This is a genomic window from Nocardia sp. NPDC004151 (genome assembly GCF_042874235.1).
Lineage (GTDB): Bacteria > Actinomycetota > Actinomycetes > Mycobacteriales > Mycobacteriaceae > Nocardia.
On record NZ_JBIAMR010000020.1, the window covers coordinates 56,921 to 111,784 of the forward strand.

At 68.5% G+C, this 54,864-nt stretch carries 60 protein-coding genes, 2 tRNA genes and 1 pseudogene; 19 read left to right on the plus strand and 44 right to left on the minus strand.

Annotated elements, in window-relative coordinates:
- Positions 1-76 precede the first annotated feature (76 nt).
- Both ACFYTS_RS32480 and ACFYTS_RS32485 read left to right on the plus strand, forming a co-directional pair.
- Positions 77-502, plus strand: a complete 426-nt coding sequence (locus tag ACFYTS_RS32480) for a helix-turn-helix domain-containing protein (RefSeq protein ID WP_387309227.1) — start codon at positions 77-79, stop codon at positions 500-502.
- Positions 499-1,338, plus strand: coding sequence for an alpha/beta fold hydrolase (locus ACFYTS_RS32485; RefSeq protein ID WP_387309228.1), 840 nt, complete (start codon positions 499-501; stop codon positions 1,336-1,338). The genes ACFYTS_RS32480 and ACFYTS_RS32485 overlap by 4 nt, the downstream gene beginning before the upstream one ends.
- 48 nt (positions 1,339-1,386) lie before the next feature.
- On the opposite strand, the gene ACFYTS_RS32490 is transcribed toward ACFYTS_RS32485, so the two are convergent.
- The 4 genes from ACFYTS_RS32490 to ACFYTS_RS32505 all read right to left on the minus strand — a co-directional run bounded on the left by ACFYTS_RS32490 (position 1,387) and on the right by ACFYTS_RS32505 (position 5,311).
- Positions 1,387-2,139, minus strand: a complete 753-nt coding sequence (locus ACFYTS_RS32490) for an amino acid ABC transporter ATP-binding protein (protein WP_357098025.1) — start codon at positions 2,137-2,139, stop codon at positions 1,387-1,389.
- 84 nt (positions 2,140-2,223) lie between these two features.
- A complete protein-coding gene (locus tag ACFYTS_RS32495; RefSeq protein WP_357285885.1) occupies positions 2,224-3,162 on the minus strand; it encodes an amino acid ABC transporter permease in 939 nt (312 codons plus the stop codon).
- A gap of 6 nt (positions 3,163-3,168) precedes the next feature.
- Positions 3,169-4,074 (minus strand): ABC transporter substrate-binding protein, encoded by a 906-nt coding sequence (locus ACFYTS_RS32500; protein WP_357285882.1) that lies wholly within the window; start codon positions 4,072-4,074, stop codon positions 3,169-3,171.
- A gap of 151 nt (positions 4,075-4,225) precedes the next feature.
- On the minus strand, positions 4,226-5,311 hold the full coding sequence (locus ACFYTS_RS32505; RefSeq protein ID WP_357285880.1) for an isocitrate/isopropylmalate family dehydrogenase: 1,086 nt from the start codon (positions 5,309-5,311) through the stop codon (positions 4,226-4,228).
- Positions 5,312-5,413: 102 nt separating this feature from the next.
- Here ACFYTS_RS32505 and ACFYTS_RS32510 point away from each other — a divergent pair, with 102 nt between their 5' ends.
- On the plus strand, positions 5,414-5,935 hold the full coding sequence (locus tag ACFYTS_RS32510) for a 2'-5' RNA ligase family protein (protein WP_357285877.1): 522 nt from the start codon (positions 5,414-5,416) through the stop codon (positions 5,933-5,935).
- A gap of 61 nt (positions 5,936-5,996) precedes the next feature.
- On the plus strand, positions 5,997-6,365 hold the full coding sequence (trxA, locus tag ACFYTS_RS32515) for a thioredoxin (protein WP_357285874.1): 369 nt from the start codon (positions 5,997-5,999) through the stop codon (positions 6,363-6,365).
- 70 nt (positions 6,366-6,435) lie between these two features.
- Here trxA and ACFYTS_RS32520 read toward each other — a convergent pair whose 3' ends face one another.
- On the minus strand, positions 6,436-6,867 hold the full coding sequence (locus ACFYTS_RS32520; protein WP_379106883.1) for a 2-keto-3-deoxygluconate kinase: 432 nt from the start codon (positions 6,865-6,867) through the stop codon (positions 6,436-6,438).
- A 539-nt stretch (positions 6,868-7,406) separates the two neighbouring features.
- Positions 7,407-10,142, minus strand: coding sequence for a DNA polymerase I (gene polA / locus ACFYTS_RS32525; protein ID WP_387309229.1), 2,736 nt, complete (start codon positions 10,140-10,142; stop codon positions 7,407-7,409).
- Positions 10,143-10,263: 121 nt separating this feature from the next.
- On the opposite strand from polA, the gene ACFYTS_RS32530 reads away from it, so the two are divergent.
- Positions 10,264-10,336 (plus strand) — tRNA-Trp (locus ACFYTS_RS32530).
- 77 nt (positions 10,337-10,413) lie between these two features.
- Here ACFYTS_RS32530 and ACFYTS_RS32535 read toward each other — a convergent pair.
- The 6 genes and pseudogenes from ACFYTS_RS32535 to ACFYTS_RS32560 form a co-directional block, all read right to left on the minus strand.
- Complete coding sequence (locus ACFYTS_RS32535) at positions 10,414-11,109, minus strand: ABC transporter ATP-binding protein (RefSeq protein ID WP_387309271.1); 696 nt, start codon at positions 11,107-11,109, stop codon at positions 10,414-10,416.
- A 138-nt stretch (positions 11,110-11,247) separates the two neighbouring features.
- Positions 11,248-12,150, minus strand: a pseudogene (locus tag ACFYTS_RS32540) (ABC transporter ATP-binding protein); the annotation flags it as partial.
- Positions 12,151-12,185: 35 nt separating this feature from the next.
- On the minus strand, positions 12,186-13,418 hold the full coding sequence (locus tag ACFYTS_RS32545) for a branched-chain amino acid ABC transporter permease (RefSeq protein ID WP_387309230.1): 1,233 nt from the start codon (positions 13,416-13,418) through the stop codon (positions 12,186-12,188).
- On the minus strand, positions 13,415-14,455 hold the full coding sequence (locus ACFYTS_RS32550) for a branched-chain amino acid ABC transporter permease (RefSeq protein WP_357285862.1): 1,041 nt from the start codon (positions 14,453-14,455) through the stop codon (positions 13,415-13,417). Before ACFYTS_RS32550 ends, ACFYTS_RS32545 begins: the two co-directional genes overlap by 4 nt.
- 79 nt (positions 14,456-14,534) lie before the next feature.
- Positions 14,535-15,749, minus strand: coding sequence for a branched-chain amino acid ABC transporter substrate-binding protein (locus tag ACFYTS_RS32555; protein ID WP_387309272.1), 1,215 nt, complete (start codon positions 15,747-15,749; stop codon positions 14,535-14,537).
- A 247-nt stretch (positions 15,750-15,996) separates the two neighbouring features.
- Complete coding sequence (locus tag ACFYTS_RS32560) at positions 15,997-16,620, minus strand: ANTAR domain-containing response regulator (RefSeq protein WP_357097904.1); 624 nt, start codon at positions 16,618-16,620, stop codon at positions 15,997-15,999.
- Positions 16,621-16,842: 222 nt separating this feature from the next.
- On the opposite strand from ACFYTS_RS32560, the gene ACFYTS_RS32565 reads away from it, so the two are divergent.
- Positions 16,843-16,929, plus strand: a tRNA-Leu gene (locus ACFYTS_RS32565).
- A gap of 107 nt (positions 16,930-17,036) precedes the next feature.
- Here ACFYTS_RS32565 and ACFYTS_RS32570 read toward each other — a convergent pair.
- Together ACFYTS_RS32570 and ACFYTS_RS32575 are read right to left on the minus strand one after the other, a co-directional pair.
- A complete protein-coding gene (locus ACFYTS_RS32570; protein WP_387309231.1) occupies positions 17,037-17,792 on the minus strand; it encodes a ferritin-like domain-containing protein in 756 nt (251 codons plus the stop codon).
- 44 nt (positions 17,793-17,836) lie between these two features.
- On the minus strand, positions 17,837-19,321 hold the full coding sequence (locus ACFYTS_RS32575) for an NAD-dependent epimerase/dehydratase family protein (RefSeq protein ID WP_387309273.1): 1,485 nt from the start codon (positions 19,319-19,321) through the stop codon (positions 17,837-17,839).
- Between the two features lie 183 nt (positions 19,322-19,504).
- Here ACFYTS_RS32575 and ACFYTS_RS32580 point away from each other — a divergent pair, with 183 nt between their 5' ends.
- From ACFYTS_RS32580 to ACFYTS_RS32590, 3 genes are all read left to right on the plus strand, one after another.
- Entirely contained in the window at positions 19,505-20,017 is a 513-nt protein-coding gene (locus ACFYTS_RS32580) for a monooxygenase family protein (protein ID WP_357285857.1), read from the plus strand.
- Between the two features lie 195 nt (positions 20,018-20,212).
- Positions 20,213-20,905, plus strand: a complete 693-nt coding sequence (locus tag ACFYTS_RS32585; RefSeq protein WP_387309232.1) for a low molecular weight phosphatase family protein — start codon at positions 20,213-20,215, stop codon at positions 20,903-20,905.
- A 155-nt stretch (positions 20,906-21,060) separates the two neighbouring features.
- The gene (locus ACFYTS_RS32590) at positions 21,061-21,462 is read left to right on the plus strand and encodes a hypothetical protein (protein WP_357099926.1); all 402 of its coding nucleotides are present in this window, start codon (positions 21,061-21,063) and stop codon (positions 21,460-21,462) included.
- Positions 21,463-21,565: 103 nt separating this feature from the next.
- Here the strand turns inward: ACFYTS_RS32590 and ACFYTS_RS32595 are convergent, their stop codons facing one another.
- The 12 genes from ACFYTS_RS32595 to ACFYTS_RS32650 form a co-directional block, all read right to left on the minus strand.
- Positions 21,566-22,477 (minus strand): acyl-CoA thioesterase, encoded by a 912-nt coding sequence (locus tag ACFYTS_RS32595; RefSeq protein WP_387309274.1) that lies wholly within the window; start codon positions 22,475-22,477, stop codon positions 21,566-21,568.
- 13 nt (positions 22,478-22,490) lie between these two features.
- Positions 22,491-23,915, minus strand: coding sequence for a pyruvate kinase (gene pyk, locus ACFYTS_RS32600; protein WP_357285851.1), 1,425 nt, complete (start codon positions 23,913-23,915; stop codon positions 22,491-22,493).
- 90 nt (positions 23,916-24,005) lie between these two features.
- Positions 24,006-24,674 carry an amino acid ABC transporter permease gene (locus ACFYTS_RS32605; RefSeq protein WP_357285849.1) on the minus strand — a complete coding sequence of 223 codons (669 nt, stop codon included), beginning with the start codon at positions 24,672-24,674 and terminating at the stop codon, positions 24,006-24,008.
- 20 nt (positions 24,675-24,694) lie between these two features.
- The gene (locus ACFYTS_RS32610) at positions 24,695-25,450 is read right to left on the minus strand and encodes a transporter substrate-binding domain-containing protein (RefSeq protein ID WP_387309233.1); all 756 of its coding nucleotides are present in this window, start codon (positions 25,448-25,450) and stop codon (positions 24,695-24,697) included.
- A 193-nt stretch (positions 25,451-25,643) separates the two neighbouring features.
- Positions 25,644-26,144, minus strand: a complete 501-nt coding sequence (locus ACFYTS_RS32615) for an NINE protein (RefSeq protein ID WP_357285843.1) — start codon at positions 26,142-26,144, stop codon at positions 25,644-25,646.
- 55 nt (positions 26,145-26,199) lie between these two features.
- Positions 26,200-26,571: a hypothetical protein gene (locus ACFYTS_RS32620; RefSeq protein WP_357285840.1), complete on the minus strand. Its 372-nt coding sequence runs from the start codon at positions 26,569-26,571 to the stop codon at positions 26,200-26,202.
- Positions 26,572-26,799: 228 nt separating this feature from the next.
- Positions 26,800-28,002 (minus strand): prolipoprotein diacylglyceryl transferase, encoded by a 1,203-nt coding sequence (gene lgt / locus ACFYTS_RS32625; protein ID WP_387309234.1) that lies wholly within the window; start codon positions 28,000-28,002, stop codon positions 26,800-26,802.
- A gap of 138 nt (positions 28,003-28,140) precedes the next feature.
- Entirely contained in the window at positions 28,141-28,941 is an 801-nt protein-coding gene (trpA, locus tag ACFYTS_RS32630; protein ID WP_357285835.1) for a tryptophan synthase subunit alpha, read from the minus strand.
- Complete coding sequence (gene trpB, locus ACFYTS_RS32635) at positions 28,938-30,224, minus strand: tryptophan synthase subunit beta (RefSeq protein ID WP_357285832.1); 1,287 nt, start codon at positions 30,222-30,224, stop codon at positions 28,938-28,940. The genes trpA and trpB overlap by 4 nt, the downstream gene beginning before the upstream one ends.
- Positions 30,225-30,232: 8 nt before the next feature.
- Positions 30,233-31,051 (minus strand): indole-3-glycerol phosphate synthase TrpC, encoded by an 819-nt coding sequence (trpC, locus tag ACFYTS_RS32640; protein ID WP_213560553.1) that lies wholly within the window; start codon positions 31,049-31,051, stop codon positions 30,233-30,235.
- 149 nt (positions 31,052-31,200) lie between these two features.
- Positions 31,201-32,148: a TIGR02234 family membrane protein gene (locus ACFYTS_RS32645; protein ID WP_387309235.1), complete on the minus strand. Its 948-nt coding sequence runs from the start codon at positions 32,146-32,148 to the stop codon at positions 31,201-31,203.
- Positions 32,145-33,698 (minus strand): anthranilate synthase component I, encoded by a 1,554-nt coding sequence (locus ACFYTS_RS32650; protein ID WP_387309236.1) that lies wholly within the window; start codon positions 33,696-33,698, stop codon positions 32,145-32,147. The genes ACFYTS_RS32645 and ACFYTS_RS32650 overlap by 4 nt, the downstream gene beginning before the upstream one ends.
- A gap of 240 nt (positions 33,699-33,938) precedes the next feature.
- On the opposite strand from ACFYTS_RS32650, the gene ACFYTS_RS32655 reads away from it, so the two are divergent.
- From ACFYTS_RS32655 to ACFYTS_RS32670, 4 genes are all read left to right on the plus strand, one after another.
- Positions 33,939-34,154, plus strand: coding sequence for a hypothetical protein (locus ACFYTS_RS32655; protein ID WP_387309237.1), 216 nt, complete (start codon positions 33,939-33,941; stop codon positions 34,152-34,154).
- A 193-nt stretch (positions 34,155-34,347) separates the two neighbouring features.
- The gene (locus tag ACFYTS_RS32660; protein ID WP_357285822.1) at positions 34,348-34,803 is read left to right on the plus strand and encodes a peroxiredoxin; all 456 of its coding nucleotides are present in this window, start codon (positions 34,348-34,350) and stop codon (positions 34,801-34,803) included.
- An 84-nt stretch (positions 34,804-34,887) separates the two neighbouring features.
- Positions 34,888-35,481, plus strand: coding sequence for a permease (locus ACFYTS_RS32665; RefSeq protein WP_387309275.1), 594 nt, complete (start codon positions 34,888-34,890; stop codon positions 35,479-35,481).
- Between the two features lie 179 nt (positions 35,482-35,660).
- Positions 35,661-36,167 carry a MarR family winged helix-turn-helix transcriptional regulator gene (locus ACFYTS_RS32670; RefSeq protein ID WP_387309276.1) on the plus strand — a complete coding sequence of 169 codons (507 nt, stop codon included), beginning with the start codon at positions 35,661-35,663 and terminating at the stop codon, positions 36,165-36,167.
- A 3-nt stretch (positions 36,168-36,170) separates the two neighbouring features.
- Here the strand turns inward: ACFYTS_RS32670 and hisI are convergent, their stop codons facing one another.
- From hisI to ACFYTS_RS32700, 6 genes are all read right to left on the minus strand, one after another.
- A complete protein-coding gene (gene hisI, locus ACFYTS_RS32675; RefSeq protein ID WP_357285815.1) occupies positions 36,171-36,542 on the minus strand; it encodes a phosphoribosyl-AMP cyclohydrolase in 372 nt (123 codons plus the stop codon).
- Positions 36,539-37,312 carry an imidazole glycerol phosphate synthase subunit HisF gene (hisF, locus tag ACFYTS_RS32680; RefSeq protein WP_357097965.1) on the minus strand — a complete coding sequence of 258 codons (774 nt, stop codon included), beginning with the start codon at positions 37,310-37,312 and terminating at the stop codon, positions 36,539-36,541. Before hisF ends, hisI begins: the two co-directional genes overlap by 4 nt.
- A gap of 16 nt (positions 37,313-37,328) precedes the next feature.
- Positions 37,329-38,147, minus strand: coding sequence for an inositol monophosphatase (locus ACFYTS_RS32685; protein WP_357285812.1), 819 nt, complete (start codon positions 38,145-38,147; stop codon positions 37,329-37,331).
- A 6-nt stretch (positions 38,148-38,153) separates the two neighbouring features.
- Positions 38,154-38,885: a bifunctional 1-(5-phosphoribosyl)-5-((5-phosphoribosylamino)methylideneamino)imidazole-4-carboxamide isomerase/phosphoribosylanthranilate isomerase PriA gene (priA, locus tag ACFYTS_RS32690; RefSeq protein ID WP_357097970.1), complete on the minus strand. Its 732-nt coding sequence runs from the start codon at positions 38,883-38,885 to the stop codon at positions 38,154-38,156.
- A gap of 97 nt (positions 38,886-38,982) precedes the next feature.
- On the minus strand, positions 38,983-39,726 hold the full coding sequence (locus tag ACFYTS_RS32695) for an SDR family oxidoreductase (RefSeq protein ID WP_387309238.1): 744 nt from the start codon (positions 39,724-39,726) through the stop codon (positions 38,983-38,985).
- Positions 39,727-39,784: 58 nt separating this feature from the next.
- Complete coding sequence (locus tag ACFYTS_RS32700; protein ID WP_357285808.1) at positions 39,785-40,240, minus strand: MarR family transcriptional regulator; 456 nt, start codon at positions 40,238-40,240, stop codon at positions 39,785-39,787.
- A 100-nt stretch (positions 40,241-40,340) separates the two neighbouring features.
- On the opposite strand from ACFYTS_RS32700, the gene ACFYTS_RS32705 reads away from it, so the two are divergent.
- The 3 genes from ACFYTS_RS32705 to ACFYTS_RS32715 all read left to right on the plus strand — a co-directional run bounded on the left by ACFYTS_RS32705 (position 40,341) and on the right by ACFYTS_RS32715 (position 43,042).
- A complete protein-coding gene (locus ACFYTS_RS32705; RefSeq protein WP_387309239.1) occupies positions 40,341-40,808 on the plus strand; it encodes a nuclear transport factor 2 family protein in 468 nt (155 codons plus the stop codon).
- 79 nt (positions 40,809-40,887) lie between these two features.
- A complete protein-coding gene (locus tag ACFYTS_RS32710; protein WP_387309240.1) occupies positions 40,888-42,078 on the plus strand; it encodes an NAD(P)/FAD-dependent oxidoreductase in 1,191 nt (396 codons plus the stop codon).
- 10 nt (positions 42,079-42,088) lie between these two features.
- The gene (locus ACFYTS_RS32715; protein WP_387309241.1) at positions 42,089-43,042 is read left to right on the plus strand and encodes a sigma-70 family RNA polymerase sigma factor; all 954 of its coding nucleotides are present in this window, start codon (positions 42,089-42,091) and stop codon (positions 43,040-43,042) included.
- 14 nt (positions 43,043-43,056) lie between these two features.
- Here the strand turns inward: ACFYTS_RS32715 and ACFYTS_RS32720 are convergent, their stop codons facing one another.
- Entirely contained in the window at positions 43,057-43,836 is a 780-nt protein-coding gene (locus ACFYTS_RS32720; RefSeq protein ID WP_387309242.1) for an alpha/beta fold hydrolase, read from the minus strand.
- 59 nt (positions 43,837-43,895) lie between these two features.
- Between ACFYTS_RS32720 and ACFYTS_RS32725 the strand changes: the two genes are divergently transcribed.
- Positions 43,896-45,662, plus strand: a complete 1,767-nt coding sequence (locus tag ACFYTS_RS32725; RefSeq protein WP_387309243.1) for a GNAT family N-acetyltransferase — start codon at positions 43,896-43,898, stop codon at positions 45,660-45,662.
- A gap of 42 nt (positions 45,663-45,704) precedes the next feature.
- On the opposite strand, the gene hisH is transcribed toward ACFYTS_RS32725, so the two are convergent.
- The 11 genes from hisH to ACFYTS_RS32780 form a co-directional block, all read right to left on the minus strand.
- Positions 45,705-46,343, minus strand: coding sequence for an imidazole glycerol phosphate synthase subunit HisH (gene hisH, locus ACFYTS_RS32730; protein WP_387309244.1), 639 nt, complete (start codon positions 46,341-46,343; stop codon positions 45,705-45,707).
- Complete coding sequence (hisB, locus tag ACFYTS_RS32735) at positions 46,340-46,966, minus strand: imidazoleglycerol-phosphate dehydratase HisB (protein ID WP_357286005.1); 627 nt, start codon at positions 46,964-46,966, stop codon at positions 46,340-46,342. Before hisB ends, hisH begins: the two co-directional genes overlap by 4 nt.
- Positions 46,967-46,968: 2 nt before the next feature.
- A complete protein-coding gene (locus tag ACFYTS_RS32740; protein ID WP_357285789.1) occupies positions 46,969-48,123 on the minus strand; it encodes a histidinol-phosphate transaminase in 1,155 nt (384 codons plus the stop codon).
- Entirely contained in the window at positions 48,120-49,457 is a 1,338-nt protein-coding gene (hisD, locus tag ACFYTS_RS32745; protein WP_387309245.1) for a histidinol dehydrogenase, read from the minus strand. The genes ACFYTS_RS32740 and hisD overlap by 4 nt, the downstream gene beginning before the upstream one ends.
- Before the next feature lie 126 nt (positions 49,458-49,583).
- Entirely contained in the window at positions 49,584-50,399 is an 816-nt protein-coding gene (yidC, locus tag ACFYTS_RS32750; protein ID WP_357285784.1) for a membrane protein insertase YidC, read from the minus strand.
- Positions 50,400-50,502: 103 nt separating this feature from the next.
- Positions 50,503-50,799, minus strand: coding sequence for a DUF6412 domain-containing protein (locus ACFYTS_RS32755; RefSeq protein ID WP_357285781.1), 297 nt, complete (start codon positions 50,797-50,799; stop codon positions 50,503-50,505).
- 273 nt (positions 50,800-51,072) lie between these two features.
- Positions 51,073-51,261 (minus strand): hypothetical protein, encoded by a 189-nt coding sequence (locus ACFYTS_RS32760; protein WP_387309246.1) that lies wholly within the window; start codon positions 51,259-51,261, stop codon positions 51,073-51,075.
- Positions 51,262-51,274: 13 nt separating this feature from the next.
- Positions 51,275-51,730 carry a hypothetical protein gene (locus tag ACFYTS_RS32765; protein ID WP_387309247.1) on the minus strand — a complete coding sequence of 152 codons (456 nt, stop codon included), beginning with the start codon at positions 51,728-51,730 and terminating at the stop codon, positions 51,275-51,277.
- 14 nt (positions 51,731-51,744) lie between these two features.
- Positions 51,745-52,053, minus strand: coding sequence for a hypothetical protein (locus tag ACFYTS_RS32770; protein WP_387309248.1), 309 nt, complete (start codon positions 52,051-52,053; stop codon positions 51,745-51,747).
- Between the two features lie 8 nt (positions 52,054-52,061).
- Positions 52,062-52,388 (minus strand): hypothetical protein, encoded by a 327-nt coding sequence (locus tag ACFYTS_RS32775; protein ID WP_387309277.1) that lies wholly within the window; start codon positions 52,386-52,388, stop codon positions 52,062-52,064.
- Entirely contained in the window at positions 52,385-52,525 is a 141-nt protein-coding gene (locus ACFYTS_RS32780) for a hypothetical protein (protein ID WP_387309249.1), read from the minus strand. Before ACFYTS_RS32780 ends, ACFYTS_RS32775 begins: the two co-directional genes overlap by 4 nt.
- Positions 52,526-52,746: 221 nt before the next feature.
- Between ACFYTS_RS32780 and ACFYTS_RS32785 the strand changes: the two genes are divergently transcribed.
- On the plus strand, positions 52,747-54,039 hold the full coding sequence (locus ACFYTS_RS32785; RefSeq protein WP_387309250.1) for a helix-turn-helix domain-containing protein: 1,293 nt from the start codon (positions 52,747-52,749) through the stop codon (positions 54,037-54,039).
- Positions 54,036-54,605: a GNAT family N-acetyltransferase gene (locus tag ACFYTS_RS32790; RefSeq protein ID WP_387309251.1), complete on the plus strand. Its 570-nt coding sequence runs from the start codon at positions 54,036-54,038 to the stop codon at positions 54,603-54,605. The genes ACFYTS_RS32785 and ACFYTS_RS32790 overlap by 4 nt, the downstream gene beginning before the upstream one ends.
- The last annotated feature ends 259 nt before the right edge of the window (positions 54,606-54,864 follow it).

Genomic DNA, 54,864 nt, shown 5'->3' on the forward strand with positions numbered 1-54,864 from the left:
GGCGCGTCAGTGCCATCACATAATTACCTAAACTTCCCTATTGCTACTCCAAATAGGGAACGTTAGGGTAGTTTTCGTGACCGATCGTCTCTACTCCGTCGAGGAAGTCGCCGAACGCCTCGGCCTGCACGTGCGCACTGTCCGCGGGTACGTGCGCGAAGGAAAGCTGCCCGCCACCCGCATCGGCAAGCAGTACCGCATCACCCGGGCCGATCTGGAAGCCTTCACCGGCCTGCCCGCACCCAAGGGCGGATCGACTGCCCCGCAACGGTATTCGGAGGTGTCCAGCATCGTCGAGGTCGACGCCGCGGATCCCTCGATCGCCGACCGGGTGAGCACGCTGCTGACCGCGGCGGCGGGCACCCACACCGGAGACGGGCAACCACTGCGGGTGCAGACCTTCTACGACCGCGAACGCGCCCGGCTGAAGGTCATTCTCGTCGGCGGCCTGGGCGATACCGCTCGGCTGCTCGAATACATGGAAGGAGTTCTCGCGTCGTGAACGCGATCTACAAGTCCGAGGCCGGACGGGCCGCCATCCAGGCCCGCTATCAGGAACTGGTGCGCCGCTGGCCGGTCGCGGTGGAGCAGTTGCACATTCCGACCCGGGAGGGCGACACCTTCGTGCTGGCCTCCGGCCCGAAGGACGCGCCGCCGGTGATCCTGCTGCACGGGTCCGGGGCCAACTCCGCCACCTGGCGCGGCGACATCGCCTCCTGGGCAACCGATTTCCGCGTCTACGCCGTCGACATGGTGGGCGAGCCCGGCGGCAGCGCCGAGTCCCGTCCGGCGCTGGGCTCGGACGCGGTCGCGTCGTGGCTCGACGATGTCCTTGCCGGACTGGGCATTTCCGCGGCGGCCTTCGTCGGCATGTCGCTGGGCGGCTGGACCGCTCTGGACTACGCGGTCCGCCGGCCCGGCGCCGTCACGAAGCTGGCGCTGCTGTGCCCCGGCGGGATCGGCAAGCAGCGCTTCGGCTGGATCTTCAAGAACCTGCTCGACCACCTGTTCAGCAACCACGACCTGCGCCGCTCGGCCGCCATCGTCACCGGCCTGAACCTCACCGACCACGCCGAGATCCTCGACGACGTGACGCTGACCTTCACTCACTTCAACCCGCGCACCGGCAAACTGCCCATCTTCACCGACGCGCAGCTGAGCGCCCTCACCATGCCGGTCCTGGTGATCGTGGGCGCGGACGACGTCATGTTCAAGTCCGCCGACACCGCCCGCCGCGCCCAGCAATCCATCCCGAACGCGACCACCCGGGTGCTCCCGGGCGTCGGGCACGCCGTCCTCGGTCAGACCGCGCCCGTGCTGGAGTTCCTCCGCACATAACGGATCAGGGAGCCCCCGTACCGGGGGCTCCCTGATCTCGTTGCGGGCCTAGAGGATTCGCGACAGGAACGCCTTGGTCCGGTCGTGCTGGGGGTTGGCGAGCAGCTCGCGCGGATCGCCCGCCTCCACCACGACACCGCCGTCCATGAAGGCCAGCTGGTCGGCGACCTCGCGGGCGAAACCCATCTCGTGGGTGACCACCACCATGGTCATGCCCGAGGCCGCGAGTTCCCGCATGACGCCGAGCACCTCGCCCACCAGCTCCGGGTCCAGCGCCGAGGTGGGCTCGTCGAAGAGCATCAGCTTGGGGTCCATGGCCAGGGCACGGGCGATGGCGACACGCTGCTGCTGACCGCCCGACAGCTGGGCGGGGTAGGCATCGGCCTTGTCCGCCAGGCCGACTCGGGCCAGCAGGTCGCGGGCGCGGGCCACCGCGTCGGCCCGCTTGAGCTTCTTGACCTGGGTCGGCGCCTCGATGATGTTCTCCAGCGCCGTGCGGTGCGGGAACAGGTTGAAGTGCTGGAACACCATGCCGATATCGCGGCGCTGCTTGGCGGCGTCGCGCGGATGCAGCTCGTAGAGTTTGCCGTTCTTCTCGCGGTACCCGACCAGATCGCCGTCCACGTACAGGCGTCCGGCATTGACCCGCTCGAGGTGGTTGATGCACCGCAGGAAGGTGGACTTGCCGGAACCGGACGGGCCGATCAGGCACAGCACCTCGCCGCGCTTCACCTCGAGGGTGATGCCCTTGAGCACGTTCAGCGCGCCGAAGCTCTTGCACACCCGGTCGGCGCGCACCATCGGCACCGCCGAGGGCGGCAGCGAGCCGTCGATCAGCGGCGTGGATTCCTGGGAGAACGACATCGAATCCTCGGACATGTGCACCTATCCCGTTCCGCCGGCGACCTGCGCCTGGGCCAAGGCGCGCAACTGTTTCGCGGTCAGCTGCCGGGAGGAACCGCGCGAGTAGTACCGCTCCAGGTAGTACTGGCCGATCATGAGCACACTGGTGACGGCCAGATACCAGGTGGCGGCGACCAGCAGCAGCGGGATCGGCTGGAAGTTGACGCTGTAGATGTCGCGGGCCCGGCCGTAGAGGTCGGTGGTGAGCGGGATGGCCGTCACCAGCGAGGTGGTCTTCAGCATGGAGATGAGCTCGTTGCCGGTCGGCGGGATGATCACCCGCATGGCCTGCGGCAGCACCGTGCGGGTCATGGTCTGCGACCACGACATGCCCAGCGCCACCGACGCCTCGCGCTGCCCCTCGCCCACGGAATTGATTCCGGCGCGCACGATTTCGGCCATGTAGGCGGCCTCGTTGAGACCCAGGCCGATCATGGCGAAGAAGAACGGCGCCGACCAGTGCTGCACATCGAAATGCGCCAGCGACGGCCCGAACGGCACACCCACGGTGACCGTCTTGTACAGCGACGGGAACAGGCCCCAGAACACCAGCTGCACATAGACCGGCGTCCCGCGGAAGATCCACAGATACGCCCACGCCACCGAGCGCAGCACCGGATTCGGCGACAGGCGCATGACCGCCAGCAGCACGCCGAGCACCACGCCGATCAGCATGGCCAGCACGGTCAGTTCCAGAGTCACCAACGCGCCCTGGGCGATTCGCTTGTCACCCAGGTACTTGAAGTAGGTGTTCCAGTGGTAGGCATCGTTGGTCTTGGCGCCCCAGAGGAACAGGGCCAGGGCGATCAGGATGATCGCGGCGGCGATCCACCGGCCCGGCCGTCGCAGCGGAATCGCCTTGATCGGCTCGGGCTCGGCGCTCTCGACCGGCATCGAGAGGTGGTTCTTGTCCTGCGACATAAGAGGTCAGCTGGCTCCGTTGATGACGGACTTGGTGATCGCGCCCTCCTGGACACCCCAGTTCTCGGCGATCTTCTTGTACTGGCCGTTGTCCATCAGGTACTGCACGGCTTCCTGCAGCACCGGCGCCAGCGTGGAGCCCTTCTTGACCGGCCAGCCGTACGGCGCGGAATCGAAGATCTTGCCCGCGGGCTCGATCTTGTCGCCCGCCTGCTTGATCGCGTACGCGGTCACCGGGGAGTCGGCGGACATGGCGTCGACCTGGCCCTGGACCAGCGCGTTGGCGGCGGCGGACTGCTCGTCGTAGGCGACCTTCTGGATCTCCGGCTTACCCGCGGCGACACACGCCTTGGACTTGGCCGGGATCTCGTCGGTGTCCTGAACGGTGGTGCGCTGCACCGCGACTCGCTTGCCGCAGGCATTGTCCGGGTCGACGGTCTTGCCCTTCTGCTGGGCCCACTGGCTGCCCGCGGAGAAGTAGGTGACGAAGTCGGCGGTGGCCTCGCGCTCCTTGTTGTCGGTGAAGGAGGACATGCCGAGGTTGTAGGTGCCGGCCTCGATGGAGGGGATGATCTTCTCGAAGTCGGCTTCCTTGTAGTCCGCGTTCAGGCCCAGCACCTTGGCGACCGCGTCCATCAGGTCGACGTCGAAGCCGACGATCTTGCCGCTGGACGGATCCCGGTACTCGTTGGGCTGATACGGAACGTTGACGCCGACGGTCAGCTTGCCGGAGGACTTGATGTCGGAGGGCACCTTGGCCGCGATGGTGTCGACCTTGGCCACGTCGACCTTGGCCACCTCGGGACCGCTGGACTCCGAATTACTGGTACACGCGGTCAGCGCGAGAGCGCCACCGGCGACGACGACAGCGGCTCGCAGGGCACGCCCGCGAAAAGAGTTACGAACAGACACAGCAGTCCTCCACAGTTCGGGTGCGCGACATCCGTGGGTCGCCCGCCGTTTGAAATGTAAGCGAGTGACACCGTCCGCGTCGGCCGGTAACCGAAGATTAATCGGCGACACGCCAGAGCGGGGCCGAACACGCCCGGCCCGGAATGCGCGCTCACCAGCGGTGCAGCCGTGCGCGCACCTGCTCGGTGAATTCGGAGGTAGAGGCTAGCCCACCCAAATCGGACGTTGCAACACCAGCTCGCAACGTATCAGCAACCGAGCGTTCGATGCGGTCGCCGACCCGGCGCAACGCGCTGTAGCGCTGGGTGCGACCCATCCAGTGCAACATCGCCGCCGCGGAGCCGAACAGCGCCACCGGATTCGCGCGATTGCGCCCCGCCAGGGTCGGGGCCGCGCCGTGCACCGCCTGCGCCATGATCTGGGTATCGGAGCAGTTCACCGAGGCTGCCATACCGAGCGAACCGCTCAATTCGCCCGCCAGATCGGACAGGATGTCGCCGAACAGATTCTCGGTGACGATCACGTCGTAGTCGCGGGCCGCGCGGACCAGATGCGCGGCCGCCGCGTCCACGTGCTCGTCATCGATCTCCACGTCCGGGTAGTCCGCGGCCACCTCATAACAGATGTCGCGGAACATGCCCATGGTCATGGGCAACACATTGGCCTTGTGCACGACGGTCAGCTTCTTCGAACGCTCCGACGCGATCTCGAACCCCAGTCGCGCGATGCGTTCGATCGCGGCCCGGGTGAACACGCCGACCGACAGCGCGACATCCCGCGACGGCTGGAACTCGCCGGAACCGGCGGCCATATTGCGGTCGGCGTAGAGGCCCTCGGTGTTCTCCCGCAGGATCAGCAGATCCATGCCCTGGGCCAGCGCGCGCACCCCTTCGAGGCTGCGGGCCGGGCGGATGTTCGCGTAGAGACCGAAGCGCTTGCGGACCGCGCCCGCGGGCGGCAGGCCGGTGCGGTGTTCGGGAGCGTAGGAGGCGCTGTCGTGCGGGCCCATGATCCAGGCGTCGAGTTCGGCCAGCGCGGCGAGCGTCTGCTCGGGCACCGGGTCGCCGTACTGCTCGATCGCCTCGTGCCCCAGTGGCAGCGGGACCCACTCCACCGGCGGCAGGCCGGTGGTCTCGAAGGCGTCGTCGACCACATGCCGGGTGGCACGGACGATTTCGGGGCCGATGCCGTCGCCCTCCAGCAAGCCCAGCCGGATTCGAGTGTCGCTGTCGGTCATGGCAGTCATCCTCGCGCAACGCCCGCCGCCGTCGCGCTCCGGCACACGCTGCCACGCCTGTTTCGAGACCTGGACGGGGATCGCGCGTAAGTTCAGGACACCATGGTGCAATCGGTGGAACTGGTGCTCGACGAGGCGTCCGAGGCCGCGGTGCGGCGGCAGTGGGCGGCGCTGAGCGAACTCGGCCTGCACACGCCCGGGCCCGGGTACCGGCCGCACATCACCATCGCGGTGGCCGCCGAGATCTGGCCCCGGCTGGACAAGGTCTTGGCGCAGCAGGACTTCCGGCCGTTCCCGGTGCGCCTGGGCGGACTGCTGGTCTTCGGATCCCGTGCCGCCGTGCTGGTTCGGGCGGTGGTGCCGTCCGAACCGCTGATCTCCTTGCAGCACAGGCTGTTCCGCGTCATCGCCGACTGCCCCGGTATCCCCGGCAATGTCCGGCCCGACAGCTGGACCCCGCACGTCACCCTCGCCCGCCGGCTGAAACCGGGCCAATTCGACGCCGCACTGGGCGCGGTGGGCTGGGACAAGGACGTGCGGGCTACCGTGGAGGGCATCCGCCGATGGGACGGTGACCGGCGCGCCGAATGGTCGGTGACCGCCGGTGACCGGCCCGCCCGGTAGCGCGGGGAAGATAACCGCAGGGCCCGGTGTTGGACCGGGGACATCGATACGAGAGGAAGCCATGGCCACCCAGACCCTGACCGAACAGAACTTCGACGAGGTAGTCACCGGTAACGACGTGGTTCTCGTCGACTTCTGGGCCTCGTGGTGCGGTCCGTGCCGCAGCTTCGCCCCCACCTTCGAGAAGTCGTCCGAAGCCCACCCCGACGTGGTGCACGGCAAGGTCGACACCGAGGATCAGCAGGGACTGGCCGCCGCGGCCAACATCCGCTCCATCCCGACCATCATGGCGTTCCGCGAGGGCGTGCTCGTCTTCGCGCAGCCCGGCGCGCTGCCCCCGGCCGCGCTCGAGGATCTGGTCACCCAGGTGAAGGCCCTCGACATGGACGAGGTGCGCAAGCAGCTCGCCGAGCAGGAATCCGCCAAGTAGCCGCCTCCCGCCGCAGCGTCAGCGCCGCGACTCCCGAAGGAGTTGCGGCGCTTCGCTTTTCACGGAGGGATCAGAAGTGCGAGCCGAGGTGGTTGATGCCCGCGATCATGGCGCGGATGGTCGACTCGGCGGCGTCGTCGGCGAGGGCGGCGCCCCAGCCACGGCGGCCGTTGAACTCGCACTGCACGAAGGTGGCGGTGCCGTCCTGGGTGCGGCGCTGGTGGAAGGCGAGGATCTCCACCGGGTAGCCCTCGTCGTAGAGCGCCGAGGTGAGCGCGGCCACCGGGCTGCCGGTCGCCACGACGGTGCGCAGGTGGGAGGCGATTTCCAGGGTGGCCGTACCGGCGCGGTCGCCGATCGGGGTCCAGTCGCTGAGCTTCACCGGGCCCATCGGGTCGCAGTAGCGGTCGTGGAACTCGGCGGGGGTCAGTCCTGCGCATTCGGCCCGCAGGCTCGCGGGGGCGGCGGCGATGAACATGGCGGTATCCAGGGTGATGGTCATTGAACTAGGTCTTCCCGACTTCTTCCGAAGAATTGACAGAGGGGACCAGCAAAAGAAAGTTCTATCGGCCGCAGCGAGGGGCCGGTCCGAATCAGACCCCGCTACGGCGGAGAACTACGAGTACGCGATCGCCGGCCACATTCGCGGTAAGCGAAATAAGCGCTGCGCGGTCGCGGTCTGCGACATCGAGCGCTGCGCTGCGGCTGGAGGCGGGATTCGGCACGGGGTCGAGCATAGGGGGACGCTCACGCAATGGCAACCACATTCGTGAGGGACCCACGAGTAACTTCGTCGCAGGTCACCGCCAATGCGACGGGCGCCACACGGCCTCCGGCGCGGCCGCGAGCAAACATTGTGGGCCCGGCAAACATCCGTTTCGTGAACATCCCCAGGTCGACGCAATTCCGGCAACCCGTACAGCGGGTAGCGAGCGGGTGCCCCAGCACGCGCGGACGGCGTCCGAGACGCGGACCGCCCGCACCGAAACCCGGTGCGGGCGGTCCGCGTGTCGCGCGACTCGCGAGTGCGTGTCGAGTTCCCTAGTGCGCGGCCGAATCCCAGCTGCGGCCCACGCCCACAGACACCTCCAGCGGCACCGACAGCTCGATGGCATTGGACATGTGCTCGCGCGCAAGCGATTCCAGTTGCTCACGCTCCCCCGCGGCGACCTCGAAGACGAGTTCGTCGTGGATTTGGAGCAGCATGCGGGATTTCAGGCCCGCCGCCCGGATCGCCCGCTGGGTGTCGATCATGGCGACCTTGATGATGTCGGCCGCGGTGCCCTGGATGGGGGCGTTGAGAGCCATGCGCTCGGCGGCCTCACGGCGCTGCCGGTTGCTGGAATCCAGGTCCGGCAGGTAGCGGCGGCGGCCGAACAGGGTCTCGGTGTAGCCGACCTTGCGGGCCTGATCGACGGCGTCGTGCAGGTAGTCGCGGATGGCGCCGAAACGGTTGAAGTAGATGTCCATCTGGACCTTGGCCTCGTCGGCGCTGATCTTCAACTGCTGGGACAGGCCGTACGCGGACAGACCGTAGGCCAGGCCGTAGGACATGGCCTTGATGCGGCGGCGCAGCTCCGGGTCGACCTCGGCGATCGGGATGTCGAAGGCCTTGGAGGCGACGAAGTTGTGCAGGTCCTCACCCGAGTTGAAGGCCTCGATCAGCCCTTCGTCCTTCGACAGGTGGGCCATGATCCGCATCTCGATCTGGCTGTAGTCCGCGGTCATCAGCGACTCGTAGCCGGGGCCGACGACGAAGGTGTCGCGGATGCGGCGGCCCATGTCGGTGCGGATCGGGATGTTCTGCAGGTTCGGCTCGGTCGAGGACAGGCGGCCGGTGGCGGCGACCGTCTGGTTGAAGGTGGTGTGGATGCGGCTGTCGTCGGCGACCGACTTGAGCAGGCCGTCGACGGTCACCTTGAGGCGGGTGGCGTCGCGGTGCTCGAGCAAGTGCTGCAGGAACGGGTGCTGGGTCTTCTCGTAGAGGCCCTCGAGCGCGTCCGCGTCGGTGGTGTAGCCGGTCTTGGTGCGCTTGGTCTTGGGCATGTCGAGCTCGTCGAACAGGACCACCTGCAGCTGCTTGGGCGAGCCCAGGTTGATCTGCTTGCCGATGACGCCGTAGGCGGCCTCGGCGGCCTCGGCGACGCGGTCGGCGAACTCGCGCTGCAGCTGCTCGAGCTGAGCGGTGTCGACCGCGACGCCCGCGGCCTCCAAGTCGGCCAGCACGCTCAGCAGGGGCAGTTCCATATCGCGCAGCAGCGCGGTGGATTCGATGCGCTCGAGTTCGGCGTCGAAGGCGTCGGCGAGGTCGTAAACCGCTCGGGCGCGCAGCATCTGGGCGTTGGCGACCTCGGCGTCGACCTCGTCCTCGTCGTCGAGCAGCGACAGCTGGGTCTCCCCGGCATTGTCGACGCGCAGTTCCCGGCTCAGGTAGCGCAGCGACAGATCCTCCAGATTGAAGGTGCGCTGGCCTGGCAGGATCAGGTAGGCGGCCAGCGCGGTGTCGCTGGTGAGCCCGGCCAGCTGCCAGCCGCGACCGCGCAGGGCGTGCATGGCGTTCTTGGCCTCGTGCAGTGCCTTCGGGATCTCCGGGTCGGCGAGCCATGCGCCGAGCGCCTTCTCGTCCTCGGGGGTCAGGGTGTGGACGTCGATGTAGGCGCCCTCACCGTCGGCGGCGGCCAGCGCGACGGCCTGGGTGTCACCGGCGACCGGCGAGCCGTTGCCGACCACGGAAACCCCGTGCCGCACACCGGGTCCGGCGTGCTCGGCCAGCCAGGCGGCGACGGTGCCCGCCGCCAGCGCGCTGCCGCTGATCTCGAACCCGGACTCGGCCTCGGGCTCCACCGGGGCCAGGGTGTCGAACAGACGGTCGCGCAGGACGCGGAACTCGAGCTCGTCGAACAGGCGGTGGATCTTGTCCCGATCCCACGGCTGCATGGCCAGCTGCTCGGGCGTGTACGGCAGCGGCACCGACTTCACCATCTCGGTGAGCTGCCGGTTCAGCACGACACTGGACAGGTTGGCGCGCAACGCGTCTCCGACCTTGCCCTTCACCTTGTCCACCTGGTCGACCAGCGTCGCCAGATCCCCGTATTCGCGGATCCACTTGGTCGCGGTCTTCTCCCCCACGCCCGGAATACCCGGCAGATTGTCACTCGGGTCGCCGCGCAGCGCCGCGAAGTCCGGATACTGCGCCGGGGTGAGCCCGTACTTCTCCTCCACCGCGGTCGGGGTGAACCGGGTCAGCTCGGAGACGCCCTTCTTCGGGTAGAGCACGGTGACGTCGTCGTTGACCAGCTGCAGCGAATCCCGGTCGCCGGTCACGACGAGCACCTTGAACCCCTCCGGCACGGCCTGCGTGACGAGGGTGGCGATGACATCGTCCGCCTCGTACCCCTCGATGGCCATCACCGGAATCCCCAGTGCACCCAGCACTTCCTGGGTGGTCTCCACCTGCCCCTTGAACTCGTCGGGCGTCGTGGCCCGATTGGCCTTGTACTCCGGGTACGCCTCGGTCCGGAACGTCTTACGGCTCACGTCGAACGCCGCCGCCACATGCGTGGGCTTCTCGTCCCGCAGCAGATTGATCAACATCGCCGTGAACCCGTACACCGCGTTCGTGGTCTGCCCACTCTGCGTCTTGAAGTTCTCCGCCGGCAGCGCGTAGAACGCCCGATAGGCCAGCGAATGCCCATCCAGCAGCAGCAGGGTCGGCTGCTCCCCGGACGGCGATGCGGACACGGCAACAGGGCGCTGATCAGTAGAGGCAGGGGTCACCCGCAAGAGTCTAGGTACCGCCCCCGACATCCGTGGGCAGCGGGCATACTCGGCCCGTCGCCCCAGGTCAGCGAAACCGATTTCATCCAGGACCCGCTACCTGGTAGCGTTGCCCCCGCCAAGGGGTGTAGCTCAATTGGCAGAGCAGCCGTCTCCAAAGCGGCAGGTTGCAGGTTCGATTCCTGTCGCCCCTGCTTGAAGGTTCGGGCCGGTCACCGGAAGGTGACCGGCCCGAATGCTTTTCGGGGGTGGACGGGCCGGCCGACGCCGGTCAGCCGACGCCGAGGTAGGCGGACTTGACGGCGGGGTCGGTGAGCAGGGCCCGGCCGTCGCCGGTCTTGGTCACCTCGCCGGTTTCCAGGATGTAGGCGCGGTCGCTGCGGGTCAGGGCTTGCTGGGCGTTCTGTTCGACCAGCAGGACCGTGGTGCCCTGGGCGTTGATGTCGGCGATGATCCGGAAGATCTGCTGGATCACCATGGGGGCCAGGCCCATCGACGGCTCGTCGAGCAGCAGCAGCTGCGGGCGGGCCATGAGGGCGCGGCCGATGGCCAGCATCTGCTGCTCGCCGCCGGAGAGGGTGCCGCCCACCTGACGGCGGCGCTCCAGCAGGCGCGGGAACAGCTCGAAGACCCAGTCCAGTGTTGTCGTGTAGTCCGCCTTGGACGCGAACGGCCGTGCGTGGCAACCCATGTCGAGGTTCTCCTGGACCGTCATGCCCGGGAAGACGCCGCGGCCCTCGGGAGCCTGGATCAGGCCCGCCACCACACGTTCGTGGGCCTTCATGCGGGTGATGTCGCGGCCCTGGAACATGATGCGGCCGCGGGTCAGCGGCAGCAGGCCCGACAGGGCGCGCATGGTGGTGGTCTTGCCCGCGCCGTTCGCGCCCAGCAGGGTGACCAGCTCACCCTGACCGACCTCGAGCGAGATGCCGTGCAGCGCTTGGATTCTGCCGTAGTTCACGACCATGTCCTCGACCGTCAGCAGCGGCCCTCCGGTCGAGGTGGTGGGCGCGACGGAACCGGGCGCCTGCTTGACGAGGTCCGGAACCGGTTCGGCGGCAATGCTTCGCGCCTCGGCCGCGTCCTCGGCCGACTCGGCGTCGGCCTCGTCGGGCACGCCCAGGTAGGCGTTGATCACCGCGGGATCCTGGCGGATCTGCTCCGGCAACCCGTCGGCGATCTTGCGGCCGAATTCCAGCACCACGATGCGGTCGGTCACGCCCATGACCAGTCGCATGTCGTGCTCGATGAGCAGCACCGTGTAGCCGTCGTCGCGGATCTTGCGGATCAGATCCATGAGCGCGGACTTCTCGCTCGGATTGAACCCGGCGGCGGGCTCGTCCAGGCACAGCAGTTTCGGCTCGGTCGCCAGCGCGCGGGCGATCTCCAGGCGGCGCTGATCGCCGTAGGAGAGGTTGCGCGCCTTCTCGACCGCGTGCGCCGCGATGCCGACGTACTCCAGCAGCGCCATGCCCCGCTCGAGCGCGTCCTTCTCCTCCGCGCGGTGCCGCGGGGTGCGGAACAGAGCACCCGGGACCGAGGTCTTGTGCCGGGCGTCCGCGCCGACGACCACGTTCTCCAGCGCGGTCATCTCCCCGAAGAGCCGGATGTTCTGGAAGGTGCGCGCGATGCCCAGCCGGGTGATCTCGTTGCGCTTGGTCTTGGTCAGGGGCTTGCCGTCGAAATAGACCGTGCCGTCCGACGGGCGGTACACCCCGGAGATGGCGTTGAAGCAGGTCGTCTTGCCCGCCCCGTTGGGCCCGATGAGTCCGAGGATCTCGCCGCGGCGGATCTCGAAGCTCACATTGTCGAGCGCGGTGAGGCCGCCGAACCGCATGGTGAGCCCGTCGGTGCGCAAGAGCGGCGCGCCGACCTCGGTCTCGATGTCACGGTGCGGCGCAACGACTTCCGCGACCACCTCGGGGTCCTTGTAGACGGGCAGCACCTCGGTCACGTCGAGCATGCCCGCGCTGGGCTCGACCTCGGGCCGCGCGTACCCGGCCGCCATGTCCTCGTTGTCGAACAGCGCGTCGCCCGGCCCCGTCACTGTCCAGCTCCCGTCGTCTGCGCGGCCACCGCGGGCCGTCGCACCGCCCGATACACCTGCCGCCCGTAGGTCAGCAGTTTCTGCCGCGCCGGGAACAGCCCCTGCGGCCGGAAGATCATCACGACCACCAGCGTGAGACCGAAGAAGAGGTACTTGTAGTCACCGAGCGACTGCCCGCCCACGTTCACGCCCATGAACCGGTTGGGCAGGTACACGATCAGGAACGCGCCGACGATCACGCCGAGCTTGTTGCCCTGCCCGCCCAGCACCACCGCGCACAGGAACAGCATCGAGTTGATGACGTTGAACCCCTGCGGATTCACGTACTGCACCTGACCCGCGTACAGCGCGCCCGACAGGCCGCCGATGGCCGCGCCGATCGTGAACGCCCACAGCTTGAACTTGAAGGTGGGCACGCCCATGATCTCGGCGGCGTCCTCGTCCTCCCGGATGGCGACCCACGCGCGGCCCACCCGGCTGCGCTCGAGATTGCCGACCAGCATGAGCACGGCGACCACCAGGACGATGCCCAGCCAGTACCACCAGGTGCCGGAGTTGGCCCGGTCCAGCACATTCCAGGTGTGCACGTCACCGAGATTGCCGGAGGAGAAGTAGCCGCCCGGATGGGTGCCGGACTCGCCGACGTGCGGGTACTGGATGCGGGACAGGCCGAGGCTGCCGTTGGTGATCTCGGGCAGATTGTCGGCCAGCAGCCGGACGATCTCACCGAAGCCGAGGGTCACGATGGCCAGGTAGTCGCCGCGCAGGCGCAGCGTCGGCGTGCCCAGGATGAGACCCGAGATCGCGGTCGCCAGGATCGCGATCGGCACGCACGCCAGCCACGCCCACTGCGGATCGAGCCAGCCGCCATTGGTCTGATTCCAGGGACTGTTCGGACTGGTCAGCAGACCGACCGAGTACGCCCCGACCGCGTAGAAGCCGACATAGCCCAGGTCGAGCAGGCCCGCCTGTCCGACAACCACATTCAGGCCGATGGCGATGAGCGCGTACATGGCGAACTGCGCCATCACCCCGCCGAAACTGGTGCCGGGCGTGTCCAGCAGCGGCAGCTTGAACAGCGGCAGCGCGGCCAGCACGATGACCGCCGGAATGCCGAACGCCCACTGCGCCGGTCGCGAGAGCCCGGCCCACCAGGCGCGGATGGCGTCGCCGACGCCCCGTCCCGCGGGCGAGCCATGCGGCGCGGGAGCCGTTTTCGTGTCCGTCATGCGCGCGCCCTCCCCAGGCTCTCCCCGAGAATGCCGGTCGGCCGGACCATGAGCACCGCGACCAGCACCACGAACGCGACCACGTCACGCCACTGATCGCCGAAGAGCACCTGGCCGTAGTCCTCGGCCAGGCCGAGCAGCAGCCCGCCCAGCAGCGCGCCGCGCAGGTTGCCGATACCGCCCAGCACCGCGGCGCTGAAAGCCTTGATGCCCAGGATGAATCCGCCGTTGTAGATGATGCCGTTGGGGATCTTGAGCGTGTACAGCAGCGCGGCGGCGCCCGCCAGCACACCGCCGATGAGGAAGGTCAGCATGATGACCCGCTCCCGGGAGACGCCCATCAGCGTCGCCGTGTCGGGGTCCTGGGCCACCGCGCGAATGCTGCGGCCGAATTTGGTGCGGTTGATCAGCAATTCGGTGGTGAGCGCCAGCGCGACCGCGGCCAGCACGATCACCAGCGCGACATTGGTGACCGACGCGCCGAAGAACTTGAACTGCTCGGTGGGCGTCACCAGCTGGATCGGCTGCTGCGCGTTGGTGCCGCCGAGCTTGTTGCCGGTGAGCTTGGGCAGGATGTAGTGCACGAATTCCTGCAGGACGAACGACATTCCGATCGCGGTGATCAGGAAGATCAGCGGTTTCGCGCCGCGTTTGCGCAGTGGCCGGTACGCGACTCGCTCCAGCGCCACCGCGGCCGCGCCGGAGACCAGCATGCCGAAGACCATGGCCGCTGCGAGGTAGACCACGGTCAGTCCGACACCCTGGGAGTACGTATCACCGCTCGCCGCGAATCCGAACACCATCAATCCGACCAACTGGCCGAAGGTGCCGAGCATGAATACTTCTGAATGGGCGAAATTGATCAGGCGCAACACACCGTAGACGAGTGTGTAGCCGACCGCGACCAGGGCATAGATCGAGCCGTAGGTCAGTCCTTCGACGGTGAGCCGCCAGAATTGATCGGCGACGCCGGACAGATCGAACTTGATGGATCCGCTCGCGAGGAGGGTCACATCGGCCAAAGCGGGTGCAGACATTCGTTACTTTCCGCTGTCGTGGAAAACAGCGTGTGCCGAAAACGAATTCGGCACACGCTGTTCCGATTAACGGTGATCGCTACTTGACCTGATACATCCAGATCAACGCGTTGGCCAATTCACCGGTGGGACTCCACTTGTACTGACGGGCCAGACCCTGGCCGTCGTAGCCGCGCACGTATTCGACCAGGTCGGGGCGGGTGACCTTACCGGCCTCGATGCCCTTGAGCACGATCGTGGTCAGGTCGTAGCCCTCGGTCGAGTAGGTGCCGGGCTCGTAGTTGTTGAACGCCTTGTAGGCGGAGGCGAACTTGTCACCGGCCGGACCACACGGGCAGGAGAGCAGCGCGTCCTTGGACTTGCTGCCGGCCTGCTTGGTGAACTCGACGTCCTTGGTGCCGTCGTCGGAGATGAAGGTCGCGGTCACGCCACCGTCGCGCAGCTGGCTGACCAGCGGCGCGGCCTCGGCGTAGTAGCCGGAGTAGAAGATGCCGTCCGGCTTGGCGGAGGCCATCTTCGACACGGTCGCGGAGAAGTCCTTCTGCTTGGCCTTCACATTGGCCGCGCAGCTCGGGTCGGCGATCGGGCCCAGGCCCTCGGTGACCGTCTTGGCCAGGCCGGTGCCGTAGTCGGAGTCGTCGGCGATGACGCAGATCTTCTTGAACTTGCCGGTGCCCTTCAGGTATCCGGCCACGGCCGGGCCCTGGATGCCGTCATTGCCCAGACCGCGGAAGAAGTTGGTCCAGCCGTTGGTGGTGAGGGTGACGTTGGTGGCCGACGGCGTCAGCGACAGCAGGTTGGCCTGGTTGAGGATCGCGCCGGTCGCCTTGGTCTCACCGGAGAAGGTGGGGCCGATCAGCGCCACGATCGACGGGTCGCTGACGATGGTCGGAATGACCTGGGTGGCCTTCTGCGGGTCGCCCTCGGTGTCGAATTCCTTGACCGAGACCTGGCAGCCGGGGTTGGCCTTGTTGTGCTGGTCCAGCGCCAGCTTCACACCGCGGATGATGTTGAGGCCGAGGTTGGCGTTGTCGCCGGTCAGCGGGCCAGCCATCGCGATGGTCTGGGGGGCGCACTTGCCCTTGCCGTCACCGGCGGGGTCGGCGGCCGCGCTGGAGTCCGTGACCGGGACCTCCTTGCCCTGCGAGTCCACCTGCACCAGGGGCGAAATGGTCAGATTCGACCCGCCTCCGCCCGAATTGTCCGTCGATTTGCTACTGCAGCCGGCACTGCCCAATGCGAGTACGGCCGCGGCCCCGACGACAAGCATCCTGACCGCGCGACTGTGCCGCATGGTCGACGTGCGCGTCATTGAACCAAGCACGATTCACCTCATGTTCTGTGCGCCCCCGGGGTGACCGAGGAGGGCCGCCCCATCGATCGGCCCGCACAGAAACATAGTCGGGCCACGTTAGGTCCGCATCACATTCGAATCATTCATGTGACATCGCAACTAAAGTGGAACGCCCTGTTGTTACCGCACTGTAAATTTCTTCAGTGCATTAGTGGCAACAACAGGGCGACGACCCGGCAAATGCGACTTACTTCGGTGCGAGGTTCTCCAGCACCACTTCCGCGACCGCCTTCATAGTGGTGCGTCGATCCATGGCGGTGCGCTGAATCCACTTGAACGCCTGCGGCTCGGACAGCCCCTGGGTCTGCATGAGCACACCCTTGGCACGCTCCACCAGCTTGCGCGTCTCGAGCCGGTCGGTGAGGTTCGCGACCTCGCTCTCGAGCGCGGCGATCTCATGGAATCGCGATGCGGCCAATTCGATGGCCGGCACCAGATCCGACTTGGTGAACGGCTTCACCAGGTACGCCATCGCCCCCGCGTCGCGCGCCCGTTCGACCAGGTCGCGCTGGCTGAAGGCGGTCAGGATGACCACCGGCGCAACGCGTTTCGACGCGATCTCGGCCGCCGCGTCGATGCCGTCGCGGCGCGGCATCTTCACATCCATGATCACCAGATCCGGACGCAGCTCCACGGCGAGGTCCACGGCCTGCTGACCGTCACCCGCCTCACCCACCACGTGATAGCCCTCCTCGGAGAGCATCTCCACCAGGTCCATCCGGATCAGCGCCTCGTCCTCGGCAACCACCACCCGCTTGGGGGCGGACGCCGCAGCGTCCTTCTTCGAACCGCCCCCTGCTGTCGTTCCCATAGATGAACCCCTGTCGCTTCCGAAATCCGATACCCGATGCCACCTCGTCTTGCGCCACCCACACAGGACCAGCACGCACCCGAGTCCCCCAAAGAGTACCGTTCACCCGGCCCTACAACCCACGTACCCAGCGCAAACCGACCAGTATCACAACCTTGTCGCGCGCCGACCCCCTCGATTAGTTGGTTTGCACCACGACCCGCTATCATTTCCCTCCGGTGCGCCGAGTTGGCGGAATTGGCAGACGCGACGGTCTCAAAAACCGTTGCCCGGAAGGGCGTGTGGGTTCGATTCCCACACTCGGCACCAAGGTCGAGGGCCGTTCCGATGATCATCGGGACGGCCCTTTTTCTCTGCTTTTCGCTGCGGTCCGCGGCAGCCCGAATCACTCTCCGAGCCAAGAAGTTCCCGCTTACTCATCGGCCCGATGGTCCCGCTTCAGGGGCCGGGACGCTCTCGGCGCGGAGCGGCGGGAGGGCGGCGGCGCAGATCGGGGCGAAGAGGGCGCGGGCGGCGCGGGCGAATTCGGTTCGGGTGCTGCCCAAGTGGCGCAGGGCGGGGCCGTGGTCGAGCAGGACGACCAGGATGGCGGCGTGCAGAATGGTCCACCACGCTGCGCGGATGAGGGGGCGGAACACCGCCGGGGTCGAGGCGAAGCCCAGGCGCAGGCGGTGGGTGTGGAACGGGATGTGGCGTTGCTCGTCGGCCAGGATGAGGGCGGCCGTACGGGTGGTGAGCGGGTCGCGGGCGCCGTCGCGCAGGGTCCGGTAATAGGGGACGGCGATGACCTCGGCGACCGACAGCACCATGAGCTCCAGGCGCAGGCCCAGGCCCCGGCGCAGCCGGACGAAGATCGTGTCGGTCCAATGACCGGATATCGGTTTCTCCCCCGCCGCCCGCAGGAGGTTCAGCAGCAGGCGCGCGTGGTTGCGTTCCTCGGCGACGAACAGCCGGACCGCCGCCGCGTAGACCGGATCACCCGCCCCGTCGGCCTTGGCGATGAGATGCGCCCCATCGCCCGACTCCCCCACCTGAAAGCGTTGAATGCTGCGCGCGAGGTCGGGATGCAGAGTCACCCCACCGGCGCTGTCGGGATCGCCCGCGCGAGCCCGGGCTCGCGCCTTCGCCTCGAATTCCGTTGTCCACCTGGTGAATTCATCAGAGTCGCGCATACGAGCCTTCCGATCTCGACTACTGGGCCGTTCCCGAACCGACTCTAGAAACCGGATGTGCGGACCGGGCGGACACCGAGTGGAGATTCTGTGACGGCGCGCCAGGTGTCGCCGACGATCTGATCGATCGTGGAATGGATTGGCTTCCACCCGGTTTCGGCGGTGATCGCGGACGGGTCGACGATCAGGGTGGGCGGTTCCGGGGCCGGAGGGCGATGATCGAGGGCGAGGGACACACCGGTCACCCGCCGGACCGCCGCGGCCACCTCGAGGATTGTCGTGCCGCGGCCGCTGCCGACGTTGTAGCGGGTGGCCGTGCCGGGACGCGGCGGGGTGTGCAGGCACGCGATGAACGCGCGGGCCGCGTCCTCGACATGGAGGTAGTCGCGGGTGGCGGTGCCGTCGCCGTTCACGGGCAATGGCGAATCGGCTGCCGCCGCAGCCACCGCGCGCGGGATCAGGCGGGAGAGGTCGCGGTCGGGTCCGCCCGCGATGTTCGACAGGCGCAGAATCACGGCCGAGAATTCGCCGGTCCGGGTCGCGGCCTGGATCGCCAGCTCGGCCGCCAGCTTGCTGTGGGCGTAGGGATGGGGCGGGGCGTCGGGGAGGTCTTCGGTCATGGGCTGGCGATCGGGGGCCCCGTAGATCGCGGCGGTCGAGGCGAACACGATGGTGCCGACGGCGGCGGCGGACATGGCTTCGAGCAGGGCGAGGGTCGCGGTGGTGTTGGCGCGGAAATAGCGCAGGGGCTCGGCGATCGATTCGCGGGCGCGGGCCAGCCCGGCCAGGTGGCAGACCGCGTCCACGGAGTCGACGGCTCGCGCGAGGGCCGCGGGGTCGAGCAGGTCGGCCGGACGGACCTCGGCCGCACCCGGGATGACGGCCCCGGGGGTGCGCGCCATGGCGACGGGTTCGTGGCCGGCGGCGTGCAGGGCCGCGACGACGGCGCGGCCGAGGTAGCCGGCGGCTCCGGTGACGAGTACGCGCACCGGGCCATTCTGACAGGGCAAGGGAGACCGGTCGGGATTGATCTCGGGGAAGCGGTGCCGCGGGGGTGGCGCGTCGCGCATGATCGGTGAGCCGTAGTCGACACAGCAGTATGGAGGGCGCATGCGAATCCCGATGACCTCGACGGCGAGAGCCGGATGGGCCAGGATCGGCGCGGGGGTGGTGATGGCCGCACTGGTGGGGGGATGCGGGGCGCAGACCGATGGGCACGCGGTGCCGGAGACGACACAGACGGGAGTGGCCACCACGATGCGGGATACATCGAGCACGACGAATTCGGCGAAGACGACAGCGAAGGCGGCCGACGGGCTGCCCGCGGCGGCGAACGGGGCCGATCTCGGGGCCTGCGCGAAGGGCAACTGCGAAATCCGGGTGGACGGGCCGACCACGATTCCGGTCCCGGGGTTCTCGCGGATCGGGGGCAGTGTGCGGATCGGGGAGATCAGCGCGTTGTCGACCACGGCGTCCACGACCGTCTTCGGGTTGCCGGTATCGGGATCCACCGGCGTCGGCGGCACCATTTTCCTCAATGGCCTGACCGTGAAGATAGTTGCCGTCCAGGGCAGCTCGGCGGTGCTGCGGCTGAGTACGTCCTAGCCGGCGGCCCGAGCCGTAGACTCGGGAAGTGAAGGGCCGCGTTTCGAACCGCGAGCACGGGAGTGACGTAGACCCGCACAGATCACCGAGAAGTGCGGAGGCCACGAATGCCGGTGAAGAGAATGACCGCGGACCTGTCCGACTATCCGGACCTGGTCGTGATCTTGCTCGGTATGCGTGTGCACAAGCCGCGGGGAATGCTGCGATTGCTGGGAATCGGACCCAAGCTGTACCAATCCCATCACGACCGGCCCGACGGGCTGTTGTCGCACGAGGACGTCGTGTGGTCGATGTGGCCGCCGCATTGGGGCGCCCGGCAGTATTGGCGCGATCTCGACAGCCTGGAACGCTGGACCCGCTCGGAACCGCATCGCGAATGGTGGCAACGGTTCCTGCGCGATTCCGGCGGCACCGGATTCTGGCACGAAGCCTATTTCGCCAGGGGCGGAATCGATTCCGTCTACGACGATATGGCCGCGGCCACCGGGCTGGGCCGATTCGCGCCCACCGTTCCCGCCCGCGGACGGCTGTTCTCCACCCGCGGCCGCACCCGGGGCACCGCATCCGAAATCGCGCCCGCGGTAACGGAATCCGCGCTATACGGAACGACCGACAAATAGCGGTTCAGGTATTGATTCGGCGTGCGCGAAAAGGCATGCTGATCTTCCACGACGAGTCGCCCACCGGACACTCCGGTAAACGAGAGTCGACAGTGAGTGAGCGACATCCGGCCACCGCGTGAACAATGCGGTTGAAACGTGTGATTCGGTCACGGAACTGTTTCGAATCGACAACGGCGGGCATAGGTTGTCCGCATGCACGTCCTGTTCGTCTGCAGCGGAAATGTTTGCCGATCCGTCATCGCCGAACGCCTCACCGTGGCGGTGGCCGCCGGCCACGGACTACAAGAGCTCACCGCCGAGAGCGCGGGCGTGCGCGCCCTGGTGGGCTTCCCCGTGGAACCCCTGGCCGCACAGACGATTACCGGCCTCGGCGGTGACGCCTCCAACTTCAAGGCCCGGCGGCTCAAGGCCGAGATGGTGCACCGCGCCGACCTGGTGCTCACCATGACCGAGAAGATCCGCGACCAGGTCCGCGAACTAGTGCCCGCCGCGCTCCCCCGCACCTTCACCCTGCTCGAGGCGTACCGGATCGCGAAGGTCAGCGGTGCGCGCACCGTGGTCGGCCTGCACGCCGCGCGCGACGACCTCGCCTATGTCGGCCGTGAGAACATCTCCGACCCGGTCGGCCTGTCCCCGCAACAGTATTGCGATGTCGGCGACAAGATCGCCGAGGCGCTGGTGCCGCTGCTGCTGGCGCTGCACGCGCATCAGCATCCGCAGGCCACGCTGCGTCCGCGCAGCGCCGCCGACGGACAGCCGCCGCTGCTGGTGATAGACGGCGGACGCGGCGAATCTCCCCGAACGGCTGTGCACTCTCCGCGACCGGCCGCGCAGTCGCCCCATTCGGCACCGCCGGCCCGCCGCGCGGCGGAATCCACCGGATAGCAGGCGATCCCGGCAAACCGGCCGGTCGGAGTCCGCGTGTCAATACACCTTGCTGACGCGATGGTCCGGTAAGGGATTACACTCTCGCGCGGAACACTTATCCGTTCCGCCGAACGCCACTGCCGGTGGTTCGACACAAGAACAGGACCAAGGACATGCCGAAGCGCATTTCGGATGTTTCGCTCCATGTTTACGTGACACCCCACACCCTGCGCCGCGTCACCGAGACCGTGTGCCGGGTGGTCGACGAATATGTCGCCGATCGAGATATCTTCGCGTGGCGCTTCACCCTCCCGGTGGAGTGCGACGATCCCGCCCACACGGTGCTCGAAACCCAGTGGCGGCTGGATCATCCCGCCGCCGAGCCGGGCGAGCGCCGCACCTACGAGATCGCGCTCAGCCTCGTCGGGGAAGCCCGCCAGCTCACCAAGGCGGGCATCGCCAAACTGGAGCAGCGGCTGCTGCTGGAGCTCTCCGCGGGCGAGCCGATCCCCTACATCGTGCACGCCCTGCAACGCGAGAACTTCGACCTCGAGGAAAACCGCGAGTTGATCTGACTCGCAGAACTCTCAGGGGTTCCCCTGAGACCCTCGGGGATTTCGGGACTCGGACCTCGGGACGCACCCCTAAGGGCGCGGCCCGATCTCCGGTGTCCGTATCTCAGCGACGTGCCGGGAAGTGGCGGATCACGCCTTCCTGGACGGTCGTCGCCAGCAGGTCGCCGTTGCGGGCGTAGAAGTGCCCGCGGGCCAGGCCGCGCGAGCCCGCCGCCACCGGCGACTCGGTCGCGTAGAGCGACCAGTCGTCGAAGCGGAACGGCCGGTGGAACCAGATGGAGTGGTTCACCGTCGCCGCGATGATGCGGTCCCAGCCCCACGACAGCCCGTGCGTGGTGATGATCGAGTCCAGCACCGTGGTGTCGGACGAATACGCCAGCGCCGCAACGTGAATCAGCGGATCGTCGGGCAGCGCGCCGTCGGTGCGCATCCAGACGCGATTGTGGCCGAGGCTCTCGCCCTTGCCCTTGAGGATCCAAGCCGGGTCGTTGGTGTAGCGCATCTCGATGGGATGCGGTGCGTCCACGAACATCTGGAGCTTGTCCTCCATGCCCGCGAACGACTCCTCCACGCGCGGAAGGCCTTCCGGCCCCGGCACGTCGGGCAGGGGCGTGCCGTGCTCGAGCCCCTTGCCCCAGTCCTGGAAGGCCGCGAGCATGACGAACAGCTCCTGCCCGTCCTGGTACGCGGTCACCGTGCGGTTGGCGATGGAGCGGCCGTCGCGATGCCGATCGACGTGGTACTCGATCGGCTGCTTCGGGTCGCCACCGCGCACGAAGTGCGCGTTCACCGCGTGGATCGGCCGTTCCGGTCCCACGGTCCGGCCCGCGGCGATGATCGCCTGGGCGACCAGCTGGCCGCCGAACGTGCGGCTCCACACCTTCTCTGGGTGATGTCCGAGGAAGATGTCGGGGCCGTTCTCCTCGAGATCGAGCAGACGCAGCAACACCCGCAGATCATCCGATAGCCCGGTCCCCTCGGGGTCCGCGACGACGTCCGCGGACGTCTCGTCCAGCGACGCACTCAAATTAGTGGTCCTCCTCGCCGATGCGATGCACGTGGATCAGGTTGGTGGACCCGACCGTACCCGGCGGGGAGCCGGCCACGATGACCACGAGATCACCCTTGCTGTACCGGCCGATCGACAACAGCGCGTTGTCGACCTGGTGGATCATCTCGTCGGTCGTGCCCACCGGAGGAACGATGAACGTTTCCACGCCCCACGTCAAGGCCAGCTGACTGCGAATCGCGGACTGCGGCGTGAAGGCCAGCAGCGGCAGCGGGGTGTGCAGGCGAGCCAGGCGGCGCACCGTGTCACCGGACTGCGTGAACGCCACCAGCGCTTTGGCATTGAGGCGCTCGCCGATGTCGCGGGCGGCGTAGGAGATGACACCGCGCTTGGTCCGCGGCACGTGGGTCAGCGGCGGAACCCGGGTCGAGGACTCGGACTCCACCGCATGCACGATGCGGGCCATCGTGCGCACGGCCTCGATCGGGTAGTCGCCGACCGAGGTCTCGCCCGAGAGCATGACCGCGTCCGCGCCGTCGAGCACCGCATTGGCCACATCGGAGGCCTCGGCGCGGGTCGGGCGCGAGTTGGTGATCATGGATTCCAGCATCTGGGTGGCCACGATGACCGGCTTGGCGTTCTCACGCGCCATCTGCACGGCACGCTTCTGCACCAGCGGCACCTGCTCGAGCGGCAGCTCGACGCCGAGGTCGCCGCGGGCGACCATGATGGCGTCGAAGGCCAGCACGATGGCCTCCAGATTGTCGATGGCTTCGGGCTTTTCGAGCTTGCCGATGACCGGCACGCGGCGGCCCACGCGGTCCATGATGTCGTGCACCAGCTCCACATCGGAGGGCGAGCGCACGAAGGACAGCGCGATGAAGTCCACGCCCAGCTTCAGGGCGAATTCCAGGTCGTCGATGTCCTTCTCGGACAGCGCGGGCACGGACACGTCCATGCCGGGCAGCGAGACGCCCTTGTTGTTGGAGACGGGGCCGCCCTCGGTGACCTCGCAGACCACGTCGTTGTCCTCGACGCGCAGCACGGTCAGCCCGACCTTGCCGTCGTCCACGAGCAGTCGGTCGCCGGGCTTGGCGTCCTTGGCCAGGTGCTTGTAGGTGGTGGAGACCCGGTCGTGGTTGCCGATCATGTCGTCGACGGTGATCCGGACTTCCTCGCCGGTGTTCCACACCGTTTTGCCGTCGCCCTCGAACCGGCCCAGCCGGATCTTGGGGCCCTGCAGGTCGGCGAGGATGCCGACCGCGCGACCGGCGGTATCGCTGGCCGCACGCACCTTCTTGTAGTTCTCGGCATGATCGGAGTGCTCGCCGTGGCTGAAGTTCAGGCGCGCAACGTCCATGCCACTTTCGACGAGCTCACGAATCCGGTCCTCGGATGACACTGCGGGTCCGAGGGTGCACACAATCTTCGTTCGTCGCATCACGCGTTCAACCCTAGACCTGTGGTAAGGCTCATGCCGACCCCGGCACACACATATACGGTTCTCGTAAGCACCCGTTCAGCTATCAGCTGGTCAGCGAGCGACGTGCCTGGCCAGACGAGTCTCCAGGTGGGTTTGGAAGAATCCCAGGATGAGGCAGACAACCCAGTAATAGATGGCGGCCACGCCGTAGAGGGCGAAAAAATCGAAGGTGGGCGCGGCGGCCATCTGGGCGGTGCGCAGCAATTCGGTGACCAGGATGGTCGACGCCAGCGAGGTGTCCTTCACCAGCGAGATCAAGGTGTTGGACAGCGGCGGCACCGCGATGCGGGAGGCCTGGGGCAGGATCACCAGCCGCAGCGCCTGGGCATAGCTCATGCCGACCGAGTACGACGCCTCCCACTGTCCGTGGGCGACCGAAAGGATCGCGGCTCGAATGATTTCCGCCGCGTACCCGCCCACATTGAGGCTGAACGCGATGATCGCCGCCGGGAACGGCTCCAGCACGATGTCGAACGCGGGCAGGCCGAAGAAGATGATGAACAGCTGCACCAGCAGCGGCGTGCCGCGAATGATCGAGATGTACACGCGTGCGGCCGCCGACAGCGGCCACACGCTCGACATCCGCGCCAGCGCCACGAACAGCGCGATCACCAGCCCGATCGCGAAACTGATCGCGGTCAGCGGCAGCGTCTTGCTCACCGTGGCCTCGAGCATGGGCCACAGGTTGTGCCGGATCAGCGCCCAGGTGGCGTCGTCCATGTCGAAATGCCCCGCGCCGCTTACTTGCTGACGTCGGTGCCGAAGTACTTCTCGGAGATCTTGGCCAGGGTGCCGTCGACGCGCAGCTCGTCGAGGGCCTTGTTCACCTGATCGGTGAGGGCCTGGGAGTCCTTGCGGGCGGCGAAGGCCTGTTTGGAGGTCTCACCGGTCTTCCCGGCGACCTGCACGATGCCCGCGCCCTGCTGCTTGGCGTAGGCGTTCACCGCGAGGGTGTCGTTGACGGTGGCGTCGGCGCGGCCGGTCTTGAGCAGCTGCACGGCCTCGACGAAGCCGGGGATGGCCTCGACCTTGCAACCCGCGCCGCGCGCGACCTCGGCCCAGTTGCTGGTCTCGGACTGAGCGCAGGTCTTGCCGGACAGGTCGGTGAGGGCGTGGACGCCGCCGTTGCCGGTCTTGGTGACGATGACGCCCTCGGAGACCGTGTAGGGCTGCGAGAGCGAATACTTCTGCTCGCGTTCGGGTTTGACGGTCACCTGGTTGGCGATGAGGTCCACGCGCTTGGATTCCAGGGCCGCGAACAGCGAGTCCCAGGGCGCGGTGGTGAACTCGACCTTCTTGCCGAGCTTGTCGCCGACGGCCTTGATCACGTCGACGTCGTAGCCGGTGAGGCTGCCGTTGTCCTGGTAGGTGAACGGAGAGTAGTTGCCCTCGGTGCCCACCTTCAGGGTGTTCGCGTCGTCCTTGCTCGAGCTGCAGGCGACGAGCCCCGCTGCGGCGACGACGGCGAGCAGGGCGGCGGCTAGCTTGTGGCGCACGACGGGGACCTCTCCTCGGGCGTGTGGGTGAACAACACGCGACAAACAACCGACAAAGGGTACGCCGCGGACCGACCGGGCGGCACGGCAACCATCACGATGCGCGAAAACCTGGATCCGGCTCCGGCCCGATGATATGCGCGCACGGCCGTCACCCGGTCGAGTGACGGCCGCCCATATGCGCGCGTCGCGCTCAGTCGCGCAGCGGGCGCCCCTGGAGATCGGGCACCTTGCCGGTGAGGATCAGGATGCCGTCGATCAGCGCCCAGATACCGCAACCGCCACAGGTGACCAGCTGCAGCACGCCGATCGTGGTGTAGCCCAGGTAGAAACGGCCGATCCCGAAACCGCCGGCGAGCAGCTGCAGCAGGCCCGCGGTCAGCTTGCTCTTGTCCGACAACGGAACTCCGAACGGATCCCGGCCGAACGGGGCCTCCGGGTCCCCGCCGTAGGGACCGTACGGGCCGGGCGCGGCGAATTGCTGGGGCTGGCCGTAGGGCTGACCCGGCTGCGCGAACTGCTGGGGCTGGCCGAACTGGTCACCCGGCTGGCCGAACTGCTGGCCGGGCGCGGCGAACTGCTGAGGATCCGGATAGGGCTGCTGGCCGTAGGGCTGTCCGTACTGCGGGCCCGTGCCGGGCGCGCCGTACTGGGGGCCGTCCTGCGGCGGCTGTTTCTGGAAGGGATCGGTCACGCAGGAATTATCGCGTGTTGTCGCGGATTCGTTGCCGGGCGAAGCGAATCGACCGCTACATGGCGCTGAGTGTGCGCGCGTAATTCACCTGGTGCATGACCATCGGGAAGGTGGATTCGTTCTGCACCGCGATCATCGCCGAGTGGAACCGGCCCGCGCTGTTCACGGTGACCTGCACGTATCCGGCGACCACCTTCTGCTTGATGAGCAGGAACAGCAACCCGAGAAAACAGAAGGGCAGGAACAGGATCGCCAGCACGATGGCGTAGGGCGGGGTCCGCTCCGAGGATTGCGACATATCGGTCGCGGTCCAGATCGCCCCGCGCAGCGGGAAACTGCCGGACGGGGTGGTGATCAGGCCCTCCGAGACCGCGATATCGCCGATCGCGATCAGGAACCCGGGTTGCTGCGGCACGATCGCGGGCATCGGAGCCGGGAGTCCGTACTGCTGCCCCGACGGTCCCGTTCCCGGTGGACCGTACTGTGGCCCACCGGGAACGGGTTGCTGCTGATACGGACCGGTCACTCGCCCCTCCTGGCATGCGTACGGGTGCTCCCGCCGACCCGTTCCCCCTACGGCCGCACCGGCGGCCGTCGATGCCCGATTGTCTCCCGAATCACCGCGCCGCGCTACGGGATTCGAACGATTCCATGATCAGGAATCGCCCTTGCTGTCCGCCTTGTCCGCGGTGTCGGACTTCTTGCCGACCTCGACCTTCTCCGGCTCCTCGGCGGCCTCCGCCTTGCCGGCGGGCTCCGCTTCGTCGGCAGGCTCTGCCTTGTCGGCGGATTCGGATTCGGCCGCGGCGGCGGAGTCGGTCTTGTCGGTGGAGTCGTCGACGCCGGACTTCTCGGCAGCGGGCTCCTTCGCCGCGGCATCCGTGCCCGGAATCGCGGGTTCGGCCGCGGCGGCCCCGGCCGCTCCATAGGCGCGCAGGGCGCCGAACTGCCACGGCCAGGGGCGTTCCACGCCCGCCCGCACCTGCGCGGGGGTCTCCCGGCCCTTGGTGGCGAGCAGGAAATAGGCCACGGCGCAGACGAAGACGATCGCCGAGGTGAACGTGTTCACGCGCAGGCCCGCGATGTGGGTGGCCTCGTCGTCGCGCAGCAGTTCCACGAAGAACCGGCCGAAGCAGTAGATGGCCACGTACAGGGCGAACAGGCGGCCGTGGCCGATGCGGAACTTGCGGTCCACGTACAGCAGGATCGCGACGCCGAGCAGATTCCACAGCAGCTCATAGAGGAAGGTCGGCTGCACGACGTGCACCACCACACCGTTGGAGACGCCGTTCATCGGGTCGGAGCCGCCGTTGGCGTCGAAGCGGTCGAAGATCTCCAGGCCCCACGGGAGGGTCGTCTCGCGGCCGAAGAGCTCCTGGTTGAAGTAGTTGCCCAGGCGTCCGATGGCCTGGGCCAGCAGCACGCCCGGCGCGATGGCGTCACCGAAGGCGGGCAAGGGGATTCGATAGTGGCGGCAGCCGATCCAGGCGCCGAACGCGCCCAGCAGCACCGCGCCCCAGATGCCGAGCCCGCCCTGCCAGATCGCCCACCAATGGGCGTCGGGCTTGCGATGCGGCCCGAAGTACTTCTCCCAGTCGGTGGCCACGTGGTAGAGCCGCCCGCCGATCAGGCCCAGCGGCACCGCGAACATGGCGATGTCGAGCACCGCGCCGGACTCGCCGCCGCGGGCCACCCACCGCTTGTCACCTAGCCAGATCGCCGCGACGATGCCGATGATGATGCAGATCGCGTAGGCGCGCAGCGGGAACGGCCCGAGGTACCACACGCCGCGAGGCGGGCTGGGAATGTAGGCCAGGACATCGGCGCCGGTGCTCTCGGCAAGGGCTCGTAAGGTCACGAGTCCCCACCGTAGCAGTGTTTGATCTGCCCTCCGCTCAGTCCAGAGCGAGACTGGCCGCGAACCACCGAGTGATCCGCGGCCGAAAAGAAAGGTGTATACCGAATTCGGTACACACCTTTCGAGAAGGTCCCTCGGTCAGGAAGCGACCGCCGCCGAGCGAACGCCCTGCGCCAGCTCCTCGGTCAGCGCCCGGATCGCGTCCAGGCCCTGCGCCGCCGCCGTCACCAGGGCCGAGCCCACGATGACGCCGTCGGCGTAGGAGGCGATCTCGGCGGCCTGCGCGCCGCTGCGCACACCCAGGCCGACGCCGATCGGGATGTCGGAGTGGGCGCGGATGCGGGCGCACAGCGCCGGAGCCATGGACGACACCGCGTCACGCGCGCCGGTGACACCCATCGTGGAGGCCGCGTACACGAAGCCCTTCGAGGCCTCGAGGGTCTTGACGAGCCGCTCCTCGGTGGAGGACGGCGCGACCAGGAAGATGCGGTCCAGGTTGTGGGTGGAGGACGCCACGAACCAGTCGTCGGCCTCCTCCGGAATCAGGTTGGGGGTGATCAGGCCCAGACCGCCCGCCGCCGCGAGATCGCGGGAGAAGCTGTCCACGCCGTACTTCAGCACCGGATTCCAGTAGGTCATGACGACGGCCTTGCCGCCCGCCTGGGAGATGGCCTCCACGACCTTGAACACGTCGCGCACCCGCACGCCACCGGCCAGCGCCTGCTCGGCGGCGCGCTGGATGGTGGGGCCGTCCATCACCGGATCGGAGTAGGCGACGCCGACTTCGATGATGTCGCAACCGGATTCGACCATCGCCTTGCACACGTCGATCGAGCCCTGCACATCAGGGTAACCCGCGGGCAGGTAGCCGATGAGCGCGGCGCGGTTCTCCTCGCGGCAGGCCGCGAAGGTGTTCGCGAGACGGGACTGCTGGCTCACTTGTCGTCCCCCTCGGGCTTGTCGAACAGCCCGAACCACTGGGCGGCGGTGTCCATGTCCTTGTCGCCGCGGCCGGACAGGTTCACGACGATGACCTTCTCCGGCCCCAGCTCCTGCCCCAGCTTGATCGCACCCGCGACCGCGTGCGCGGACTCGATGGCCGGGATGATGCCCTCGGCGCGGGACAGCAGCATGAGCGCGTCCATGGCCTCGGTATCGGTGATCGGGTAGTACTCGGCGCGCCCGGTGTCCTTGAGGTAGGCGTGCTCCGGGCCGACGCCCGGGTAGTCCAGACCCGCGGAGATGGAGTGCGAGTCGATGGTCTGCCCGTCCTCGTCCTGAAGCAGGTACGAGTACGCGCCCTGGAACGCGCCGGGGGTGCCACCGGTGAAAGTGGCTGCGTGGCGGCCGGTTTCGACGCCGTCGCCGGCGGCCTCGTAGCCGATCAGGCGTACGCCCGGATCGTCGATGAAGGCGTGGAAGATGCCGATCGCGTTGGAACCGCCACCGACGCAGGCGGTTACGGCGTCGGGCAGCCGGCCGATGTGGGCCTGGATCTGCTGGCGCGCCTCGATGCCGATGATGCGCTGGAAGTCGCGCACCATGAGCGGGAACGGGTGCGGGCCCGCGGCGGTGCCGAAGCAGTAGTAGGTCTGCTCGGCATTGGTGACCCAGTCACGCAGCGCCTCGTTGATGGCGTCCTTCAGCGTCTGCGAACCCGTTGTCACACTGATGACTTCGGCGCCGAGCAGGCGCATGCGGGCCACGTTCAGCTGCTGGCGCACGGTGTCGACCGCACCCATGTAGATGACGCACTCGATGCCCAGCAGCGCGCACGCGGTGGCCGTGGCGACACCGTGCTGGCCCGCGCCGGTCTCGGCGATGACGCGGGTCTTGTTCATGCGCTTGGCCAGCAGCACCTGGCCGAGCACATTGTTGATTTTGTGAGAACCGGTGTGGTTCAGGTCTTCCCGCTTCAGGAAGATGCGCGCGCCGCCCGCATGCCGGGCCAGGTTCTTGCATTCGAACACCGGCGAGGGGCGCCCGGTGTAGTCGCGCTGCAGCCGGTCCAGCTCGTCGAGGAAGTTCGGGTCCACCCGGCACTTGTCGTATTCGGCGGTGACCTCTTCGATCACGGCCATCAGCGCCTCGGGCACGTGGCGGCCGCCGTACACGCCGAAGTGGCCGCCCACGTCGGGTTCGTGACTCTTGTGCGCGACACCGTCGCTGGCCTGGGGCAGGCCGAGAGTGTTCTTGCCGGACAGCTTTTCGGTCTGAGTCATCGCTTCTTTCACCGTCCCCGGCGAACCGGTTTCGGGCAGGACGGGTGGGTTCCGGCGGTCACCAGCTCGGCCACCGCGGCGCGCGGGTCGCCGCTGGTCACCAGGCCCTCGCCGACGAGCACGGCGTCCGCGCCCGCCCCGGCGTAGGCCAGCAGGTCGGCGGTGCCTCGAATGCCGGACTCGGCCACGCGGATCACTTCACTGGGCAGGCCGGGGGCGATGCGCGCGAACACATCCCGGTCCACCTCGAGGGTCTTCAGATTGCGGGCGTTCACGCCGATCACGCTGGCCCCGGCCTCGAGCGCCCGGTCGGCCTCTTCCTCGGTGTGCACCTCGACCAGCGCGGTCATGCCCAGCGATTCGGTGCGGTCGATGAGCGCGGACAGCACGTCCTGCTCCAGCGCGGCCACGATCAGCAGGATCACGTCCGCGCCGTGCGCGCGGGCCTCGTGGATCTGGTACGGGCCGACGATGAAGTCCTTGCGCAGGACCGGGATGTCGACCGCGGCGCGGACCGCGTCCAGGTCGGCCAGCGAACCGCCGAAGCGACGCTGCTCGGTGAGCACGCTGATGATGCGGGCGCCGCCGTCCTCGTAGGCGCGGGCCAGGTCGGCGGGGTTGGGGATGTCGGCGAGCGCACCCTTGGAGGGGCTGGCCCGCTTCACCTCGGCGATGACGCCGATGCCCTCGGCGTGCAGGGCGGCCTTGGCGTCACGCGGGGAGCGCGCCGCCGCGGCGGCCGCTTTCACGGCCTGGAAATCCAGAAGGGCTTCCCGCGCGGCCACGTCCGCACGGACCCCGTCGAGAATCGAGTCGAGTACCGTCATCTGGCTCGAATCCTTTCTGGGGAGACGGACTTGCTGCCTGAGAATCCCCCCAGGCGCTGTCTCACCGCTGCTGATAAAGAGTAAATGGCTATGTTCCCGGTCTTGACGGCGGGGCTGGAAGCGGCGACGCTGCCGCTGTCCGGCCCAGCTCAGTGGCGTTCCCCGCGGGTACCCCCGGAACCCGGATCGTCCTGCGCGGCAGAGTGATCGGCGTCGTCGTCGGTCGGATCCAGGCCCTCGTCGAGCGCGTCCCACAGCACGCGGCCCGACAATTGCTCCTGGGACGTCGGCTGTGACCCGGATTCCGCGGGTCCCCGGTCGGCGTGACGCTGGGCAACCTGTTCGGCCGCCGCGGACTTCCGCACGGCCGGGCTGTCGTACTTGCCCGACATGCGGGCCGTCTCGCGGGGCATGCGCACCAGCAGCAGGCCGGCCACGAACGCGGCCACCGCCCCGACCAGCGTCAGCACGGCGGGCAGCGACGCGGTGGTGACGGTTCCGGGGTGCTCCCAGGCCCGCAGCTCGGCCAGCCGGGCGGCCCGGTCACCGGTCCTGCCCTGATGGATCAGCAGGGCGTAGGCGGGCACCGCGGCCACCGCGGCGAGCACCGCCACCACCACGCCCACGCCGCGCCGCCACCAGCCGTGGGTGGCGAACACGGCCGCGATGGTGGCCAGCAGGACCAGGGCCAGCGGGGTCAGCGCTCCGAACCAGGTGCTGCCGTTGAGGTGGGCGGTGCGCGGCGGGCCGAGCTCGCTGGTCACCTCGAGGGTCACCCACGTCATCCGCGAGGCCGCCCACAGCAGGGCGGCGGCCACCGCCAGCAGGGCGACAGCCGCGAACGGCCGGGGCCGCTTACGCGCGCCCTCAGCGACCGCGACATGGGCATCGGCCTCGGCTGCCCGCGCGTCCGCTTCGGCCGCTCGCGCATCGGCCACCGCCTGCGCGGCGTCCGCGGCGGCCTCTGCCCGGTCTGCCGCGTCCGCTCCGCCGGACCGTTGATCAGCTTGTGGCGCAACCGGTTTCCCGGCGATCGCGTCGCCTCCCGGCGGCACGGCGGGGGTTTTCGACGGCCGATCGGGGTCCGGGTCGGTCATTGCCCGGCGCCGTTCGGCCGGTAGGCGCGGACCGTCTCCGCGGCGGCGACGGCCTTGAGCACCGCCATGGCCTTGTTGCGCGATTCGACGTCCTCGTACTCGGCGTCGGAGTCGGCGACGATGCCCGCGCCGGCCTGCACGTAGGCGGTGCCGCCCTTGAGCAGCGCGGTGCGGATGGCGATCGCGGTGTCGGCGTCACCGGCGAAGTCGAGATAGCCGACCACGCCCGCGTACACGCCGCGGCGGGTGGGCTCGAGTTCCTCGATCAACTCCATGGCCCGGACCTTGGGCGCGCCGGAGAGCGTCCCGGCCGGGAAGCAGGCCTGGACCGCGTCGAGCGCGACCTTGCCCGCCCGCAACCGGCCCGACACCGTGGACACCAGGTGCATGACGTGCGAGTACCGCTCGACGTGCCGGTACTCGGTGACCCGCACGGTGCCCGGCTCGCAGACCCGGCCCAGGTCGTTGCGGCCCAGGTCGACGAGCATGAGGTGCTCGGCGTTCTCCTTCGCGTCCTCGAGCAGGCCCTTCTCCAGCAGGAGGTCGTCCTCCTCGGTGGACCCGCGCCAGCGGGTGCCCGCGATCGGGTGCGTGGTGGCGACGCCGTCCTTCACCGTGACCAGCGATTCGGGGCTGGAGCCGACGATGGAGAACGCGGTGCCGCCGGAGCCGTCCGGGATGTGCATGAGGTACATGTACGGGCTCGGGTTGGAGGCGCGCAGCATGCGGTAGAGGTCCAGCGGGGTGCCGTGGTAGTCCATCTCGAAGCGCTGAGAGAGAACCACCTGGAACGCCTCGCCCGCCTCGATCTCCTTGACCAGGCGGCGCACGCCCGCGCCGAACTCCTCGGAGGTGCGCTGGCGGCGGTAGTCGGGCTCGGGCCGGTCGAAGACCGAGACCGTCGACTCGGCGGGCGCGGCCAGGGCCTCGGTCATGCGGTCCAGGCGGGCGACCGCGTCGTCGTAGGCCTCGTCGACGCGCTCGTCGGTGCCGTTCCAGTTCACCGCGTTGGCGATCAGGGTGATCGCGCCCTCGTGGTGATCGAAGGCGGCCAGGTCGGTGGCCAGCATCAGGACCATCTCGGGGACCTGGAGGTCGTCGGTGGCCAGGCTGGGCAGGCGCTCGAGCCGGCGCACGGTGTCGTAGCCGAGGTAGCCGACCAGGCCGCCGGTCAGCGGCGGCAGGCCGGGCAGGCGCTCGGTGCGCAGCACCCGCAACGACTCGCGCAGCGCTTCCAGCGGGTCGCCGCCGACCGGTGCGTCGGCCGGGGTCTGCCCCAGCCATGCCGCCTGGTCGTCGACCACGGTGAGCGCGCTGGGACTGCCCGCGCCGATGAACGACCATCGCGACCACGAGCGGCCGTTCTCCGCCGACTCCAGCAGGAAGGTGCCGGGCCGGTCAGCGGCCAGTTTGCGGTAGGCGGACAGCGGAGTCTCGGAGTCCGCCAGCACCTTTCGGATCACCGGGACCACGCGGTGATCGGCCGCGAGCGACCGGAACTGCTCCCGGGAGGTGGTGGTGTCGATTGGCAAACCGTGGGCGCCGTGCATTGCCCCATCATTCCAGGCCCACCGGGCGGGATCTAAATCGCTCTCCCCGCCCAGCCGACCGGGCCGCTGCGGCGAATACCTGAAGCGGTCTCACCACGCTCGCGGCGGTAGCACGCGGTATCCCCCATTATCGAGAGGAGATCAACATAGATGTACCCCTCGCAACCGGTGGCTCCGGAGGGTCCACGGCACGCAGCTCCGCAGATGGCCCCGGGCCTCATGCCCGGCCAGCCGCCTCGGATGATGCATATGAACCCCGGCGGCAAGTACTCCGCCATCTCCTCGTTCGTCACATACGTGAAGGCGCTGGAGTCGCTGGATCCGGGCAACTTCCCCGATGAGTACGCCGAGCACACCGACCGCATCAAGGAACTGCAGCCGTTCCTGCGCGCCCACGGCATCCTCGACGTCATGCACATCAAGAACCCGGAGGTCGCCGCCCTGATCGGGGCGTGACGCCGCACCGACACCGCGTGTCGGGGGTGGTTGGGGCTCCGGGGGACCGACTCCCGGACCCCCGGGCAGGGAAGGCTCCGACCGGCCGGCGGCAGTGACCCGCCAAGCCCCGTGCCCGGCAAGGGATTCCGGCCGGACGGTGACCGTGTCCCCGGATAGCTCGTGCACGATGAATTGGGGGTAGGGTACGGGCATGAAGGTCGGTCAGCTCGCACCCAATTTCGAACTATCGGATCAGTCCGGCACCCCGCGTTCGCTCGAGTCACTGCTCGCGGACGGCCCGGTGGTGCTGTTCTTCTATCCCGCGGCGAACACGCCGGTGTGCACCGCCGAGGCGTGTCACTTCCGGGATCTGGCAACGGAATTCAAGGCCGCCGGGGCCAGCTGCGTGGGCATCAGCGCGGATTCGGTCGAGGTGCAGTCGGGATTCGCCGAGAAGCAGGGACTGGGATACCCGGTGCTCTCGGACCCGGGCGCGAAGATCGCCGCGGAGTTCGGCGTGAAGCGCGGCCTACTGGGCGCGATCGTGCCGGTCAAGCGGACCACCTTCGTGATCGACCCGGATCGGACCGTGGCCAAGGTGATCAACAGCGAGATGCGCGCCAACGTGCACGCCGACGAGGCCCTGAAGTTCCTGCGCGAACGCTGACGGACCGCTCCCGCTCGGTCCCGGCGGCGCGACCCCGTCGCGTCGGTGCTTCGCCCGTCGACAATTCGGACATACGCTGAGCGCATGACTACGGCCGGCACCGAGCAGGAGCGAAAGTCTTCAACCTTCGTCACGTGGCGCAATCGCATCATCGCCGCGGTCGTGACCCTGGCGGTGCTGTGGCTGTCCTATCTGATCCTGGCCGCGTTCATTCCGCGGTGGTGGGCGCAGCGCCTGGGGGAAATGGTCGGTTCGAGTTTCGCCAAGGGCATCTGGTATGGCCTGTTGATGGGCCTGATATGCACGGCGGCGCCACTGTTCCTGTTCCTGGCGGCGGGCCTGTCCTGGCGTAAACGGGCCGGAAAGTTCGTTGCGGGCGGGGCCGCCGTGCTGGCGCTGGTCCTCGCCATCCCGAATTTGATGACGCTGACCATCGTGTGGGGCAACTCCAATGCCGCGCACGCCGGGGAACGCATTCTCGACGTCGACGCCCCGGGATTCCGCGGCGCCTGTTTGGCGGGCGCGATCATCGCCGCCCTGCTGTTCCTGCTGGTCGCATTTCTGTTGGTGCGCAGGCGATTCCGCCGGCACCGCGCCGACAAGCAGCGAAACGAACCGGAAAAGCCGAGCGTACCGCCGGAAACTCCGGCAAATCCTCCCGAAGTCGGCACGAACTAATTCCGCGCCAACACGGTGATCGATGTCACGTCAATCAGCAACACCGTGACTGACGAGCGAAGTCGTGGCAAACTTTGACGTGCGAGTGACTTGTTCGATGCCGTGACACGGGCTCTCGAACGGTCGGGGACCAACCGTCACTCGGCCGGTACGAGAGGGCGCGCACGGTGACCAAGTCGATGAATCCCCAAGAACTGCGAGCTTGGCGAACCCTGATCGCGCTCACCACCCGACTGCCCGCCGCTTTGGATACCCAGCTGCAACGCGAGTCCGGGATTACCCATTTCGAATACTTCGTTATGGCGCTGCTCTCCGAAGAACCCGATCACCGATTGCAGCTGAGCGACCTCGCGCAAAAGGCAAACGCGTCGCTATCACGGCTCTCGCACGTGGTCTCCAAACTCGAACGACTCGGCTGGGCGCAACGCATGCCGCTGACCGGCCGTCGCGGAGCCCAGGCGGTGCTCACCGACGCGGGATATCGCAAGGTCAGCGCAGCCGGTCCCGGCTATCTGGAGTGCGTGCGCGGCCTGGTGTTCGACGGCCTCGACGCCGATCAGACCGAACAGCTGCTGACACTCGGTGAAACCCTGGTGGCGCAGCTCGACAAGGGCATGACCCGCGGGCTAGGCCGCTCGGGGCGGCCCAGCTCGCATCTGGCGTTGGATCCGACCGAATCCGACTGAGGCTCAGCCCTCGTCGGACAGCAGCCGATCGCCCTGCGACAGCAACACGTCGGTGTCGAAGCAGGTGTGGGTGCCCGTGTGACAGGCCGCGCCCTCCTGGTCGACGATGAGCAGCACGGTGTCGCCGTCGCAGTCCAGCCGCACCTCGTGCACGTACTGGGTGTGGCCGGAGGTCTCGCCCTTGACCCAGTACTGCTGCCGCGAGCGCGAGTAGTAGGTGCCCTTGCGGGTGTCGAGGGTGCGGGCCAGCGCCTCGTCGTCCATCCACGCCATCATGAGCACGTCGCCCGTGCTCTTCTCCTGGGCGATGGCGGCGAACAGGCCGTCGGCATTGCGCTTGAGGCGCGCGGCGATCGCCGGATCCAGGCCGCTCATCGAACCGTGATTCCTTCCGTGCGCATGGCGTCCTTGACCTCGCCGATGGTGAGATCGCCGAAGTGGAAGACGCTGGCGGCCAGCACCGCGTCCGCGCCCGCCTGCACGGCCGGGGCGAAGTCGGCGACCTTGCCCGCGCCGCCGGAGGCGATGACCGGCACCGACACCGCGGCGCGCACCGCGCGGATCATGGTCAGGTCGAAACCGGCCTTGGTGCCGTCGGCGTCCATCGAGTTCAGCAGGATCTCCCCGACGCCCAGTTCGGCGCCGCGCACGGCCCATTCCACGGCGTCGATGCCGGTGCCGCGCTTGCCGCCGTGGGTGGTGACCTCCCAGCCGGACGGGGTGGGGTCCTGGCCCGCGGGCACGGTGCGGGCGTCGACCGACAGCACGATGCACTGCGAGCCGAACCGCTCCGACATCTCGCGCAGCACCTCGGGGCGGGCGATGGCGGCGGTGTTCACCGACACCTTGTCCGCGCCCGCGCGCAGCAGCCGGTCCACGTCCTCGACGGTGCGCACGCCGCCGCCGACGGTGAGCGGGATGAAGATCTGCTCGGCGGTGCGGGTGACCACATCGATCATGGTGCCGCGGTCGCCGGTGGAGGCGGTGACGTCGAGGAAGGTCAGCTCGTCCGCGCCCTGGGCGTCGTAGGTGGCGGCGAGTTCCACGGGATCGCCCGCGTCCCTGAGGTTCTCGAAGTTGACGCCCTTGACCACGCGCCCGGCGTCGACGTCCAGGCACGGGATCACGCGTACCGCGAGTGTCATTTCTCCGCCTCGAATGTCATTGTTCTGCCTCTCCTCGGACCCGATCGGCGGTGTCGGCGATCAGTTCCAGTAGTTCCTCGTGCACGCCGGGCGCGGCGGCCAGCACCGAACCGGATTCGATGGTCCACGGCTGCCCCAGCAGGTCGGTGACCACGCCGCCCGCGGCGCGGACCAGCGCCACGCCGGCCGCGTTGTCCCACGGGTGATGTCCGAACACCACGGCCCCGCCCAGAATTCCGGACGCGGTGTAGGCCAGGTCGATGCCGGTCGAGCCGTACATGCGCTGCCGGCCCGAGAGCCGGCTCAGCGCGCCCAGCAGATTGAAGCGGAAGATGCCCGGAATCCGGCCCGCCCCATCGATATTGAAACTGCCGAACCCGATCATGGCGGTGGCCAGTTTGGCCGGGGCCAGGCTCGGCAGCGGGGTGCCGTTGAGCAGCAGCGGCCCGCCGTCGACGGCCGCGTAGCGCTGGCCCAGGATCGGCAGCCAGGTCAGGCCGATGACGGGGACGCCGTCACGCACCAGCGACAGCAGCATCCCGCACATGGGGCTGCCCGCCGAGTAGTTGAAGGTGCCGTCGATCGGGTCGAGCACCCACGCGGTGCCGGAGGTCAACTGCGGGCCGCCGAATTCCTCTCCGTGCACCGGGATTCCGGTGCGCTCGGCCAGTCGCTGCGAGATGGTGCGCTCGAGTTCCAGGTCGAGTTCGGTGGCGAAGTCGTTGCGCCCCTTCTCGACCGCGCTCGGCGCCCCGATGCCCTCGACGAAACGCGGTGCGGCGGAGTCGAGCACCGCGCTGGCGATGCCGAGCAGTTCGGCGAGTTCGGCGGGCATCGGCGGTTATCGAACCGCGGCCAGGGCTTCGGGCAAGGTGAACCGGCCCGCGTACAGGGCCTTACCGATGATCGCGCCCTCGACGCCCTCGTCCACCAGGGTGGCGATGGCGGTCAGATCCTCGAGCACCGAGATGCCGCCCGAGGCGATGACCGGCGCCTCGGCCGCGTTCGCGACCTGGCTGAGCAGATCCAGGTTCGGCCCGGTCAGGGTGCCGTCCTTGGACACGTCGGTGACCACGTAGCGCGAGCAGCCGTCGCGTTCGAGCCGCTCGAGCACCTCCCACAGGTCGCCGCCGTCGGTGACCCAGCCGCGGCCGCGCAGCCGCCACTCGCCGTCGATGAGCTTCACGTCCAGGCCGACGGCGACCTTGTCGCCGTACTCGCCGATGGCGCGGGCGCACCACTCCGGGTTCTCGATGGCCGCGGTGCCGATGTTGACGCGCGCGCAGCCGGTGGCCAGCGCCGCCTTCAGCGACTCGTCGTCACGGATGCCGCCGGACAGCTCGACCTTCACGTCGAGTTCGCCGATGACCCCGGCGATGATGTCGCGATTGGACCCCTTGCCGAACGCGGCGTCCAGGTCGACCAGATGCACCCACTCCGCCCCCGCCTGCTGCCAGGCCAGAGCGGCGTCGCGCGGCGAACCGTAACTGGTTTCGCTGCCCGCCTCTCCCTGAACCAGGCGTACAGCTTCACCATTGGCGACATCGACGGCAGGTAGCAGCACAAGACTCACGGGGTAAGCCTAGTGGTTGCCCGGTGTCACACCGTTCGCAGGGTGAACCGAGTCGCGGCGGGGCGGCCACCGCGCTCGGCCGCCCTCCGTCGCGATTTCACCGCCGGGCGAGCCAGTCCGCGAGCCGGGTCGGGGCGAGTTCCGCGCCGGGGCCCGGCACCAGGCTGTCGGGACCCAGGAGGGTGCCGAAGTACCGGGCCTGCGGGTCGGTGACCACCTCGCGGGGGTCGGATCGGGCGGTCAGCACGGTGCGAATCCACTGGTCGAGGCCGAATTTCTCGGGTCCGCCGACCTCGAGCGCGCCATTGCGAGGCGAGTCCAGCGCGGCCCGCGCGGTCGCGGCGGCGACATCGTCGGCGGCCATCGGCTGGACGCCGCCGTCGGACAGCCGCACCACGCCGTCAACGGTGGCGGAATCGGCTATGCCACCGGCGAATTCGAAGAATTGCGTGGCGCGCACGATCGTGTACGGGAGGCCGGAACTCCGGATCAGTTCCTCCTGCGCCGCCTTCGCTTTCAGGTACCCGGATTCCGGCAGGTCGCCCGAGCCGACCACCGACAACGCGACGTAGTGGCCGACGCCCGCGCTCTGCGCGGCGCCGAGCAGGTTGGCGGTCGAGATGCGGAAGAACGCCATGACATCGTCGTCGGCGAACGACGGCGAATTGGAGACGTCGACGACGACGTCCGCGCCCCGCAGCGCCTCTTTCACGCCCACACCGGTCACCGTGTCGACGCCCTTGCTCGGTGAGGCCGGAACTGCCTGGTGTCCACTCTTGCCCAAACGGTTGACGACATTCGACCCGATCAGGCCGGTGCCGCCGATGACGACAATCTTCATGTCCGCTCCTTCCGTTGTCGCGCTTGCCTCGGCTTCCACCATCCCACCGAGCGGTTGTTCAGCTGCCTCCGGCGTGCGATTCGAGGATGCGATTGAGAGTCAGGACGAAGTTCGCGCGTTCGGCGGCGGTGAACCCGGGCAGGAGTTCCTGCTGCGCCGCTTCCAAACGTTCGTCGAGCTCGGTGAGGTGGGCTCGGCCGGCGCGGGTGAGCGTGAGGGTGTTGCGGCGGCGATCGGCGGGGTCGGGGGTGCGGGTGACCAGCCCGCGGTCGGCGAGGTCGTTGACCGCGGCGACGACGTCACTGCGGTCGATGCCGGTACGACGTCCGGCTTCGGCCTGACTGAGCGGGCCGTGCTCGTCGAGGGTGGCGAGCAGGGCGTAGTGGTAGCGACGGGAACCGGTGGGTTCCAGGGCCTTCTCGGTGCAGCGGTTGGCGATGATCGCGGCCTGGCCCAGGAGGCGGGTGGGCAGGGCGCGCAACCGGCCGGAGGCTCCTTCGGGCGCGGTGTCCATGACAGCGAATCTACCAACACTTGTTGGGAGCACCCACGATCAGTTACATTGGTTTCACCAACGTTGGATTGACCAACAATCTCGTCGAAAGACTCTCACCATGAACGCGATCGACATCAGCACCAGCCGAATCCAGGACCTGGCCGACAAATTCGAGATCACCGAGCTCGTCCACCGCCTCGGCCGCGCCCTCGACGAGGGCGACTGGGCCGAACTCGCCACGCTCTACACCCCCGACGCCACCGCCCAGACCCCGGGCGGCCTGGCCGTCGGCCGCACCGCCCTGGTCACCCAGGCCAGCCGAAACCACTCCCCCGACAAGCACATTCAGCACATCATCACCGGAATCATCGTCGACCTGGACGGTGACACCGCCCGCGTGCGTGCCAACCTCCTCGCCGTCTTCGCCTGGGGCCCCGCCCACGACCCCACCCTCGGCTCCCAACCCCGCCTCACCCTCGGCGAGGTCTACCGCTTCGAGGCCGCCCGCACCCCCGACGGCTGGCAGTTCGCCGGCGTCGCCTCCTCCCCCGTCTGGTCCGTCGGCGCCCGCCCGACGCGGGAGTGACCCACCTCACCGGCGGTGCTGTCAGGAATCCGCGCGCTGTCTCGTTCAGAGGGCACGCGAACCAGACAGGAGCGAAATCATGCAGCACCGCATCGTCGTCCTGGGGGCCGGCTACGCCGGCGCCTTCACCGCCGGATACCTGGCCCGCACCCTCCATTCCCGCGACTTCGAGATCACCGTGGTCAACGCCGAACCCGATTTCGTCGAACGACTGCGGCTGCATCAGCTCGCGGCCGGACATGCGCTGCCGCACCGGCCGCTGGCGGAGGTGTTCGCGGGCACCGGCATCCGGCTACGGGTGGCGCGGGTGATCGGTGTCGACGCCGACCACCGCAGCGTCACCATCGCCGACGCCGACGGCACACACCGCATCGAATACGACACTCTGCTCTACGCGCTCGGCAGTACCGCCGCCGTGCACGACGTTCCAGGTGCCGCGGAGCACGCGTTCGACGTCGCCGGACGGCCGTCCGCGCTGGCTCTGCGCGCCCGTCTGGACGAGCTCGGCGAGCACGGCACGGTGCTCGTGGTCGGTGGCAATCTGACCGCGATCGAGACCGCCACCGAGATCGCCGAAGCCCGACCAGGACTGCGGGTCCAGCTGGCCACCAGCGGTGAACTGGGCGGCTGGCTGGGCCCGAAGGCCCGCCGTCATCTGCTGCGCGCGTTCGATCGATTCGGTATCGGGATCCACGAGCACACCGCCATCGCGCGGGTCGAGGCGCGGCGGGCCGTCGCCGACGATGGGACCGTCTTCGCCTCGGATGCGATCGTGTGGACCGCGGGCTTCGCCGTCCATCCGATCCCCGCCGACAGTGGCCTGGCGGTGGAAGCCAACGGGCAGATCACGGTCGACCGGCAGATGCGGTCGGTCTCGCACCCGGAGGTGTACGCCGCGGGTGACTGCGTCTTCGTCATCGGCGAGAACGGTCGTCCACTGCCGATGTCGTGCGCGTCGGCGGGATTCACCGGTATGCAGGCGGCGGCCGCGATCCTCGGCGACCGGACCGGGCGCACCGTCAAGGCGACCACCCTGAGTTACGTCGGCAACCACATCAGTCTCGGCCGTGAGGACGCGATCTTCCAGCTGGTCGACGGTGCCGCGCAGGCCAAGCCCGGGGCCCTGTGCGGCCGACCGGCGGCGCTGGTCAAGGCGGCGATCGTGGCGGGCAGCGGCTGGAGCATCAGCCACCCGACCTTCGGAATGCCAAGCCGCACACGCCGCTTGGCGCCGGCCCGCCCGCACCCCGTCGATGTGGTCACCACATAGGGTGAAGCTCATGGATGCCGCCACCGTGGCGTGTTTCGAGGCCAGTCGCAACCGGCTGGCCTCCCTCGCCTACCGTCTGCTCGGCTCGGCCGCCGACGCCGAGGACACGGTGCAGGACGCGTTCCTGCGGTGGCAGGCGGCCGACCGGGACTACATCGAGGTCCCCGAGGCGTGGCTGACGAAAATCGTCACCAATCTGGCGCTCGACCGTCTCCGCTCGGCGCGGGTCCGCCGCGAACGCGCGGTCGGCGCCTGGATGCCCGAACCCTTGCTCGACGGCGACCCGATGCTGGGCCCCGCCGAAACCGCCGAACAACGCGAATCGGTGACCGTGGCGGTCCTGCTGCTGATGGAGCGCCTGAGCCCGCTCGAACGAGCCGTTTACGTTCTGCGCGAGGCCTTTTCCTACACCCACGCCGAAATCGCCGACATCCTCGCCATCACCGAATCCGCCAGTCAGCAGCATGCCCACCGAGCCCGCCGCCGAATCACCGTCTCCGCCGACAACACCGGCAGCGACCCCGCCGCCGCCCGCAGCATCGTCCAGGCTTTCGTCGAGGCCGCCACCTCGGGCCGCACCGACTACCTCGTATCCCTGCTCACCGCCGACGCGACCGCCACGTCCGACGGCGCGGGCGGCTCGGCGCCCAAGCTGATCCACTTCCTCACCCCCGAACGCGTAGCCATCGCGGTCCGAGCCGGCTTCACCCCCACACCCGCCAAACTCCGCCAGTTCAACGGCTCCCCCACAATTCACGCCGCCATCCTCAACGGCTGCCCAGCCATGCTCATCACCCTCGCCGACCGAATCCTCAGCGTCACGATCCTGGAACTGCGCGACGACAAGATCGCCGCCCTGCACGGCATCGGCGCCCCCGGCCGCCTCCACCGCCTCACCGAGCAATGGGGACGCCGCGACCACGACGCACCACTCGTCGAGCTGTGGAGCCGGACTCCCGAGTAGCGCTGCCGTCGTGCCTACCCGTGTCGTGCCACGTCGTCGCACAGGATGCTCGGCCAGCGAGCGAGATCGGCCGGTGTGTGCGCCACCTCCAGAGTGGCCTTCGGCAGCAGGTCCACCAGCGCCTCGGCGGTCGACACCGGATGGGCGGGGTCGTCTATCCAGGCCAACACCGTGGTCGGCACGTCGATCGCGGCGATCGCCTCGGGGGCGGGCAGGTCGCTCATCGCTGCCCCGCGGAACAGCGCGGGCAGTAGGTGCTCGGCGACATCCGGCACGGTTTCCGGCGTTCCGACGGTGGCCGGCGGGCGAGGCGCGGTGAGATCGGCGCCGAGGAAGGCGGCGAGTCCCTGCTCTTCGATCAAGCGGGCATTCTTGCGGTAGATGTCGGCCTTCGCGGCTCGGGTGCGCCAAGCGGTCGCGGGCACGAGCAGGGTGAGGCCGGCGAATCGGCCGGGATCGCGGACAGCGGCATGCAGCAGTGTCCCGGTACCCATCGACGGACCGACACCGTGCACCTGTTCACCGGGGAACCAGTGGTCGAGCAGGTTCAGCAGGTCATCGGCCAGAACCGGCCACCGATAGTCCTCGGGGACGGCACGACCCGTCGAGTGGCCGTGGCCGCGCGCGTCGTACCGCAGCAATCGGGTTCCGCTGAGTCCGCGGCCGAGATCGAGGTCCATCAGACGGTCGCGGTGACGGCTGGAGGTGAGGCCGTGGAGTTGGACGACCGGGTGGCCACCCTCGTCGCTCAATTCCACGTCGATGTCGGCGCCGGAAACGCGGAAGGTCGGCACGGTGGCTCCAGTGTGCTGGTGAGACGGCGATCGCTCGAGAAGGAGCCTAGGATACCGTCATGCGGCTGACCAACGTCGCGCACCTGCGCCTGCCGTTCGGCCGCCTACTGGGCTTCGACGTCACCGTGGGGCGGGTGGGCCGATCCCTTCCCGTGTCCTTCGACCAGCGACGCCATGTCGGTGCCGGCGACCGAGCGGGATCCTGGATGGCGTTGTCCTTCAAGCTCTCCGCGCCGGTACCGCCCGACGAGCTCGCGGCCGCCTGGCTGGCGGTGATCGAGCGGCACGGCACGCTGCGGTCGGTCTTCGTGCCGGGCGCGGACGGCGAGCCTCAGCTGTACGAGGTCGATATCCTCCCCGGCGGCTGGGTCGAGCATGTGATCGCTCCGGGGCAGGCGGTCAACGATGCGCTCCGCGCCGTGCTCGACCGTGCTTGCTCACCGTACAGTCGTCCGTCGCATCGGCTCTGTGTGCTCGAGACCGCGGTCGGGCCGACCGTGGTGGTCGCCGCCGACCACTCGCACGTCGACATGTGGTCGATGCTGGTGATCGCGCGTGACCTGCTCGCCGCGCTGGCCGCGGTGCAGCAGGGTCGTTCACCGTCGTTGCCGCCCGTACCCGCCTTCGCGGAGCACACCCGCGCGCTGCGGGACCGCCCGCCGGCGCCCGCCGAGGTGCACCGCCGCTGGGCAGAGGTGCTGGCGGGCAGCGGCGATGTGATGCCACGGTTCCCGCTGTCGCTGGGTGAGGCGACATTGCAGCAGGAGCGCGTGGAGGTGCGCGATGTCCTCGACGTCGACGACAGCGCCGCCTTCTCGGCGCAGGCCCGCGACGACGGCGTCTCGACCCTGGCGCTGGTGGTGGGGGCGATGACCGAGGTGACTCGCGAGCTGGCCGGCACCGCACTGCGAGCGGTGTTTCCGGTGCACAGTCGGTACGACACCACCTGGCACGACTCGGTGGGGTGGTTCATCACCAACTCGGTGCTCGAGTCGGCCGACTCCGATCCCCGCGCCAGTGCCGAGGCGGTGAAGGAGGCCGTCCGGATGGGGTCCTGGCCACTGGAGGACATCCTGCGTCCGTGGGGCGGGATGCCCGAGGCGCCGGGGATGTTCGCGATTTCGTGGCTGGACCTGCGCCGGCTGCCGGTGCGAGTCGACGCGACCGGATTGGAGGCGCAATACGTCGGCGCGACGATTCGGACCGACGGCGTGATGCTCTGGTTCGTCCTCGACGAGACCGGGCTGCACCTGCGCTGCCGGTACCCGGACACTCATGAGGCCCGGCAACACGTCGGCGCCTGGCTGGACACGCTGATCGCCCGGCTGCAGGCACGGGCACGGGCTTCGGTCGGCGGCCGGCTCCGACTCGGCGACCGGATCTATCGTGTGCAGCGGGCGGCGCGTGCCGACGTTCCGGCGCTGGTCGCGCTGCTCTCCGATGACGAGATCGGCCGTGCCCGCGAAGGTTCCGACATTGCCCGCTACGAGGAGGCGTACGACGCCATCACCAGGGATCCCTCGCACTATCTGGCCGTGGTCCGGGACGAGGGCGACAGGATCGTCGGTACCATGCAGCTCACCATCATTCCGGGCCTGTCACGCGGCGGCGCCACCCGCCTCCAGATCGAGGGAGTTCGGGTCGCCGCCTCGGAACGCTCTCGCGGCATCGGGACCGCGATGCTCGAGTGGGCGCACGACCACGGCAGGCACCGAGGTGCGACACTCGCGCAGGTCACCACGGACCGGGTCCGCACCCGGGCTCACGCCTTTTACGCGCGGCTCGGGTACGACAACAGTCACGTCGGGCTGAAGCGGGCGCTCTGACCGATTCGCCGCGGAACCCGGGGGTTGGGCGAGCGCGGTCGATCAGATCGAGTCGACCCAGTTGCGGAGGAGATGGGCTCCGGCGTCGCCGGACTTCTCGGGGTGGAACTGCGTCGCGGAGAGCGGGCCGTTCTCGACGGCGGCGAGGAAGGGGACGCCGTGTTCGGCCCAGGTGAGTTTGGCCGGGGCGATCTGGCCGCCGCCGTCGTCGGTCCAGCCCCAGTGTTGAGCCGCGTAGGAGTGGACGAAGTAGAAGCGGGTGTCGGCGTCCATGCCCGCGAACAGGACGCTGTCCGCAGGAGCCTTGACCGTGTTCCAGCCCATGTGCGGCAGGATCGGCGCGTTCAAACGCTCGACAGTTCCGGGCCATTCGGCGCAGCCGTCGGTCTCGACGCCGAACTCGACACCGCGCTCGAACAGGATCTGCATGCCGACGCAGATGCCCAGGACGGGGCGGCCGCCGGCGAGGCGTTTGCCGATGATGCGGTCGCCGCGGACGGCGAGCAGGCCGGACATGCAGGCGGCGTAGGCGCCGACGCCGGGGACCACGAGACCGTCTGCGTTCAAGGCGGTTTCGGGGTCGGCGGTGATGATGACCTCGGCGCCGGTGCGGGCGAGGGCGCGGCCGGCGGAGTGCAGATTGCCGGAGCCGTAGTCGAGCAGGGCGATCTTCTTGGTCACAGCGAACCCTTGGTGGACGGGACCCCGGACACGCGCGGGTCGTATTCGACCGCGGCGCGCAGGGCACGGGCGACGGCCTTGTACTCGGCTTCGGTGATGTGGTGCTGGTCGCGGCCGTAGAGGACGCGCACGTGCAGGGCGATGCGAGCGTTGAGGGCGATCGACTCGAACACGTGACGGTTGATCACCGTCGAGTACGACGCGGTCGGGGCTACGCTCGGAATGATGGTGTGCAGCATGTGATCCGGCTCGCCGGTGTGCACGCAGTACGGCCGGCCGGACACGTCGACGACGGCGTGGGCGAGGGTCTCGTCCATCGGGATGAAGCAGTCGCCGAAGCGGCGGATGCCCTTCTTGTCGCCGAGCGCCTGGCCCAGGGCCTGGCCGATGACGATGGCGGTGTCCTCGACGGTGTGGTGGGCCTCGATCTCGATGTCGCCCTTGGCCTGGACGGTGAGGTCGAAGCTGCCGTGCTGGCCGAAGGCGGTCAGCATGTGGTCGTAGAACGGGACGCCGGTGGAGATGTCGGTCTTGCCGGAGCCGTCCAGGTTGAGCTCCACCACGATGCTGGACTCGCGGGTGGTGCGCTCGACCCGGGCGATGCGGTCGGCGGGACGTTCGATGGTCATCGGGCGATCAGCTCCTCGGACGCCAGTTTCGCGCTGACGCGCAGGAATTCGTCGTTCTCGGCGGCCAGGCCGATGGTGGTGCGCAGGTAGCCGGGGATGCCGACATCGCGGATGAGCACGCCCTCGTCGAGGTAGTGCTGCCAGGCGCGCGCCGCGTCGGCGAAGCGGCCGAACAGCACGAAATTGGCGTCGGACGGGATCACGTCGTAGCCCAGCCCGGTCAGCGCCGCCATCACGCGGTCGCGCTGCGCGGCCAATTCGTGGACGCTGCCGAGGGTTTCGTCCGCGTGCCGCAGCGCCGCCCGCGCCGCGGCCTGGGTGACCACGGACAGGTGGTAGGGCAGGCGCACCAGCAGCATGGCGTCGATGACCGCGGGCGCGGCCACCAGGTAGCCCAGCCGGCCGCCCGCGAAGGCGAACGCCTTGGACATGGTGCGGCTGACCACCAGCTTGGTCGGGTACTTGTCGATCAGGCTGATGGCGCTGGGCGCGGAGGAGAACTCGCCGTACGCCTCGTCGACCACCACGATGCCGGGGGCGGCGTCGAGGATGCGCTCCAGGTCCGGGATCGGGATGCTGTGCCCGGTCGGATTGTTGGGGCTGGTCACGAAGACCACGTCGGGGTTCTTCTCCCCCACCGTGAGCACCGCGTAGTCGATGTCGAGGGAGAAGTCGCCATTGCGCTTGGCCTCGATCCACTCGGTGTCGATGCCCTCGGAGATGATCGGGTGCATCGAGTACGAGGGCACGAAACCCAGTGCGCTGCGGCCGGGTCCGCCGAACGCCTGCAGCAGCTGCTGCAGGATCTCGTTGGAGCCGTTGGCCGCCCACACATTGGCCACGTCCACCGCGACGCCGGTCTGCCGGGTCAGGTAGGCGGCCAGGTCGGTGCGCAGGCCGACCGCGTCGCGGTCCGGGTACCGGTGCAGGTCGGCGGCGGCCGCGCGCACGGACTCGGCGACGTCGTCGACCAGGTCCTGGCTCGGCGGGTGCGGGTTCTCGTTGGTGTTGAGCTGGACGGGCACCGTCAACTGCGGTGCGCCGTACGGGCTCTTGCCGCGCAGGTTGTCGCGCAGCGGCAGGTCGTCGAGCGAGATGGTCGAGCCGGGAACGGTCACGGCGCCTTCCTCCAGGCCGGCCTGGGCGCTCACCGCAGCTCTCCGAATCGCGCCTGCACGGCCTGGCCGTGCGCGGGCAGGTCCTCGGCATCGGCCAGTGCGACCACATGTCCGGAGACGTCCTTCAACGCGGCCTCGGTGTACTCGACGACGTGGATGCCGCGCAGGAAGGTCTGCACGCTCAATCCCGAAGAGTGCCGGGCGCATCCGGCGGTGGGCAGCACGTGGTTGGAGCCGGCGCAGTAGTCGCCCAGCGACACCGGGGACCAGGCGCCGACGAAAACCGCTCCGGCCGAACGCACCCGGGCGGCCACGCCCGCGGCGTCGACGGTCTGGATCTCGAGGTGCTCGGCGGCGTAGGCGTTGACCACGCGCAGGCCCTGCTCGATGTCGTCGACGAGCACGGTGCCGGACTGCTTGCCCGACAGCGCTTCCGCGACCCGGTCGTGGTGTTTGACGACGGCCATCTGCGCGGTGAGCGCCGCGTCCACGGCGTCGGCGAGTTCGACGCTGTCGGTGACCAGGACGCTGGCGGCGAGCACGTCGTGCTCGGCCTGGGAGATGAGGTCGGCGGCCACGTGCGCCGGGTCGGCGGTGGTGTCGGCGAGGATGGCGATCTCGGTGGGCCCGGCCTCGGCGTCGATGCCGACCAGGCCGCGGCACAGCCGCTTGGCGGCGGTCACGTAGATATTGCCGGGGCCGGTGATCAGGTCGACCGGTTCCAGCTGCGCGCCGTCGGTGTCGATGCCGCCGTAGGACAGCAGCGCCACGGCCTGCGCGCCGCCGACCGCCCACACCTCGGTGACGCCCAGCAGCTGCGCGGCGGCCAGAATGGTCGGGTGCGGCAGGCCGCCGAACCGGGCCTGCGGCGGGGAGGCCACGACCAGCGACTCCACGCCCGCGGCCTGCGCGGGGACGACGTTCATGACGACCGAGGACGGGTAGACGGCATTGCCGCCGGGCACGTACAGGCCGACCCGTTCGACCGGCACCCACCGCTCGGTGACGGTGCCGCCGGGCACCACCTGGGTGGTCTTGTCGGTACGGCGCTGGTCGTCGTGGACCTTGCGGGTGCGTTCGATGGCGACCTCGAGGGCCGCGCGCACGGCGGGATCCAGCTCGGCGAGAGCACGCTCGAGTTCGGCGGCCGGCACCCGCACCGAGGCGGGGCGCACGCCGTCGAACTTCTCGCTGAATTCCTGCGCGGCCTCGACGCCCCGATCGCGGATCGCCTCCACGACGGGCCGCACATGATGCAGCACCGAGTCCACGTCGACGCCCCCGCGCGGCAGAGCCGCGCGCAGTTCGGCAGCAGTGGGAGTACGTCCGCGCAGGTCGACGCGGGCGAGCTCGATGCGGCTGGTCATAGCGCTGTGCAGTCCTTGTCTGTGCTGATTCGAGGGGGTTCGCGACGCAGCCGAAACCGCTTGCGACCAGCTACCAGCCTATCCGGTCACCGCCACCGCTTTATCCGCGCATCACCCGAGCGCCCGCTATTCGTGGGCGACCGCCGCCGACCCGGTGCTTTCGCCGCGTCCGCCCCGCTCGGCGCGGTCGTCGCCGAAGCGGGTCGCCACCACGTGTTGCTGGGCGAATGTCCAGGCATTCTGGGTGACGAAGTACAGCAGGATCGCGATCGGCATGACCGGTCCGACCACCAGCGCGCCCGCCGGGAACACCCACTGCGACAGGGTGTTCATGATGCGCGCGGTCGAGGCCGCGGGGCCGTCGGCCGGGGCGGGCTGGCGGGCGATGGCGGCGCGGGCGGTGAAGTGGGTGGCGATGGCGGCGATCACCATGAGCGGAATGGCGACCGCGGCAATGGTTCCGAAGTCCGAACCCGCCCCGGACAGCGTGGCCGCCAGCGGCGCGCCGAACAGTTTCGCGTCCAGGAACGACTGGACCTGCCCGGCGCCGAACACGTAATTCTGGGTGTGACCGGGCTGGAAGGACCGCAGCACGTGGTAGAGCCCGATGAACACCAGCGCCTGGCCGATGATCGGCAGGAACCCGGTCAGCACATTGACCCCGGACTCCTTCTGCAACTCCTGCATGGCCAGCGCCTGCTGCTCGCGGTCGCCCGCGTGCTTGCGCTTGATCTCCTGGATCTGGGGCTGCATCTCGGCCAGCTTCCGCGAGAACCGCAGTTGCGCCACGAACGGCTTGATGAGCAGTGCTCGCAGGGTGAGCACCAGGAACACGATGGCCAGCACCCAGGCCAGCCCACTGGTCGCGCCCAGCACGGACGCGAAGGCGGTGTGCCACAGCCACAGGACGGCGGACACGGGGTAATAGATGAAATCGAGCACGGGAGAACCTCGCTGCGCGGCACCCGCACACACGTGCGGGCGAAGGGAATTCGGGATCGCGAAGCACCCGACCCCCGGCTACGACCGCACGGCCGTACGCGGGTCAGGCCGCGAGAACCCCCGGCGCCCGCGGCCGCGGCCGACCCGGCGCATCCGGATTGCTCTGCCGCAGAAACGCTCCCCGCCGCCGCTTCCCCGCCGATTCCGCCGGTCCGGCACTCACCCCGGCCGCCCGCAGCGGCCCGCGCGCGGACAACACCGCCGCGGTCACCGCGACCAGTGCGACCGCGCCGAGCACGATCAGCGAATCAGGATGTGCGGCACCCAGATACAGCACCGCCCACGCGGAGACCACGAGCGCGCACACCAGCAGCGCCGCCGTCCGAATCCGCGTGATCATGCGCCCGACAGTACCCGCGTTCCTCCCCCGCGGCACCCTGTGTTTCGCACCACGGAACCCCACGACACCGGGCAGAAGCCCAACCGCCCGGCGGCTATCGCATCCACCACACGACAGCGCCCGCACGAGCCGTTATCGCGGGGCGCGGGAATCTCCGGCCGAACCTCTGCAGCCGGAGCCGGGATCGAAACCACCCGGGCTGGGATCGCCAAGTAAACGCGCGAAGCGCCCCGGCATTTGTACCGAGGCGCTTCTTGCATTTCAGGCCGGCTGCTATCCAGCCATCGGGGTGTATTCGCCGTACTGGCGCGGTCCCGGCGCAGCGACGGCGAGCTCGTGCGCCGCGCGCATCAGCGAAACCGCCGCCGGGTGCTCGGCGCCGAGCAGGTCGGCGACCCGCTCGTAGATCGGCTGAATCCGGTCCCGTAGCTCGCGGGATGTAGTCACGTCCAAATCGGCCATCGGGAGCTTCCTCTCATCGGCTCGGGCACTGACTGGTGGGGACGTCGCGCTCGCGGGAATGGTCGCTGAACACGAACGGTACCCCCTGAAGCGATCCGGTCACGCCCGCACTGATTCGCCACGTACCCGAGTAGCAGGCTGCGGAAACGTCGTAGGTCTGGACACCAGGCGGCACGGGCGGCGGCGTGCGGTCGGTAATACTCGCGGCATTCACCCATTTGTCGCCTTGCTTGTACTCCAACCCGAGCGTGAGAACGTGCTCATCGGGGCGGACATCGCATTGTGCGAAGCCCCGTCCGAGGATCTGCGCCTGTGCGGGGAGCACGGTCGGCTGGGTCCAGGTGAACTCGAAGCCGCACGACTTGGCGAGAGCGTCGGGTGCCGGCGCATCCGCGGCGGCGGGCACCGACACGGACACGGCGGTAAGCGCCAGACCAACGACGCCGGATGCTGTTCTGCGAATTGACATCTGAATCCCCTTATTCAAATCGGTTCCGCCATAGCGGGCGGGTCTACCGGCCCCGATGCGAGAGCGGGCCGGCTTGCCTGACCTCCTCCCGGATACTCGGTGTCGACGACTGAGAGCGGCTCGACGTCGATTACCTCCGTGATGAACCCGGCCGCCTCGAGCGCAGCGAGGTCGTGGTGCGCGACCTCGATCAAGTCGGTCGCTGTGATCACCGGACCAACCCACCCGTCCCGGCCGAGCGGGGCCCATGACCCGTCCTTGTAGCCCACCCACCCTGCTGGCCGCTCCTCGGCCAGCAGCGCGAGAACATCCATGATCGACACGGCATCGCCTAACTGGTGGCGGGGCGGGTGCGAGGCGTCGTGCGCCCGGGCGACACCGTGATCACAGCCGCCATCTCGAGCACCTCGGCAGGGATCGACCGCTCGTCGAAATGCGCAGCGCTCGGCACGATCACGGCCTCGACGCCCAGGCGGTCGATCGCCACACGCAGGCGATGCAGTCGGTTCTCAGTGCGCTTGGTGAACACGATGGTCTTGCGCAGGTCGTGTCCAGTTCGCTTGGCGGCGGTCCGGATTCGCAGCTCATCCTCAACTTGGTTCCAACCCGAAATATCGCTGCGCAGGAACCCGATGGCGGACGGCAATTTGAAACTCATCGCGTCCACCTCAGGCGGGTCGAGATGTGGTCGCGGGTGCGCGGCCGCTCGGCGGCGAGCCGGGCCTGGATGTCGGCAACCGTGAGTTTTCGTTCCGGCGGGTTGTCGATGACGCGTATCGCGAGGAATACCAACACGAGCGCTGACAGTGTGATTGCGAGGATGATTCCCATGTCGGGTGCCTCCAGCTCCCTTGATGGACGTGGAGTGCACCCGGCGCCAGGGCTTTTGGGGCTTCGCACCTTGCACCGGGGCATATCGAGCCTCGCGCGTTCGACGGTCCGTTCCCAGCCACAGAACCGCACGCAAGTAATACGCTTCCGATACGAGGCGTTGCGGGGAACAACGAGGGGCGTCGATGATCGTCGGCAGGTGGACGGGTGCGGAAGTTCGCGCGCTTCGCGAGGCCGCATTGCGCATCACGCAGGAACAACTCGCCGCAGCGACCGGGTTCAAGTCGCCCACCGTTCGGAAGTGGGAGAAGGCGACCGCCGCTCGGCCAGTTCGCGGCGAATCCGCGGAGGCTCTCGACACGGTGCTTGCCAGGCTCGATGACGCGCAGCGATCTCGCTTCCGAGATGCGCTGGCGATCGAGCCGATCGCCGTGGCCGGCCCCGCGGTGAGGGATAGCCTGACAAATGGGGGTTCGGATCACAGCGAAGTCGAGGATGTGGTGAAGCGGCGAGAGTTCGGCATCTTGCTGGGGGCGACGCTGTTGTCGACCGGCAACCGGTCGATGGGTGTCGCTGACGCACAGCGGGTATCGCGCGCCGTGGCCACCTTTGCCGAACAGGATCAGCGTCTCGGTGGCGCAAGCCTGGTGGAGACCGCGGTGCGGGAACTCGAGGTCGCCAAGGAACTGCTCGAAACCTGCTCGTTCACCGGCAGCGCCGGAAAGGCGTTCGCCAGTGCCGCAGGAAACCTCGCGACCATCGCAGGGTGGCTCGCCTATGACGCCGATCAGCACCGGCTCGCGCGCAGCTGCTACAGCGACGCTTTCTCTCTGGCCAACCAGGCCGGCGACGACGAGCTCACGGTGCACGTTTGCCTCGGGGCTGCGCACCAGTCGATCACCGTGTCCCGTCAAGGTTTCGGCAACCCGCATCGGGCGCTCGCCTTGATCAGCAGGGCGCGTGAGCTCACCCATGGGCTACCGTCCGGGCGTGTACACGCATTGATCGCGACCCGGGCGGCGCAGGCCTATGGCGTGCTCGGTGACCGCATGAACTTCCGGCGAGCGATCGCGACGGCGTGGCGGGAACTCGACTTCGCGATCGACCAGGAACCGCTCGCGGACTGCGCTACTTGGCTGCGTTTCGTGACCTCGACCGAGGTGCGCTGCCACGAAGCCCGCGCCCACGGCGACCTGGGAGACAGAGCCAAAGCAGCCGATCTGTCCGGCGCCTTGGCCCTCGAGACCGCCGGTGCGCGAAACGCAATCAACTACAGGGCCGGTTGGGCGAGAGCGCTTGCGGAAGTGGGGGATCTGACTGAGGCGGTATCGGTCGGGTTGCCCGCACTCGAGCAGTTGCAGGCGGTTTCGTCCACTCGGACGCTGTGTGTCCTCGAGCCTGTTCGATCAGCTGTCCAGCCAGACAGCGCATTCGGTCTGCAGTTCGACGACCTGGCAAAGAAGGCGGCGCGTGTATGACGAGCGTGGATTTCGAGCACCTAACCGCGGCGGAGGCGCGCACGCACCGTACCGAGGTCGAGGACATCTACCGTGGCGCGTACGTGGACGCGATTCGCGCCGGCGCACCATTCACGGATCCGGTGGCGTTCATGCAGCGGTTCGACGCCTACACCGCGCCCAATAGACCCGGTGAATTCGAGCAGATCATCGTCTCGATCAGCGGGCGGCCCGTCGGCCAGGTGTGGGGATGGTCGCTGTCCAAGGAAACCGCATGGTGGAATGGCCTACAGCTCGACGAGCCGCAAGTTCACGACGACTTCACGGTTGAGGACGGCACACGCACTTTCGCGCTGAGCGAGCTCATGGTGAAGAAGGACATGACCGGCCGAGGCCTTGCGCGCACCCTTCACAACTCGCTGCTCCGATCGCGACCCGAGCAGCGCGCCACACTGCTTGTCCGGCCCGACAACACTCGCGCCTATCAGACTTACCTGCGGTGGGGTTGGTACCGCGTCGGCAGGCTCCGCCCAGGCTGGCCGGACGCGCCGCAGTTCGACGTCCTGATCCACGACCTTCGTCAATAGCTGCATCGAGGTCGGTCTCGTCGACCGCGCGCACCGCATCATCGAGACCGCGCGACCACATCCTCGGCCGCCCAGCGCGATACAGGCTGTCACACACCACGGTCAGTTCTGGGAATTCTTCCAACCGTTGGGAATCCGTAGTTCACTCCGTCGCGGTGTCGACCGGTTCACCATTACCCGCGGGCGCGCACCCGAGATTCCGTTCCCCTCGAACAACCCCGAATTCGCAAGCGCAAACGATCGCTCAACGAGCGTAGAT

Bases quoted from the DNA above. Each gene is read 5' to 3' on its own strand.
- ACFYTS_RS32490 (WP_357098025.1), bottom strand. From the start codon at position 2,139: ATGGTGCGCGCCGACCGGGTGTGCAAGAGCTTCGGCGCGCTGAACGTG.
- ACFYTS_RS32495 (WP_357285885.1), bottom strand. From the start codon at position 3,162: ATGTCGCAGGACAAGAACCACCTCTCGATGCCGGTCGAGAGCGCCGAG.
- ACFYTS_RS32505 (WP_357285880.1), bottom strand. From the start codon at position 5,311: ATGACCGACAGCGACACTCGAATCCGGCTGGGCTTGCTGGAGGGCGAC.
- ACFYTS_RS32510 (WP_357285877.1), top strand. From the start codon at position 5,414: ATGGTGCAATCGGTGGAACTGGTGCTCGACGAGGCGTCCGAGGCCGCG.
- trxA (WP_357285874.1), top strand. From the start codon at position 5,997: ATGGCCACCCAGACCCTGACCGAACAGAACTTCGACGAGGTAGTCACC.
- ACFYTS_RS32520 (WP_379106883.1), bottom strand. From the start codon at position 6,867: ATGACCATCACCCTGGATACCGCCATGTTCATCGCCGCCGCCCCCGCG.
- ACFYTS_RS32535 (WP_387309271.1), bottom strand. From the start codon at position 11,109: ATGGTCGTGAACTACGGCAGAATCCAAGCGCTGCACGGCATCTCGCTC.
- ACFYTS_RS32545 (WP_387309230.1), bottom strand. From the start codon at position 13,418: ATGACGGACACGAAAACGGCTCCCGCGCCGCATGGCTCGCCCGCGGGA.
- ACFYTS_RS32550 (WP_357285862.1), bottom strand. From the start codon at position 14,455: ATGTCTGCACCCGCTTTGGCCGATGTGACCCTCCTCGCGAGCGGATCC.
- ACFYTS_RS32555 (WP_387309272.1), bottom strand. From the start codon at position 15,749: ATGCGGCACAGTCGCGCGGTCAGGATGCTTGTCGTCGGGGCCGCGGCC.
- ACFYTS_RS32560 (WP_357097904.1), bottom strand. From the start codon at position 16,620: ATGGGAACGACAGCAGGGGGCGGTTCGAAGAAGGACGCTGCGGCGTCC.
- ACFYTS_RS32570 (WP_387309231.1), bottom strand. From the start codon at position 17,792: ATGCGCGACTCTGATGAATTCACCAGGTGGACAACGGAATTCGAGGCG.
- ACFYTS_RS32575 (WP_387309273.1), bottom strand. From the start codon at position 19,321: ATGGTGCCGCCGACGCCGGTGGATCCCGATACCGGCAACCCGAAGACG.
- ACFYTS_RS32580 (WP_357285857.1), top strand. From the start codon at position 19,505: ATGCCGGTGAAGAGAATGACCGCGGACCTGTCCGACTATCCGGACCTG.
- ACFYTS_RS32585 (WP_387309232.1), top strand. From the start codon at position 20,213: ATGCACGTCCTGTTCGTCTGCAGCGGAAATGTTTGCCGATCCGTCATC.
- ACFYTS_RS32590 (WP_357099926.1), top strand. From the start codon at position 21,061: ATGCCGAAGCGCATTTCGGATGTTTCGCTCCATGTTTACGTGACACCC.
- ACFYTS_RS32605 (WP_357285849.1), bottom strand. From the start codon at position 24,674: ATGGACGACGCCACCTGGGCGCTGATCCGGCACAACCTGTGGCCCATG.
- ACFYTS_RS32620 (WP_357285840.1), bottom strand. From the start codon at position 26,571: ATGCCCGCGATCGTGCCGCAGCAACCCGGGTTCCTGATCGCGATCGGC.
- trpB (WP_357285832.1), bottom strand. From the start codon at position 30,224: ATGACTCAGACCGAAAAGCTGTCCGGCAAGAACACTCTCGGCCTGCCC.
- trpC (WP_213560553.1), bottom strand. From the start codon at position 31,051: ATGACGGTACTCGACTCGATTCTCGACGGGGTCCGTGCGGACGTGGCC.
- ACFYTS_RS32645 (WP_387309235.1), bottom strand. From the start codon at position 32,148: ATGACCGACCCGGACCCCGATCGGCCGTCGAAAACCCCCGCCGTGCCG.
- ACFYTS_RS32650 (WP_387309236.1), bottom strand. From the start codon at position 33,698: ATGCACGGCGCCCACGGTTTGCCAATCGACACCACCACCTCCCGGGAG.
- ACFYTS_RS32655 (WP_387309237.1), top strand. From the start codon at position 33,939: ATGATGCATATGAACCCCGGCGGCAAGTACTCCGCCATCTCCTCGTTC.
- ACFYTS_RS32660 (WP_357285822.1), top strand. From the start codon at position 34,348: ATGAAGGTCGGTCAGCTCGCACCCAATTTCGAACTATCGGATCAGTCC.
- ACFYTS_RS32665 (WP_387309275.1), top strand. From the start codon at position 34,888: ATGACTACGGCCGGCACCGAGCAGGAGCGAAAGTCTTCAACCTTCGTC.
- ACFYTS_RS32670 (WP_387309276.1), top strand. From the start codon at position 35,661: ATGAATCCCCAAGAACTGCGAGCTTGGCGAACCCTGATCGCGCTCACC.
- hisI (WP_357285815.1), bottom strand. From the start codon at position 36,542: ATGAGCGGCCTGGATCCGGCGATCGCCGCGCGCCTCAAGCGCAATGCC.
- hisF (WP_357097965.1), bottom strand. From the start codon at position 37,312: ATGACACTCGCGGTACGCGTGATCCCGTGCCTGGACGTCGACGCCGGG.
- ACFYTS_RS32685 (WP_357285812.1), bottom strand. From the start codon at position 38,147: ATGCCCGCCGAACTCGCCGAACTGCTCGGCATCGCCAGCGCGGTGCTC.
- ACFYTS_RS32695 (WP_387309238.1), bottom strand. From the start codon at position 39,726: ATGAAGATTGTCGTCATCGGCGGCACCGGCCTGATCGGGTCGAATGTC.
- ACFYTS_RS32700 (WP_357285808.1), bottom strand. From the start codon at position 40,240: ATGGACACCGCGCCCGAAGGAGCCTCCGGCCGGTTGCGCGCCCTGCCC.
- ACFYTS_RS32705 (WP_387309239.1), top strand. From the start codon at position 40,341: ATGAACGCGATCGACATCAGCACCAGCCGAATCCAGGACCTGGCCGAC.
- ACFYTS_RS32710 (WP_387309240.1), top strand. From the start codon at position 40,888: ATGCAGCACCGCATCGTCGTCCTGGGGGCCGGCTACGCCGGCGCCTTC.
- ACFYTS_RS32715 (WP_387309241.1), top strand. From the start codon at position 42,089: ATGGATGCCGCCACCGTGGCGTGTTTCGAGGCCAGTCGCAACCGGCTG.
- ACFYTS_RS32725 (WP_387309243.1), top strand. From the start codon at position 43,896: ATGCGGCTGACCAACGTCGCGCACCTGCGCCTGCCGTTCGGCCGCCTA.
- hisD (WP_387309245.1), bottom strand. From the start codon at position 49,457: ATGACCAGCCGCATCGAGCTCGCCCGCGTCGACCTGCGCGGACGTACT.
- ACFYTS_RS32755 (WP_357285781.1), bottom strand. From the start codon at position 50,799: ATGATCACGCGGATTCGGACGGCGGCGCTGCTGGTGTGCGCGCTCGTG.
- ACFYTS_RS32760 (WP_387309246.1), bottom strand. From the start codon at position 51,261: ATGGCCGATTTGGACGTGACTACATCCCGCGAGCTACGGGACCGGATT.
- ACFYTS_RS32765 (WP_387309247.1), bottom strand. From the start codon at position 51,730: ATGTCAATTCGCAGAACAGCATCCGGCGTCGTTGGTCTGGCGCTTACC.
- ACFYTS_RS32775 (WP_387309277.1), bottom strand. From the start codon at position 52,388: ATGAGTTTCAAATTGCCGTCCGCCATCGGGTTCCTGCGCAGCGATATT.
- ACFYTS_RS32785 (WP_387309250.1), top strand. From the start codon at position 52,747: ATGATCGTCGGCAGGTGGACGGGTGCGGAAGTTCGCGCGCTTCGCGAG.
- ACFYTS_RS32790 (WP_387309251.1), top strand. From the start codon at position 54,036: ATGACGAGCGTGGATTTCGAGCACCTAACCGCGGCGGAGGCGCGCACG.